Here is a 55,619-nt window from a genome sequence, read left to right on the forward strand (position 1 = left end):
GAGACACTCAAAGACCGCGAGGGCATCCTCGGCGCGGTGAATATCGGTCGCGAAACGTACCGAAGAGAAGAGCGAAGCGCGGAAAATTTTATCGTGCACAAACCCCGTAAAACGGTTCAGCAGATAGTTGATGGCAATATCGCGACCCGTGTACGTACCGGGCGCATCCTGCGGGCGGTCCATCGTGGAGCCGTCGGCGCGGGCAATGGTGTGACCGCAGGTTGCCACATCCGCGCCGTTACGTGCCGCCGCGGCGTGCAGACGCTCCAGGAATTCGGGGCGGTACGTGTCATCAGAATCGATGAACGTAATCCACTCGCCGCGCGCCTCATCCAGACCCTGGTTACGTGCCGCAGACACGCCGGCGTTTTGCCCATTGTCGAACAGGCGGATGCGGGGATCGGGGGTGTTCTGCAGGAACTCGCGAATCACCTTCGAGGAATGGTCCGGGGAGCCGTCAACCACTACCAGCAGCTCAAAGTCGGGGTCGGTCTGTGCCATAACGGACTCCATCGCGGCGACGACAGTGTCAGCCGTGTTGTAGACCGGCATGATAATGCTGGTGCGGGGTGACGGCATAGTACCTCTTCGAAATGCGGCGGATGGAACTACATACAGGTACATCATACGGTGGGGGTGGTGGGTAATCGAAATATGTTCCACCACCCCCACGATATATGACGGACCTACTGGTGGGGAGGAATATGCGTAGTATTGTGGGGCTTGCGAGTATGGTCGGTGTTAGCCCAAGCCATCCACAAACCCCAGAGGGCTATCGCGAGACCAGCCCACACACTTGCCTGCTCCTGCGTAAGGATTCCGTATGTCTGCAGGACGGCAGTGGTAGCCGGAATAACCGCGTATAGTTGCTTACGCCACCCCGGACGATGCCTAAGCACGACGCTTCGACTTCACGAGGTTCTCCAAATCTGCAATTTGCTTGTGAAGACGTAGCATATTCTCATCGAACCATTCCACGATAGCTCGAGTGCTGATTTTTGCCTGACCGAAGCGCTGTACGGCAGGGTCGCCTTCACGCACAAAAGGCGCATCATACACATCAGTCAGAGCTCGATGAGCTGCCTGGTATGCAGTATTTTCAGAAATAGGTGCCATGATAATCTCCTTGGCGGTTGGGCAGCTATGATAGCTGCGGTTTAACAGAAAACCCCGCCAGGATAAACCTGACGGGGTGAACTACAGCAGATAAAGAACAGCTTCCTGCGGTAGCTTTATCTGCCCGGGAAAATGATGTAATCCTACTGGAACGGTTACCTATTTTCACAGGCAGAAGTTTAATACGGACGGTATCAGTCCTGGCTATGAAGTAATAGGGCTAAGGCCTTCATACCTTCTAACCCTTCCCACATAGCAGAGCAAGAACGACAAGATGCCCTTTCAGCGGTGTAATACAGTGCAGATCGGCGTATTGATGTTGAGCCGTCGCAGCTTGTTTTCATGACTTCCTGCTCCCCGCAGTTAGGACAAAATCCCTGCAAATCATGACTGGGATGGCGCAACGCAACAATGGCCCGAATCCAACTGGTCGTCGTTGCTAACGCCTCATCATGAAGCTCCTGATGTAGGTGATTGCGAATCCACGCAGAAACCTGATTTTTCAGCGGCGCACCTGGGAATGAGGGCATAACAACGGAACGAATAGACTCTTGAACTTCTAACGCATTAGCAGAAATAGGTATGCGACATCCAAAGCGGCTGGCGCTAGATGCTCCTCCGGTACGTGAACCACCGGCGACATAATCTGCCAACTCGTCCAATAATGCCTGGTGGCGTGGAATACGGAACTTTGCGCGGTGCAGACATTGACGGTCTGCATCCTTCACTGGCGTGCCCACAGTTAGAGCGATTAGATGCTGCTGCAGTTGCTCGCCAGACGAAATGGTAGCCATATGATGTAGCCTCTCTGCTAAATGAGTGAATTATTGATATCCGCTACAGTGCGGAAGGTGTGTGAACCATAGTGTTGGCCCTACAAAGAGTTGCCCTGCTTCTGCTTCTTGGCAGCGAAGTTGAAGCACGGGACAGACGCTTTCTCCGTGCGTGTAGGAATGATGCTAAACCAGCATCATGAACGGCCCATTCATCCTGTCCGTTCTTCTTGCCGATTGGAGCTTCAGTATCCTGGTGCGCATTCTGTCGCTTCATTTGCCGGTAGTGCTTGCGGCATAAGGGGTGCCCGGAATGTCGAGAATCCTGATCTATTGGTTTCTCGCAACGCGTGCAATGAGAAAGCGGAAGAAAAAGAACCGGATTTGCTCGCGAAGGGTAAATTCGCTGCTTTGAAGTTCGTCGAGCTCTAGGATTGACAGGAAGATAGACCCGCGGTGAATCAAGAGGAACGGTACCTTCTGGCGCGTGGATACATGCACGGCAGATGGAATAGATGGGATTCCACTGATTCTCTATTGCGATGCGTTGTCCGTAATTTTCAGGTTGGATACTACAGGCTGGAAGAGAGATGCCAGCGGTTCTCCAACATCTAGGACAAATAGGTTGCCCTGATGATATACGGGGATTCTTGTGGAGGCGTATCGCCCTATGCCGCGCTTGGCATGTGCGGCAACCAGTGCGATATGTGTCTGTCGGCTCGTGGCATCCTTTGCATAGCCGGGATGGGTACTTCATGAGTCCTCCTTGGAATCAAAACCTATCAGAAGATTAATCCGATGTTTATAAAAGACGTAAATTAGCCTTTAATATTCTTCATGGGGGGGGGTAACATTTAATAAATATTTTTTTTGCATTTAATTAAAAGTCAACTCATAGAAGTTTATTTTTACTCAAATGATTCACTAAGTGAAAATATGTTGATATTTGAGTGTGTTATATATGGGAATTTAACTTGTTTTGGGCAGGGTCTATGGACCCTACCCAAAACAAGTTTTGATAGTTATATATCTATGAGGCTCTATGCATTAGAGAGCTCGGATTGCATTCTCCAGCTCCTTCAGGCTGGTCTCCAGGCGAATCATAGAAGTATCAAACCAGTGAACTACGGCACGTAGGCCAATGGTTGAATTGCCGTATCGCGCTTTAGCGAGGTCGCCCTGGCGAACAAAAGGCTCATCAAAAATTGCATTCATCGCATTCTTCGTTGCGCGATAGATAACCTCTTCTTCATTTACTTCTGCCGGGGGACGATAAATCGTAATCGCCGGACCACCGTTGTATGACCAAATCGTGTCGTGCGGATTGATGGAAATACCATTGTGGCCAGCATTGCAATGAATAATCGTGTCGTGGTCATCATAGAAAATGCCAGTATGACCGGCAGCACCATAACTCTGTCCACGCTTACCCCAAATAAACACGTCGCCACGTCGTGCCGGGTAATTACCCGATGCATCCGGTCGAACCTGAGTCCAACCGTACTTCTCCAAATCGTTAAACAGAGACTCTGTACTACCAAGTCCCGTACTCTTCGGGAGAAGTCCCGCCTCATGCAGAGCCGAATAGACAGCCGAAGAGCAATCGTAAGAATGCGGGCCAGTTCGATAATTCATCGAATAGGTCACCTTGCCCTTACGCTGCTCCATCCATGCAATCGCCTGATCAATCTTGGACATAATAAAATCCTTTCGGATAGGCAGTAGCCCCGCACTATGAACCTCCCGGGAAGTCCATAGTTCGGGGCTACCGCAAATGAATTGGACACTAAAAACGCCGACCAGCTTTATCTTGGTCGGCGTGACTGCTCGGTAGGCACACTCCTGCCGAGGTGATATTCACTTTACGTGGGTTGGGATGCGAAAGTCCTGTCGCGCATTTTTGAAATTACAAATTTCTTTATTATTCACTCGGTCTCCGTGTTTCTACCTACTTCAAACCCTGGGAACTTAGGTAACCCTATGGAAAACAGGTGGTGTGCTCCCTACACTGGAAGGGCACATTGACAAACCGCACGGGCCGCCTACACCGCGGCCCCGCCCCTCCCAACGGGTATAGTACCGAAGGAGCCACCCATGAGCCGACGCACCGACGCGCCCGCCCGATCACCACGACGAGCCGCCCTCGCCAGCTGGATAGGCTCCGCCCTCGAATACTACGACTTCGCCGTCTACGGCACCGCCGCGGCAATCGTGCTCAACCGCATCTTCTTCCCCGAAGACACTGCCGCCATCGGCATCCTCAAGTCCATGGTGGTTGTGGGCGTCGCCTACGTTGTGCGCCCCTTCGGCGCCATGATTGTTGGACCCCTCGGTGACCGCTACGGCCGCCGATTCGTCCTGATGCTCACGCTCTTCCTGATGGGCTTTGCCACTTTCGCAATCGGTTGCCTGCCGACCTACAGCGAGGCGGGTATCCTCGCCCCCACCCTGCTGGTCATCTGCCGCATGATTCAGGGTCTCTCCGCCGCCGGCGAGCAGGCAAGCTCCATTTCCATCTCCCTGGAGCACGCCAACGAGCATCAGCGCGCTTTCACGACCAGCTGGACCCTGCAGGGCACCCAGTTCGGCTCGCTGCTGGCAACCGCCGTGTTCATTCCCTTCGCCGCTCTGCCGGACGAGCACCTGCTCAGCTGGGGCTGGCGCGTACCCTTCTGGCTCTCCGCCTTCGTGGTGGTGACCGCCTGGCTGATTCGCCGCACCCTCTCCGAGCCGCCCGCATACCTGCAGCGCGAAAAGCTCACCGAATCCCCGCTCATGCTGGTCTTCAAGCACCACAAGCGCGCCGTGCTCACCATTGCCGTATGCGCCATGGTCAACACCGTGAACATGGTCTTCACGACCTTCGCGCTTTCCTTCGCCACCAAGGGTTACGGCCTTGACCGCAGCACTATGCTGCTGGTGCCGGTCGCCTCCAACACCCTCGGCCTGATTGCGATTCCGCTCGCCGCCATGCTTGCCGACCGGATCGGTCGTAAGCCCGTGTTCATTACCGGTGCGGTTGCATCGTCCCTGGTGATGTTCCCGTACCTCGGCGCGATTACCGAGGGCAACTGGGTGGGTATCTTCACCTACGGCGTGCTCATGCACGGTGCGCTGTACTCCATGGCGAACGGCGTGTGGCCCGCCTTCTATGCGGAGATGTTCCCGACCCGCGTGCGCGTGACCGGCCTGGCGCTGGGTACCCAGATTGGCTTCGCAATTTCTGGAGGCGTGGCGCCCGCCGTGGCGACGAGCCTCGCCGGTGCCGACCTGCATAACGCGGTGCTGCCCGCCATGTTCACGGTTGCCATGTGTGTGCTCGTGGCGTTGGGTGCGCTGACGGCTCGTGAAGGGTACAAGAAGTCCCTGGCTGAGCTGGATGCATAGCCCACAGAATATATTCCGAATATAGAATAAATACAGGTGGGGTTGGATAGATATCTATCCAACCCCACCTGCGTGTTTAACCTTCTAAGCCCCCTGCTGAGCTGCAATCAGCGCCTCAAAATGCGCCGCCATACGCTCAGCGTTCGGTTCCAATCCGGTGAAGAGACGGAACGCATCCACTGCCTGACCCACCGCCATGTAGCCGCCCGTCAGCACCTCGCACCCGGCGGCACGCGCCGCGCGCACCAGCTGCGTCTGTTGCGGCAGGTAGATGACATCCGCAACCCATAGGCCCTCACGCAACACCCCGGCGTTCAGCGCCGACTCGCTCAACGGCATACCCGGATGCACGTGCATACCCACCGGGGTTGCGTTCACTAAACCCTGAGCTTGTAGTAGAGCTTCAATCAAGCGCTCATCGTCGCTCAGCACCTCGACCCGGGTCTGCGGGAAGAGCCCGCCCAGCTGCTCCGCAAGCTCCTGCGCCTTCGCCGCGTCACGCTCAAAGAGACTCAGACGGCGCACCCCCAGGCGGCACAGCGCGTACGCCGTGGCGCTACCGGCACCGCCAGCACCCAGCTGCACCACGTGCTCCAGGCGCGCCGGGTTCTCCGCCACCTGCGGCAGGCCGCGCTTCAATCCCGCAATGAACCCGGAGTAGTCCGTGTTGTCGCCGTAGAAGCTGCCGTCCTCGCCAATCACTACGCAATTGACCGCGCCCAGGGCGCGTGCCGCATCCGAAAGCTCGTGCAGGTGCTCCATGACCGACTGCTTGCACGGGTGCGTGATGTTGAAAGCGTTGAAGCCGAGTAGCGCCGCCGCATCCAGAAGCGCCGGGGCGGAGGCGCCATCCAGGTTCAGGGCGTCCAGGTCGACGGGGCGGTACAGGTAGCGCACCCCGTGCGCGTCCGCCTCCGCCTCATGCATGGGAGGGGTCAGGGAGGAGGTGATGCCGTCACCAATGAGGCCCACCAGGAAAGATTCAGTACGCAAACTCATAGTTTCACTGTACGTGTCCGCCTCGTAAGATGCACCTACTTTCTTGAACCCGTACCAAATGCGCGCTGGAGTTGGGAAGAAGATAAAAATAATTTCTACGCCCACAAGAGCGATATGTCTGACAGAAACACCTCGAAGGTATAAGCTTGGTATAAGTGCTCGCGCGCCACGGCGCGCACATGAGACCACACAGACACCGTCACAGTGAAGTGATACCGATATTCGGAGGATAGATTGTCAATGACTGACAAGGCTATGGCACACTTCGCTGGCGCCGATGCATGGGTCGAGCAGTATTTCCTGAACAGCCCCGAAGATGAGCGTGAAGAGTTCACCCCGGCAGAGTTAGAGGATTTGGCTCGCACCCACCGTGCGCTGGCTCAAATCCGCCTGCCCAAGACCCCTGTCGTTGCCGCACGCAACGACGAGTACAACACCACCCTGTACGTCGCGACCGACGACATGCCGCACATCGTCAGCTCCCTGACCGCATGCCTTGCCACGCACTTTGGTGGTTTCGTCACCATTCTTCACCCTACCTTCCTCGCTGAACGCGGCCCGGACGGTACCCTCCTGAGCCTGCGCGGCACCGGCATGCGCGGCAACCTTGCCAGCGGTGATACCGCCACCCTTGGCGTGCCCTCCCTCAAGCTCAGCGAGAACGCCCCGGCGGGTACCACTGTCGCTATTGAATCCTGGATTGCGGTTCGCCTGACCCGCTACCTCACTGAGGAAGAGCAGCGCCGCTGCGAGAAGGAAGTTGAGCGCGTCCTCGCTGACGTTCGCGCCTGCCACACCGACCTGGATGCCATGGTCGCCCGCGTTTTCGACCTGGCGCAGTCCATGTACGACCTGCGCGGCGCAACCCTGGGTCATGGTGAGGAATCCTACGCCGCCAACCCGCGCGGTGTGGAGCCTGCATCCCGTGTGGAGGTGGCACAGGACTTCCTGCGCTGGCTGGCCCGCGGCAACTTCGTGTTCATGGGTGTTAAGGAGCGTGTGCTGGACGGCACCTCCGGCGCTATTTCTCTGGTGGACCGCCCCGGTTCGGCGCTCGGTATTCTGCGCACCACGGAGGGTAGGAGCCGCATCCCCCTTTCGGGTGAGACCCTGGAGCGTGCCCTGTTCCCGCGCCCCCTGTACATCACGAAGGCGAATTCCCGCTCCACTGTCGCACGGAACGACTACCTGGACTACATTGGTGTGCGCCGCTTCGACCTGAACGGCCGCGTGATTGGTGAGTACGTCATTCTGGGTCTGTTCACCCGCCAGGCGTACGCACTGCCCGCTATTGAGACTCCGCTGGTGCGTGAGCGTATCGCGATGGTGCGCCGCCGCCTTGGCTACCACCCCGGTTCTTACTCTGACAAGGCGCTTCTGGGTGCCTTGGAGGATTACCCGCGCCTGGAGCTGCTGCACGCTTCCGCTAATGATCTGACCGATACGTTCGGCGGCATCATGGGCCTGGAGGAGCGCCGCAAGACCCGCCTGTTCCTGCGCGCTGACCGGTTCAACCGGTTTATTTCCGCCGTGGTGTACCTGCCTCGGGATCGTTACAACACGAACGTGTGCTCCCGTATCCAGAGGGTGTTCCAACAGGAATTTGATCTTAGTGCCATCGACCATGAGGTGTACCTGTCCTCCTCATCGTTGGCGCGTCTATTTTTCCGCATTCGGCTCACCAACCCCAACGATGTGCCGAAGACGGATCATCAAGCTCTCGAAAAGCGACTGCAAGAAGCCGCCCGCTCCTGGGTGGAAGCAACCGCAGCTGCTATTGAGGCATGGAAACCCGGAGCGGCAGGCCGCCGACTCGCATCAGCCTGGGCAGATGCGACTAGCGCAGCCTACCGAGCCGATTACACAGTAGAACAAGCAATCGAGGATATCGTGATTCTTGAATCTCTCTCGGGCCAGAAGCCCGCCGCAATCAAGGTTGAAGCCGGCGAAGCCAACACCACCCGACTGAAGACCTACCTGTCCGCACCTCACACCCTCACCGAGCTTCTGCCGGTTATGCAGAATATGGGTCTGGTCGTTGTTGATCAGAAGCCCTACGAGTTCAAGCCTGAGGACGGCGAAGACTACGGCTACCTCTACGACTTCGGAGTTGAATTCCCCGAGGGCGTGGACGCAAACGCTGTGGCTTCCCTGTACGAGGATGCCCTGAACGCCTACCTGCTCGGTGAGCGCGAGTCCGATACCCTGGACCGCCTGATCCTGGCTGAGGGCCTGACCTGGCAGGAAGTACGTCTGTTCCGTGCCCTGAACCACTACCTGATTCAGCTGGGCCTGGGCTACACCCCGTCCTTCATGTCGAACACCCTGCTCGCTAACCCGGCCATCACCAAGCACCTGGTCGAGTTCTTCGAGGTCAGCTTCGACCCGAACAACGGTCTCAACGATGAGCAGCGCAATGCACGCCGTGACGAAATCGAAGCAGCCCTGGTTGAGGAACTGAACCAGATCCCCACCCTGGACGCTGACCGCTACCTGCGCTCCCTCGGCAAGGTTATCCGCGCTATCCTGCGCACCAACGCATACCTTGCTGACCGCCCCGCACTCGCGTTCAAGGTGGCACCGCAGGAGATCGACTTCGCACCCCTGCCCCGCCCCAAGTTCGAGATTTTCGTCTACTCCCCGCGCGTTGAGGGTGTTCACCTGCGCTTCGGTAGCGTTGCACGTGGTGGCCTGCGCTGGTCGGATCGCCGTGACGACTTCCGCACCGAGGTGCTCGGCCTGGTCAAGGCCCAGATGGTGAAGAACGCCGTCATTATCCCCACCGGCGCGAAGGGTGGCTTCTACCCCAAGCAGCTGCCCGACCCCGCAGTGGATCGTGACGCATGGATCACCGAGGGCCGCGAGTCCTACAAGGTCTTCATCGGCTCCCTGCTGGATGTCACCGACAACCTCGCAGTGGGCACCGACGGCTCCGAGACCGTTGTCCGCCCCGAAGGTGTTGTAGCACGCGACGCTGACGACTACTACCTGGTGGTTGCAGCGGATAAGGGCACCGCAGCATTCTCCGACACCGCAAACGCAATCAGCCTGGAGCGCGGCTTCTGGCTGGGCGACGCCTTCGCATCCGGCGGCTCCGTCGGTTACGACCACAAGGCTATGGGCATCACCGCACGTGGTGCATGGGAGTCCGTCAAGCGTCACTTCGCTGAGCTCGGCCACGACGCTCAGACCGAAGAGTTCACCGCAGTCGGCATTGGCGACATGTCCGGTGACGTGTTCGGTAACGGTCTGCTCCGCTCCAAGGCAACCCGCCTGGTCGCAGCATTCGACCACCGCGACATCTTCCTGGACCCGAACCCGAACGCGGCAGTGTCCTTCGACGAGCGTCAGCGCCTGTACAACCTGCCCCGTTCCTCCTGGCAGGACTACAACCGCGACCTGATTTCCGCCGGTGGTGGCGTGTACTCTCGCGGTCTGAAGTCCATCGAGATTACCCCCGAGGTGCGCGAGGTTCTGGGCCTGGATGAGTCCGTTACCGAGCTGGCACCGACCGAGCTGATTTCCGCAATCCTCAAGGCACCGGTCGACCTGATTTACAACGGCGGTATCGGTACCTACGTGAAGGCATCCACCGAGACCAACGCACAGGTTGGCGACAAGGCTAACGATGCACTGCGCGTCAACGGTAAGGACCTGCGCGCCAAGATTGTTGGCGAGGGCGGTAACCTCGGCTTCACCCAGCTGGGTCGTATTGAGGCTGCGCTCAACGGCGTTATCCTCAACACCGACGCAATCGACAACTCCGCAGGTGTGGAAACCAGTGACCGTGAGGTCAACATCAAGATTCTGGTGGACCGCCTCGTGGCACACGGCGAGCTGTCCAGCGAAGAGCGTGCTTCCTTCATCGAGTCCCTGCAGGACGAGGTCGGCGGCAAGGTCCTCGAGACCAACGTTGAGCAGAACGTTCTGCTGCAGGGTGAGTTCCACGGCTCCTTCCTGGGCACCAACCTGTACAAGCGCCTCATGCACGACCTGGAAGAGCACGCCGGCCTGAACCGCGCCGTCGAGTTCCTGCCCACCGACGAGGAGCTGGACGAGCGTCTGGAGACCACCGGCGACCGCCTGACCCGCCCCGAGCTGTCCGTCCTGGCTGCGTACGTGAAGATTTACCTCACCCACGCACTGGAGCAGACCGACTTCGCGGACGACCCCTACCTGGAAGGCGTTCTGCGCAGCTACTTCCCGGCAGCACTGGTCGAGCGTTTCGGTCAGCACCTGGACTCGCACCCGCTGCGTAAGGAAATCATTTGCACCCGCGTCGCTAACGAGCTGGTCAACATTGGCGGTATCACCTTCGCATACCGCGTGATGGAGGAGTTCAACGTCGGTATCGATTCCGTCGCACGCGCCTTCATCGTCGCTCGCGAGCTCTTCGAGCTGGGCACCGCAGCTAAGCTGCACCGCGAACTGCCCCCGAAGACCCCGCTGGACGCATGGTTCACCGTTCTGCGCGACAACCAGCGCGTTCTGGATCGTGCTGTCCGCTGGTTCATCACCGAGCGTGGCGTGGTTGCTGGCACCAGCATCTCTGAGCTGCTGGAGACCTTCGGTTCCGTCGTCGAGATGCGCCATAACCTGCCCGAGTACCTCTCCGGTACCTCCCGCGAGCGTGTTCGTGCAAAGCGCGACGCAGGCGAGGCATGGGGCCTGCCCGAGGAACTCATCGTCATCTGGATCCGCGGTTTCGAGGGCTACGCCCTGCTGGACGTCATCCGTTCGGCACGCGACCACGACTTCGAGGCAACCTCGCTGGCACCGGTCTACTTCGCAACCTACGACCGCTTCAAGGTGGACGAGCTGCTCGGCCTCATCTCCGACCTGCCCCGCAGCGACCGCTGGGAGATCCTGGCACGTCAGGCACTGCGCGGCAGCCTCTACGAGACCGCTGCAGGTCTGGCACTGTCTGTGGCAGAGGGCGCGAAGGGTGACTTCTCCACCGTGGACGGTGCGCAGAAGGCACTGGCTACCTGGATTGAAGAGCACCCGACCCGCGTGGGTAACATCGACCGCATCCTGAAGGAGATTGGCGAGGCCGCTCTGGACGTCACGGGTCACCCGCGCCTGGCTGTAGTGTCCGTGGCACTGCGTACTCTCTCGAGTGCATCCTAAATAGCTAAGGCCCGTTAGGGTCGCTTAGAGCATCCCGGTTCCCTCCCGGTGGGAGGGGCCGGGATGCTTTTGCGCAGGGACACATGGTGCGTGCACAGGTAGTGCGGGGGATCCTTGGTTGGGTGAACCTTGTGCCGGTGTGCCAGCGCGTCAGCACCTAGCGTGGAGCACCCAAATCAAGGTTGTTGCACCCCGCGTATATTGCATAGAATATTGCTCTCACTAGATGTTTTGCATTCTTGTGTGATGCGCATTATGTGGGTGTGTCCTAAATCCCTCCAAATATCAAGTAGAGGGTTAAGGAAACCAAAGGTTTTAGTTGATATATGCCGTATATTGATTCACGGCGGCATCAGCGCAAGCCATGGGGACCCGGCACTTCTCGGTACGACGACTCTTTCCCCTGGCGCGTCACACGGTGCTGTTCAAACACACTGCCCCTAATCTTTACGATTATCGACTGAAAGTCTGCAAGATTGTCTACCAACCACGGTACTGAGGAAAAAAGCAACAGCGCATGGCGCCTCCTCATTAACTTTCTGCTTTACGTCTCTCCGGTCGCCCTGCTGACCACCGTCTTCCCCATGGTCACCCCGACCATTAACCGGTACAACCTTGATGGTGTACCCCTGATCCAGGTGATTCTGGCGGCGTCCATTACCGTTCCTTGGCTCAGCCAGGCAGCCTGCCTGCCCCTTTACCGTGCTATCCAGATGGAGCACAAGAAGATTGCGGATGCCCGCGAAGGCCTGCGTATTCACGCTGAAACCCTTGAGCACCAGCTCAAGCGTGCCGAAGCACGAGCCGTACGCGCACGTATGTCCGAGCCGCAGTTCCAGGACATTACCGACCTGACCGCGTTCACCCGCAACTGGCTCTATCTCTTCTTCATGACCATGCCGCTGGTGCTGCTCTTCGCAATTCCGGTCGCCCTCGTTCTTCACTGGAGCCCGACTGCATTCGGTGCGTTCTTCGTCCTGGGCGTTCTCAACATTGCGTTCGCGCAGCTGCTGGTCATCCCGAACCTCGCGAAGAACCGCATCATCTGGTTCATCGCGTGGCTTGGCTACACTCTTGCCTTGTACTGCTATCCCGTCATCTGGTTCCTGCCGCCGCTGGTTGGTTCGCTCATCCTGCTTGTGAGCCTCGGTAAGGACCTGGTGCACCTGCTGCACTTCGCGCGCATCCCGCTCAAGGACATTGCGCTCGACGCCCTGCGCGGCTTCTTCACCGGCTCCATCATCTGGGCTGATAAGTACATGCTCTTCCTGGTCACCGGCGGTGAAATCAACGTCGTGGCAATCTACCTGAGCCTGATCCCCTGCGTTATCGCCTACAACTACTTCTTCGTGGTGGAGGCAGACCGCGTCAACGCAAGCATCCAGCACCTGTGGACCATCTTCGACCGCCTGCCCTACAAGGGTGTTCAGGAGGAGTCCTCGAAGGCTCTGCGCACCTCCAACCACGCTATCCGTAACTCCCTGCTGATTTACATCGCCAGCGCTATTGTCACCGGCATCCTGATGTTCATCTTCCTGCCGCAGTCCTACCCGCTGGCGCTCTCCGGCCTGGTCGTGGCGTTCCTCTTCGTTGCAGTGGCACTGCTGATTTACCAGATCGAGTACATGACCATGTACGTCACCGTGCAGCTGCTCTCCGCAGCGCACCTGGTGCTGCTCTTCATCTCCTTCATGATCCTGCCCAACGAGACCGGCTACCTGCCCATCATCGTGGGCGAGACAGTGCTCGCCTTCGCATGCTACCGCGTCTACCGTCAGGCGTGGGCTGCACCCGAGTACTCCCTCTTCTGGCGTCGAGCCCTCGCCTGGTAAGAACCGCACGGTCCGCGAAAGATACACACGACAATGACTGAACAGATGTACCGAAACCACTACGCGCCGCTGCAGCTTCCGGCTCCCGGCCCCCACTACAGCGACCCCGAATACCCGGACGTTGACGTCGCCATCATCATGGAATCCACCTACCCCTACCTCAAGGGTGGGGTGTCCGCGGTGGTGCACGATATCGTCTGCGAAAACCCGGATCTGACCTACGGCATTATTCACATCGCCTGGGATAAGAACTCCCCCCACGAAGACCTCTACGGCATGCCCGAGAACGTCAAGTGGGTCAAGGTGCTGTACCTGAGCCTGGAAGTCAACCGCGACGCCTTCGCGGAAGCCTGCGACCCCTCCGCACTGCGCATGAACTTTGCGGAGCGTCAGGCGCTCACCCAGCGCCTCATGGACGGATTCAGCGCCCTCATCGCCGGCGACGTGAACCCCCTCTGGAAGCTCTACGACGAGGGCATCAACCCCGCAACCCGCAGCTACAACCTCTTCGGTCTCTTCGGAACCCGTGAGTTCATGCAGGCGATTGCGGGTCTGGGCTTCTTCTCCGAGGTGCCCTTCGGTGAGCTCTTCTGGAAGGTGCGCGACTTCGTCTCCATCCTCTTTGCGATCCTGCACGAGCGGATGCCGCACGCCCGCGTCTACCACGCCCACACCACCGGGTACGCGGCACTCATCGCCGCCGCAGCCGCACGTGACCACGGCACCAGCTTCCTGCTGACCGAGCACAACCTGTACATTCGCGACACCGTGAACACCAAGCTCGAGCGCAACATGGCGAAGCCCGTCACCACCGACTACGCCTTCCTCAACGAGGAGCGTGAGCACCCCGGCCTGGGCCCGGTCACCCTCGACGAGCGTGCCTGGTCCGTCTGGTTCGTCGAAATGGGACGCTTCTGCTACCCCAGCGCCGACATGGCAACCTACCTGTACCCCAAGGCACTGGAAGAGGCACGCGGTATTGGTGCGCCCATCGACCAGATGAACGCGGGCGAGAAGGACCGCGCAATCATTCTGCCCAACGGTATGCTCATCGAGTCCGTGGCGGAAGCCTACTACGCCCGCCAGTCGGCGCGTGCCCGCATCCTCGCTGAGGGCCGCGGCCACGTGTGGCGCTTCGTGTTCATCGCCCGCGTGGTGCCTATTAAGGGCCTGACCGACCTGATTCGCTCCCTCGCGGTGCTGCGCGATCAGGGTCTGGTGAACTTCCACCTGGACGTGCTCGGCCCCAAGGACCACCTGCCCGAGTACTACGAGCTGTGCCTGCGCACCATCGAAGAGCTCAACATGGGCGAGTACATCACCTTCCACGGCACCGTGAACGTGCGTGCGATGCTCGACCGCTTCGACCTGCTGCTCATGCCCAGCTACAATGAGGGTCAGCCGATTGTGGCGCTCGAGGCGATGGCTGCGTCCATCCCGCTGGTCAGCACCGACGTGGGCGGTATGTCCCAGCTCATCGACGATGTGCTGGTCGCCCCCGACGGCCACGAAATCGGTAACTGCGGTATCTTGACCATCCCCGGCGATATTCACGGCTTCGCGGCGGCGCTGCGCACCCTCATGGAGGAGCCCAGCATCTACGAACGCTACTGTGTGAACGCCTACGACCGTATCGTCAGCTTCTTCCAGCTGCGACTGGTCATGGACCGCTACAACACGATCTACCGCGAGCTGGGCAAGCTGCCCCCTCGCGCCCCCGAATTCGACCCGGAGTACGATGGCGAATAAACTCACCCGCTTGGGCGGACCCGGCAAATTTGGTGCCTGGGTCCGCTACGGCGGTAAGCCCATTACCCAGCAGCAGCTCGATTTTGCGGTCAAGAACTACTCTGTCGCAATCCTGCAGCCCTGGGAACTGGACGCGGCACGCTACCTGAAGAAGCGTGCACCTCAAATGGTGGTGCTGGCGTACAAGTGCCTGTCCTCCACCCGCTCTTATGAGCCCGGCCCGATCTATTCTTCGGGTGTCTCTTACCCGCTGGCGCAATCGATGGCGAACTCCGGTAAGGATTTCTTCGCCCACCGCCTCAACGGTGACCGTATCGAATGGAAGGGCTACCCCAAGCACTTCCAGATGCAGGTGTGGAACGCCGACTACCGTTGGCAGTGGGTGGACGCTGTGGTGCGCGAAATGCGTAACTCACCCTTCGACGGGGTCATGGCGGATAACGACATCGAGAACGACTACTACGACCTGAACTTGCCCATCCAGGGTGTGGAGTCTATGACGAAGATCCGTGAGCACCTGGATTTTCTGGTCGCGTACGCCGGTATTGAGCTGAATAAAATCGGCAAGATTCTGGTGCCCAATATTGCTGAGTCTCGTCTGCGTTACGGCAAGTGGGAGCGTCACAGCGCCTACGGTGGCGGCTTTGAGGAGGTGTGGCTCGGCTGGGGTCCGAACGACTACCTGTCTTCGCCGTACGCCGTGATGCAGGGTCGTGAGATTGCGAACGGCTCGGCGGGCGACGTGAACCTGGGTACTACTTTTGCGGGTCTGGGTGGCCGTAGCGCCGCCTCGCAGAAGAAGGTGACGATTCTGCGTACCCCGCTCAGCGACCGCAAGGCTGCTATTACCGGTACGGATGAGAACTTCCTGTACGGTTTGGCGGGCTTCTGGGTGTTTGGTGGAGGCGCCTTCACCGGCATCAGCGCAACCCACCACGACGCCTACGACGAGATCCCGCACGCCCCGGAGCTTTCCTACGACCTGGGCGATCCGGTCGGCGGCATTATCGCTCAGAAGACCGCTCAGACTCGTGCCTTTACGCGCGGTTGGGCTGCCCTGAACACCGGCTCGAAGGATGTGACCGTGAAGGTTCCTTCCGGCCTGGTGGATGCGGCAAACCGCCCAGTGCCCTTGAGCTTCACGCTGCGGGCACATCAGGGTGTGGTGTACCGCCGTAAGGCGTAATTCACCGCTCGCGTAGCTCTTCTGAGCTTCTGTGCGACACCCCTTATTTGCGCATATAACCTCATAAACAAACCCACCGGCAATATAGCCAAATGGCTATATGTACCGGTGGGTTTGCTATATGTGTGCTAGATGAGCTGGGGTAGCTTACTTAGCGGGGTAGGAGGGCACGTCGTAGCCGCCCATGCGCTCCAGAACGCGAATCACCTGGCAGGAGTAACCGAACTCGTTGTCGTACCAGACGTAGACAATTGCGGAGTCATCGGTCACCACGGTAGCCAGCGAGTCCACAACACCTGCGGTGCGGGAACCCACGAAGTCGGTGGAAACAGCCTCGGGGGAATCCGAGTAGCCCACCTGGCGGCGCAGCTCGCCGTCGATGGACTCGCGGCGGAACAGCTCGTTCAGTTCCTCAGCGGAACCTGCGGGCTTGGTCAGCTTCACGTTCAGGATTGCCATGGAGACGTCCGGGGTGGGAACGCGGATCGCGTTACCGGTCAGCTTGCCTTCCAGCTGCGGCAGAGCCTTCGAAACAGCCTTTGCAGCACCGGTCTCGGTGATGACCATGTTCAGCACAGCGGAGCGACCGCGGCGGTCACCCTTGTGGAAGTTGTCGATCAGGTTCTGATCGTTGGTGAATGCGTGAACGGTCTCAACGTGGCCGCGCTCAACACCGTATGCGTCATCCAGAACCTTCAGTGCCGGAGTAATCGCGTTGGTGGTGCAGGATGCTGCGGAGAGGATCTTGTCCTCATCGGTGATGACGTTGTCGTTCACGCCGAACACGATGTTCTTCATGTCGCCCTTACCGGGAGCGGTCAGCAGAACACGAGAAATGCCGGGGCGGTTCAGGTGCTGCTCAAGGCCCGGAACGTCGCGCCAGCGGCCGGTGTTGTCCACCAGCAGAGCGTCCTTGATGCCGTACTCGGTGTAGTCGACAGTGGTCGGGTCAGAGGAGTAAATGAAGCGAACCGGAACACCGTTAGCGATGATGGTGCTGTTCTCCTCGTCCACCTCAATAACGCCCTTGAAGGGGCCGTGAACCGAGTCGCGCTCCAGCAGGGATGCACGCTTGACCAGGTCCTTATCGCCGTTCTTACGCACCACAACAGCGCGCAGGTTCAGGCCAGAACCCAGCGGCGAGGAGGAACGCTCCAGCAGAATACGAGCCAGCAGGCGACCAATACGACCAAAGCCGTACAGCACAACGTCCTGCTCCTTCGGCTGGTCACCCTGGTGGTTCACGGAGGAACCCAGCTGCTCGGGCAGCCACATGGACAGCTCGGGGGAGCCCGCCTCGTGGTGTGCCTTGTGCAGAGCAGCAATGTTAATCGAGCACGCGCCCAGGTTCAGCTCAACCAGGGCGCGAACCAGCTCGAGGGAGTGCGCGGGGTTCAGGGGCGCACCGTCGATGTGGGATACGAAATCGTGCAGCTTCAGCAGCTCAATGACAGACTTGTTGACCAGGCTGCGGCCGTGAATGCTCAGCACCACGCCGTTCTCGCGGTGCAGCTTACCGATGAGGGGGATCAGCTCCTCTGCGGTAGCCTCACGGTTAACCCAGGTAGCGGTTGCAGTCGTCACGTATGACCTTCTTCCTAACTTCGTCGTTGGAGGGTAGGCGCGACGATGCTGTCGCGTCAATACCGTGCCGGGCGTTAAGACCCGGCGTCGGTTTAAGTCTAACCCGTGCGAACCCCTCCGGAGCCTCAAAATTAGTGATATTGGGGCTAAAAGTCAGAAGAGACAGAAGGCAGTTTGTGAACCCACACGACAAGCCAACATAAGCCCTCAAAAGGAAAAGTAAAACCACTTTAAATACCCACAAAAACACACTCCACGGCCCGGAAAACATGAGTAGAATTGAAACCATGTTGACTGTAATCGGTGAAGCACTCGTAGACGTCGTCCACCAGCACGACGGAGAAACCCGCGCCTACCCCGGCGGATCGCCCATGAACGTAGCCGTCGGCGCACGCCGCCTCGGCCACCCCACCAACTTCGTCGGCCACTACGGCCCCGACGCCTACGGCAAGAGCATTGACGCACACCTGGAAGCATCCCAGGTAACTCTGCCCTTCGAGCACAGTGCTGAACGCACCTCCGTCGCCCAGGCAACCATCGGTGCCGACGGCGCGGCAGAGTACGAATTCGACATCACCTGGTCCCTCGACTCCATCGCTGAGAAGCTCACCGAACTGGCACGCACCTCCGATGCAGTGCACACCGGCTCCATTGCCGCCATGCTCGAACCCGGCGCGCACGTGGTCGCCGCGGCCTTCGAAGCTGCCCGCGACAGCGCCCTGCTCAGCTACGACCCGAACTGCCGCCCCACCCTCATTCACAACGTCGACGAGGGCCGCGCCTGGGCTGAAAAGTTCGTGTCCCTCTCCACCGTCGTGAAGGCATCTGACGAGGACCTGCAGTGGCTCTACCCCGACCGCTCCCTCGACGACACCGCACGCGCATGGCTTGACCTCGGCGCTGAGCTGATGGTCATCACTCGCGGCGAGGACGGCCCCATCGCCTTCACCAAGAAGTACCCAGAGGGCGTCAGCCAGCCCGCACACCGCGTTGAGGTTGCGGACACCGTCGGTGCCGGTGACTCCCTCATGGCGGCGCTTATCGCGGGCCTGCTCGACCGTGGTATCGCCGGTGCTGAGGCGCGCGCCAAGGTCGCTGCACTGACCGCCGAAGACATCGCCGACCTGCTGCGTTTCTCCGCAACCGCAGCCGGCATCACCGTCTCCCGCGCGGGCGCTAACCCGCCCACCCGCGAAGAACTTGACGCCGTACTCAACGGCTAAATAATCTACGCCTCGCCGGCGGATAGCTCACTCTGTCCGCCGGCGTCGCCATATCCACCCGCACCCCAACGCTGAGGAGCACCATGACCAACATCGGCACCGCACCCCTGCCCCGCGAACCCTACGCGGGCCTGCCCGAACTACCCGAATTCACCCTGACCTCCACCGACATTCAGGACGGCGGCACCGCCCCCGAATGGATGCGCTCCGCACTCTTCGGCATTGCTGGCGGTCAGGACCGTTCCCCGCAGCTGTCCTGGAGCGGATTCCCCGAGGGCGCCAAGTCCTTCGTGCTGACCTGCTTCGACCCGGATGCGCCGGTCCCCAGTGGCTTCTGGCACTGGACTGTCTCCAACATTCCCGCCAACGTGACCAGTATTGACACTGGCGCGGATGCACCCGCCGGCGCCCTGACGCACCGCAACGACGCCGGTGTGGCGGGCTTCCTGGGTGCTGCCCCTCCGGCTGGTCACGGCCCGCACCGCTACATCTTCTGCGTCACCGCCGTGGATGTGGAGAAGCTCGACATTGACGAGAACACCAGCCCCGCCGTCGTGAATTTTAACCTGCTCGGCCACGGTCTGGGTCGTGCGTTCCTGACCGTCACCTACGCGGAACCGGCGGCATAGCGGCACGCCGGCACAGTCTCACCAGCCCCGCCCACCAACCAGCCCTGCACCCTGACCAGCACCGATACACCCCACCATTGAAGGCATATCTGCATGATTAAACTCATCGCCAGCGACCTGGACGGCACCCTCATCGGGCACGACTTCCGATTCCGTCCGCGGACCTTGCGCGCCCTTGAGGCCGCCCGCGCCGCCGGGATTGACATCGTCTTCGTCACCGGCCGCCCGAGCCGCTGGCTCACGCCCCTGCGCGAGCAGACCGACTTCGACTCCTACGCCATCTGCTCCAACGGCGCCGTGGTGTACCACCTGGGCGCGAACGAGGTGGAAGAAGTCAACGGTGCAGACCCCGCGGTGATTGCCCGTACTCACGAACTGCTGGAGCCCATGTTCCCTGACGCCACCTACACCCTCGAAACCGTGGACACCGTCTACATTCAGGGCCCGCACGACGGCGGCGAGGTACTTGAGGGCGCCCGCGTGGTGGAGGCGAAAATCGCCGAGGCGCTCGAACGTATCGGTTCAACTCCGGTCATTAAGTACCTGATTCGTGTGCCCGGCATGGACCCGGATATTCTGCAGGCGCGCGTGCATCAGGCGGTCGGTTCGCTGGTGTCGGTGACTCGCGGCGTGGTCGGTGAGCCGCTCGTCGAGATGGGTTCTAAGACCGTGAATAAGGGGCGGATTTTGGAGAAGTTCGCGGCACGCCACGGCATTGAGGCGCACGAGGTGATGGCGTTTGGTGACATGCCGAATGACGCGGAGATGCTCTGCTGGGCGGGGGAGGGCTTCGCCATGGCGTCGGGGCAGCCGGCGCTCATTGCGAAGGTGGGGCGTACCTGCCCGCCCTTCCATGAGGACGGTGTGGCGCAGACGATTGAGGCGATGCTCGCCGAACGGTCCTAGCCGCCTAGCACTAGCTATCCAGCACGAGCCATCCGGTGCTAGCGGCTGGGTGAGCCTCCGCAGACATAACTCAGACATAAACTTTTATGTCTACACATAAAAAACATTTGAGTCTAGACTCAAATTTTTGTGTCTGATTTATATCTGATTTGTGTCTAAGTAGGGTGGTAGCTGTGTGTAACGTCCAGAAGACGCAAAAGCGGCCCGGATGGAAACCAATCCATCCGGGCCGCTTTTCTACAGCCTACGCCTCAGGAACATCACTCCCAACGGGCGTAAGCGTATGGAGCTCTAGTGTCCCTCAGTGCTCTTCTCAGGGTCGAAGGGCTCCAGCGGGTCGCCAGCAGCCTTCGTGTACTTCGCGATGAAGGTCATCAGGTGGAAGATAATCAGGGTCGCAGCGGTACCCAGTGCAATACCGGCGAAGGACAGCTCACCGAAGGTCCAGGTGTAGTCCGCAATACCCACGATTAGCGCCACAGCGGCGGTGGTCAGGTTGATCTGGTTCGAGAAGTTCACGCGGTTCTCGCTCCAAATACGTGCACCGAGCATACCGATCATGCCGTACAGCACGGTTGCGGCACCGCCCAGAACACCCGCGGGAACGGTCGCAATTGCCGCACCGAATGCGGGGAACATGGACAGCGCAATCGCGAAGATAGCCGCCACCCAGTACGCCGCGGTGGAGTACACCTTGGTTGCAGCCATCACGCCGATGTTCTCAGCGTAGGTGGTGGTACCCGAACCTCCGCCGAACCCGGCGATGGTGGTTGCCAGACCGTCTGCCATGAGGGCACGACCCGAGTAGTCGTCCAGGTTCTTGCCGCTCATCAGCGCAACAGACTTCACGTGGCCGATGTTCTCAGCCACCAGCACCAGAATCACGGGGATGAACAGGCCGGCGAGCTCCCAGTGGAACTCGGGGGTCTGGAACTGCGGCAGACCAACGATGCCCTGAGTCTCAACTGCCTTGTCAATCTTGGAGAAATCCACCTCGCCGCGAATCACGGCGGTAATGTAGCCGATGCCCACGCCCAGCAGGATGGACAGGCGACCAATGATGCCCTTGAACAGGACCGAAATCAGGATGATGGAGCACAGGGTCACCAGCGCGGTCACCGGTGCCACCATGAAGTTGTCCTTAGCGCTCTTCGCCAGGTTGAAGCCAATCAGCGCCACAATCGAACCGGTTACGACCGGGGGCATGAGCTTGGTCAGCCAGCCGGTGCCAGCGAACTGAACAATCAGACCGACCAGGAACAGCGCCACACCCGCCATGACGATACCGCCGAGCGCACCAGCGGGGCCGTGCGAGTTCATGGCAGCCGCCAGGGGTGCAATGAACGCAAACGAAGAACCCAGGTAGGAGGGGACGCGTCCGCGGGTAATCAGCAGGAACAGGACAGTGCCGATACCCGAGAAGAACAGGGTGGTTGCCGGCGGGAATCCGGTAATGATCGGCACGAGGAAGGTCGCGCCGAACATTGCGACCACGTGCTGCGCGCCGATGCCGATGGTAATCGGCCATGCGAGGCGCTCGTTCGGGGCAACAAAGGAACCGGGCTTGATACTGCGGCCGTCGCCGTGGATCGACCAGTCAAAGCCGAGAAGCTTAGAGATGCTCAAAGGGAGCTCCTGAGGTGAATGTGGTGGTGTATAAAATTCCACATAATTCTACGCGTACGTGGCTGTAGGTCACAGCTAAACGGGTGTAAATATGAGCAGGGATACGTTGAGCGGGGCATATATTCTCTTATGATGAGCCCCAAACCCCGAATATATAGCCCAGAACGCATCAATACCCCGTATATGCAGTTCAAGGCATATACGGGGTATTGATGCAAAGAGCGAATAAAAACACTCGCTACACACAGCTCAATGGCTTAGAGAGCGTCACGCAGGTTCTCCAGGTGATCGTAACGCGCCAGCTCATAACGCAGGTGACCCTCGGTCGGGGACTGAACCGGCAGGAACGACGCCTCACGCAGGCGACGAGCAGTCGGGGAATCAGCCACGTAACCTTCGCCTCCAACAACCTGCAGCTCAAAGTGAGTAGCAATGGTTGCAAAGTGCGAAACACCCAGGCGCAGGCTCAGCAAGTCACGACGCTCAGCACGCTCCGGCTCAGAAGCCAGACGAACCAGTTCCTCACGCAGGCTCTGGTACTCCGCCAGAATCAGCGGGAACTCAGGGCGGAACACGCCCTGCGAGACGTCCAGATGCTTAGCAGCCTCCTGTAGAGCACCAGCAGCAAGACCCAGGCAGAACGACGACTGAACCAACAGGAACGGCGCGGTCACATCGTGCAGGAACGCCTCAATGTTGTCGCTGAGAACGTCCTCGCTCGGAACGAAAACGTCCTCGAACTTCAGGGTGCCGGACTCGGTGCCGTTCAGCGCCAGCAGGTTGCGGTGGTAGTCAACACTCAGGCCCTCGACGTCCTGGCGGACGGTCACGATGTAGCGGTTCGGGTGGCTTTCCGGGGCGTTCTGCACAGCCACCGGAAGAACAATCACGCCGCCCGGGTACAGGTTCGACGCCCACGACACGGAACCGTTCAGCTTCAGACCGCCCTCAACGAGGGTGCCCTCCACCTTGATCGGTGCCAGACCCGAAGCCTCCTTGTACGCCGCCGCCATGGCGGTGGTGCCGCTGACGGTCGCAGCCGCCAGACCGGCGGGCAGCTCGCGGCCCACAGCGTCAAAGAACGCAATGGTGGAGCGGTGAGCCCACAGGGAGAACGCCGTGGAGGCGTCCTCGGTGGCAAGGTCGAAAGCCACCGAAACCTGGGGGACCAGGGAACCGCCGTCGCGACCCAGGGTAATCAGGCCGTCCTTAGCGATTTCGCGCAGGTTTTCGAAGGGAGAACGCTCGCCGCGGTCAACAGCATCTGCGTGGGTTCGGGCGAGTGCGAGCACCTGCTCGCGCTGGGGGTAATCGTAGAGGGGTTCGAGAGTGAACTCGGACATGGGGTTTCTCCTAAGCGGGGAGCATCGCGTCTATGCGTGCAGCTTGAACAGTCGGTCGATGGGGGTGCTGACGGCCTTACGGGCGCGAACAACAGCTTCTTCGTCGGGTGCGTCGTAGAAGCAGAGGCACTTTGCGGTGTCTTCGCGAACGTAGGTGCGCAGGAAGGAAACCTCGGGTACTTCAGCGTACTTGGGGGCGTTTGCCTTCTTGCGGGTCAGGTACTGTTCCATAGTAATCTCTGCGGGGATGTCCCACTCAACCAGGTAGTCTGCGTCCTTCTTGAGCTTCTTGATGTCTTCGAGCTCTGCTCCGACCAGGCGGACTGCGTCGGGGCCTGCGACGGTTGCGCGCTCACCGATTGCTGCGGCGAGGTCGGGGCCGAATGCGGTGTTCTCGGATTCGACGATGACGAAGACGATCTTGTGGTCTGCGGAGACCTGGGTTTCGATGAGCTCGGCGCCGTTGGTCAGGGACGAGTTGACGGTCTCGATGAGCGCGGTTGCTTCGTCCTTGGACGGCTGTGCGGGGGTCAGTTCTACCAGGTAAAGTGCCATGATTTTCTCCTCGGCTAAGGGTTGAAGGGTCGTGCCGGAAGGTTTTCCGGCTCGTTCTGGATTCACCTTAGACCTGTGGTTGAGGGCTGTCTAGTAGATTTCTGTTCGTGGCTTAATGCGTCCCTTTTTGACCCTGTGTTTCGTCACGCGCGTTCACGCGGAGACATAAATCGTCACAGTTCCGCGTGCGGGAACCCGCCTGCGGCCGCAGAATTTTTGCGCGGTTATCGAACCCGATGGCGCATCTATCCGCGTCGTCCTGCTCGTGCCGCAAAGTCGTCGAGGGCGCGGTTGAGAGCGGGGACAGTCCACACTTTTTGCCCCTGAATTTTGACGCGCTCTCCACGCAGAATCTGCAGCTCCACCATGCGGTTGAGGAGGCGATACACACTAGCTCGGGACCCCTGCGTGTGCTCCTCCACCATGTGCGCAGTGAAGGCGGGCTCAGTGCAGCACAGGTCAGTGAGGGAACGCAGGAGAGGGGTTTTACGCTGGGCAATGGACAGCACCTCATCGCGCAGGGTTTCAATGTCTTGCGCCAGGATTTCTGCGTTGGTGATTGCCTTCTGCGCGGCGTCGATGAAGAGCTCGATGATGGGCTCAGCATCGCCTGCACGGTAGTCGGTGAGCGCCTGAATGTACCCGTCGGTATCGTGCAACAGCCCGGAGGAGACGGGCAGAATCACGTGGCGAGTAACGCCGCGGGCGAGCAGGAGCGCAGAGATGAGGGCTCGTCCGGTTCTGCCGTTGCCGTCAGTGAAAGGGTGGATCGTTTCAAATTGGGCGTGCGCGATAGCCGCCTGTGCGAGGGGGTCAATATCGCGGCGGTTCATGAAGGCTACAAGGTCTTCGAGGGCGGCAGGAACCCGCTCGTGATGCGGTGCCACATAGTCGGCGGTTACCGGCGAATCACCCTTAATCCACACCCATTGGGTGCGGAGTACACCGGAGTCCTGCTGCAGGCCGCGGGTCAGTTCGCGGTGCATCGCGAGGATATTATCGACGCTAATGTTCTCTGCGGTGTTCAAGGCTGCACGCATGGCGTGAACATTGCGCGCCACCAGCTCGGCGTTAACGCCGACCTTCGACCCGCTTGCACCCAGGACAGCCAGTGAGAGCCTGCGTGCGCTAACGGTGAGGTTTTCAATCTGTGAGCTGGAGGCGGATTCGCCGCGCAGAAGAACCGCGGAGAAGGGGATGCCGCCGATGTGGTGGAGCCGCTCATCGAAGCGGGTCATTGCGGTGGCGTTCTCTTGGAGGCGCACTCGCAGTGCGGGGCTGAGTTCGACGTTGAGTGCGGCAATGGAGGCGGGTACGGCGCTGGAGAAGGCGCCGGAGTTGCGGCGCGTTGCGCGTCGGGAGGCGAGGGCGTCACGGTGAACCCAGGGGGTTTGCGGCTCCCATGTGAGAGCGGGCCAGGTGATGGCTGAGGGCATGGTTCCTCCTCCCTCCTCCTCTTCATCGGTGTCGTCTTGCTGGTCTTATGGGGGGTCTTAATAAGACAATACACTTCGATTTTCTTATTAAGGCGCTTAATAAGAAAATTCGCGCGGATTGTCTCATTAAAGAAAATGTCCCGAATGCCCCTAAACCCGCCCCTCCTGAACCTCCCTTCAACATTCCGGCGCTCCGACTGCTGGCACATACACCGAGGCATGCATCAGTGCATACACAAGGGCCCCGAACCCTTGATATTTCAAGGATTCGGGGCCCTCAGCCTTATATGCTCACGCCGCCTGAAACAGCGAGTCAGCAGTGCAGGCAAGTAACTTTGTGGCTACTTCACGCCGCGCATCATCTTCTGAACCGGCTTGTGCACCAGGAACAGCAGAATACCGGTCGCGATGGTGATAATACCCATCCAGGTGAAGTAGGGAACCTCAGTCTCCATGCTGTAGAACGGAGCCAGCCAACCGGAGAGCACGGTACCCATTGCCACGGAGGTGAAGTACAGCGCCATCATGTTCACGCGGTGCGCTTTCGGTGCGAGCTTGGTCGCCAGCGAAATACCCACCGGCGAAATAATCAGCTCAGCGATGGTGCAGACGAACAGAATCAGCACGATCCAGCCGACGTTCACGCTCTGAACGCCCGCCTGAGCGAGGAAGATCCAGAACGCCAGACCAATAATGATCAGCGCTGCGGAGAACTTCAGGGTGGTGACCGGCTGGCGGTCACCCCACTTGGTCCACAGGGCGGAGAACATCATGCCGAAGACGATGATGAAAATCGGGTTGATGGAGTTGACCAGGTTCGGGCTCAGCTCCATGCCCAGGATGTTCCAGTTGAGGCGCTCATCCGAGTACACCGCCATGACGGTGAACTGCTGCTGGTACAGTGCCCAGAACACGGCGTTTGCAATCCACAGGGGGATGAACGCGGTGACGCGGGAACGCTCATCGGAGGTGACGTCCTTGGCGGTCAGCATCTGTGCGAACAGGGCGATAGCGCCGATGAAGATGAAGCCCATGACCCAGTTCTTGAGGTTGTCTGCGGTCATCAGACCGGTCGCCAGCAGGATGCCGAGAACGACGACGATACCGACCAGTGCCAGGAAGAAGTTACGCTTCTGGGCGCCGGTGAAGGGGGTGCCCACGTGGTGCACGGAGGCGGGCAGGTTCTTGCGGGTCAGCGAGTACTGAATCAGGCCGGCAGCCATACCGATTGCGGCAAAACCGAAGCCCATGTGGAAGCCCCAGGTGCTCCAGCCCCAACCGGTCAGGATCGGACCAATCAGTGCACCGGTGTTCACGCCGATGTAGAAGATGGTGAAGCCTGCGTCGCGGCGTGAGTCGTTGTCGCTGTAGAGCGAACCGACCAGCACGGATGCGTTACTCTTCAGACCGCCGGAGCCGATAGCGACCAGCAGCAGACCAATCACCACGCCGGGGATGCCGGGGATGAGGGAGAGGGAGATGTGACCCGCCATAATGCCGATGGCGGAGTAGAAGAGGGTACGCTCGGGGCCGAGGATGCGGTCACCGAGGATACCGCCGAGGATTGCCATGAGGTACACGACTGCACCGTACGCGCCGATAACGCCGGTGGCGAGGTCCTTGTCGAGGCCCAGGCCGCCCTTGTCGGTGGTGTAGTACAGGTAGTAGATCATGATGCCCTGCATGCCGTAGAAGGAGAAGCGCTCCCACATTTCTACGGTGAACAGGTTCGCGAGCATGCTCGGGTGGCCGAAGAAGGTCTTGGTGTCCTTGGGTTCGGCACCTGTGATGGTGTTGGACATGGTGGTAATTCTTTTCTGTGCAAGCCCGGGGTTCTGTGTGACCCGGGCAATATGTGTATAAGTGTATACCCTTGCCCATGCATATGTATACATGGCACGCACCTATATTTCACAGAATAAACTCTTATTCAGTGCATGAAAAACCATTTCGATTTTTTCGTATGCACTGCTTCCGAATCTCGCAAACCCCCAAATACCGGGCTAGATGCGCCACGCACCCCCAAAGCGCTAGAGTGGAACCATAACTATGCCCACCCGGCACCCCGCCGTGCCGACCGGCTCATTTTTAACCATTTCAAAGGAGAACCCCATGACCGCTGTACCCCAGGTTGACCCCCGCGACGTTCCCGCAGGCGCAACTATCATCGACGTGCGTGAAGACTACGAGTGGGAGGGCGGCCACGCCACCGGTGCCAAGCACATCACCCTCGGCACCATCGCTGAGCGTCTGGAAGAACTGCCCGCACCCGGCGAAGACTTCTACGTCATCTGCCACGGCGGCGGCCGTTCGAACCGCGCGGCAACCTTCCTGCGCGAGCACGGCTACGCCGCACACAACATTGCGGGCGGCACCAGTGCATGGTTCGCTGCCGGCCTGCCGATGACCAGCGAAAACGGCGAAGCACCCGCAGTCGTTCACTAAACCGCCAGTTCGCCTGCACGCCATACAATGGAGTCCGTGACTGAAACTTCCGCGGACCGTATTTTTTCTACCCCGAACGCTCCCGCTTCTGCGTCCCCTCATGCCCTGCTGAGTATTCTGCAGAGCATCCCGTGGGATGCGCAGACGCGGGAGCTTGTCGTGCGCCCGCTTCCTTTCGCGGTGAACTGCGAGGAGGCGTACCCGCTGCTGACCGGTGGTGCCGAGTATTCCTTCTGGCTGGATTCGGCGCGTGAGGAGTCGCCCATGTCGGTTGCCTCGTATGTGGGTGTGGTCCCGGCGCAGCTGTCGCCCCTGCGCGTGGATTCGGCGCGTGCGGCGGCTGAGTCTGGCGGGGAAGACCCCTTCGCCCAGCTGGAGGCGGCGCTCGCCTGCGCACCGCGCGTGCACCCGGATACCGCGGCGGCAACCGGTCTGCCCGCGGGTTTGCGTGGCGGTTACGTGGGCTATTTCGGCTATGAGGCGCGTGCCGCCATGGGCATGGAGCACGGCCACCCGGTGCCCGGCTACCTGCCGGCGCATGAGGCGCCGACCCCGGATTCTCTGTGGTTGCCGGCGGTCCGCTACCTGGTGCATGAGCATGCCCGCCCGGGGGCTGCGGCGCGTAGCTGGCTGGTGGGTGATGAGTCGTGGTGTGAGGCGGCGGAGCGGCTGCTGAGCGCGGCGCTGACCCCGGTGCTGAATGCGGTGCTGAATACGGCGGGGGAGTGCGCCTCCGAAAATGCTCCCGTAAATACCCCCGAGCTCACCGAGCCCCTGCTCTTCCCGGCACCCGCCGCGGAAGCCTACATGGACTCCGTTCGCGCTAGTCAGCACGAAATCTACGAGGGTAACAGCTACGAGGTGTGCCTGACCGCGCAGACGGTCGCGCGCATCCAGAATCCGAGCCCGGAGCTTTTCTTTGAACTGTACCGCCGCCAGCGCGCCCACAATGCGGCACCCTATGCGGCGTACCTGCGGTGCGGTGATTTTTCGGTGCTTTCTTCTTCGCCGGAGCGTTTTTTGAGCGTGGATACGCACCGCAACGCCCAAACCAAGCCAATTAAGGGCACGATTGCTCGCGGCGCCACCCCGGAAGAAGATGCCGCCGCTGCGGCATGGTTGCGTACCGATGAGAAGACCCGCGCCGAGAACCTCATGATCGTGGATTTGCTGCGTAATGACCTGTCCACGGTGTCTGACCCGGCGTCCGTGCGCGTGCCCGTGCTCATGGGCGTGGAGAGCTATTCGACGGTGCATCAGCTGGTGTCTACGGTCAGTTCGCGTCTGCGTGAGGGAATTTCTGCGGTGACCGCCGCGCGGGCGTGCTTCCCGGGCGGTTCGATGACGGGTGCCCCGAAGCCTTCGACCATGCAGATTATTGAGGGTCTGGAGGGTCGCGCTCGCGGCGTGTATTCGGGTGCTCTGGGCTTTGTGTCGGCGGATGGTTCGGCGAACCTGTCGATTGTGATTCGCACGCTCGTGGCGCACGATGACGGCGTGGTGACTCTTGCCGCGGGTGGCGCTATCGTGGCTGATTCCGACCCGACCGCCGAGTATGAGGAGATGCTGACGAAGCTGCGCGCTGCGTTGCCGCCGTCGGTGGGTCGCGTGGTGGAATAGCCTAGCGCTGGAATAGCACAGGGAATAGCCTGCGCCGCCTGCACGTGAGCCGCTACACTTGAACTATGACTAAGCTTTCTGAAAACCTCCCCATTGAAGAAGCCCGTGAACGCCTGCGCCAGCTGATTTCTGAGCTGGCTGTGGTGCGCGGGCACGTGGTCCTCGCCTCCGGCAAGGAAGCCGACTACTACGTTGACCTGCGCCGCATCACCCTGCACCACGAGGCTTCTCGCCTGGTCGGTCAGGTCATGCTGGACCTGCTGGATAAGAACGGCATCGAGTTTGAGGCTGCTGGCGGCCTGACCATGGGTGCTGACCCGGTGGGTACCGCGATTATGCGTGCCGCTGGTGATCAGGACCGTGCGATTGACGCGTTTGTGGTGCGTAAGGCTCAGAAGTCTTACGGCATGGGCCGTCAGGTGGAGGGCCCGAGCGTTGAGGGTCGCCGCGTGGTTGCTGTTGAGGACACCTCCACGACCGGTGGTTCTGCGCTGACTGCTGTTGAGGCGCTGCGTAAGGCTGGCGCTGAGGTTGTGGCGGTTGCTGTGATTGTTGACCGTGCGACCGGCGCTAAGGAGCATGTGGAAGAGGTTGCGGGCGTTCCGTGCCTGTACGCGTACTCGAAGGATGAGCTGGGCCTGGACTAGTCTCTATTGGCTTGGACTAGGACCTCGTGAATTTTTAAGACGTTCCCGTTGCGGCGGGTGAACCCGTGCCGCTGGCTACTGTGTGTGGCTGGTGGTGCGGGTTTTTGTCTGTAAGATGGCTCTGTGGGCGCCGGAGTGGTGCTGGTTGTTGGCGTGAAGGTGGTTGTGATGGTTGAGAATCGTGATGCGGCTGAGGCTGTACCTGCTGAGGCTGTGCCTGCGGAGGCGGCTGTAGCTGAGGCTGTTGAGGGTACTGAGCAGGGTACTGCCCGTTTTGAGGTGGGTGTGGGCCCGTGGGAGGGCCCGTGGCCTGAGGGCGACCATTGGGATGAGGAGCTGCTGCGTGAGGGTGACCGCCGTAACGTGGTGGATAAGTACCGTTACTGGTCGATGGACGCGATTATTGCTGACCTGGATACGCGCCGCCATGATTTTCATGTGGCGATTGAGAATTGGCAGCATGATTTGAATATTGGCACGGTGGTGCGCACGGCGAATGCGATGTTGGCGAAGGAGGTCCATATTATTGGGCGTCGCCGCTGGAATCGTCGTGGTGCGATGGTGACGGATCGTTATCAGCATGTGCGTCATCATCCGACGATTGAGGATTTTGTGGCGTGGGCGCAGGGTGAGGGTCTGGAAATTATTGGTATTGATATTTTTCCGGATTCGGTGCCCCTGGAGACGTATGATCTGCCGAAGAGGTGTGTGCTGGTTTTTGGTCAGGAGGGCCCGGGTTTGTCGGAGGAGTTGCATGCGGCGGCTAGGGATACTCTGTCGATTGAGCAGTTTGGGTCAACGCGTTCGATGAATGCGGCGACGGCTGCGGGTATTGCGATGCATGCGTGGGTTCGCCGCCATGTGTTTGGCCAGATTCCGTCGTAGTTCGGTGGCTGTTTATGAGGTGTTTAAAGGTTCCGATGCGTTGTGTGCGCGTCGGAACCTTTTTCGTTGTGGTTTGGGTGGCTTAAACCACGCATGAAATTATCTAGGCGTGTTAGTGTTAACGCAAATCACAGGAGATGTGAGAATCGCACTATCAATTTCGGTTTAGGGTATGCGATGGATTTCCTGGCTTCGGCTCGCCAATGGTTGCGGGTTGTGCATATGAATGACCGCGACGTCATTCCCCTGAAAGGAGTCGGTAACAATGAAGAAATCTGCTGCTCTGTTCGCCTGCTTTGCTTTAGCTTTAAGTTCTTGCGCCGCTGCGCCTAAAGATACTAGCCTCAAAGCCCAGCTGGATTTTGAAAATAACTACATTACTCTTCCGCTCGATGAATACGACATGAGTGACCAGGCCCTAGATATAACATATAGGGCGTATTTGTTGATTCTTAAAGAGTGCTATGCGAAAAAGGGATACGATTTTGAAATTCTAGAAAACGGCTTGGTTTCTGGCAACGCCTCCCAGTACGGCTCCTGGAACGTGAAGCATGCGGCGAATCATTTTACGTCCAGCAAAGTCAGAGAAGAGCAGGAAAGGATTTATGAGAGCATCCCTGAAGACGTCAGGGCCAGCTGCCGCGAAGAGCATCGGGAAGAACTGGATATGCTCTATTTTGATGAGGCTGATGAGAAAAAGTACCGCCCCGTCGGTCGTATCAGTGGCGAAGCGTACCAGCGTGCGCAGGCTGACCCTGAATGGAAGAAAGCCCGCTCAGATTGGTGGGACTGCCAGCGTCAGGAAGGGTTGACGCCTCGCACCGGGGACGGTGAATGGACGAGCAAAGAAACGGCCAATCTGAATGCTGATGATCCCAAAGTGTTGGAGGAGGTTATCCGCCTGGCAATCATTGAAGCTCAATGTAGTGAGAAGGTGAGGTTGGCTCAGCGTCTGGGTGATATTGAGGCGTCCTATCAGGGACCTTTGATTGAGAAGAATCAGGCGCTGCTGAATGAATTGAAGGCCGATCGTGATGCGAAGATAGCGAAGGCGCGCGAAATTATCGCCACCCACCAGTAGATATCAGTAACAAGAAGATAGGAGCTCTTGGGATAATTGGGGTAACTCCGTTTAACGCTACAACGAGGTATGGAGGAGGAAAAGCCTATGCGTAAGGCTCTCTCTGCGGTAACAGTATTCTGCCTGCTGGGGGCGTGCGTATCCTGCTCCAACAGTGCCGAGCGGGACACCTCACGAAAAGCTGTTCTTGATTATTCAAAGAACTACGTACACCTTCCACTGGACGAGTACGCCTTGGATGAACTAACACTCCGTACGGTGAGCACGGCGTGGCACACGCTCATGTCCGAGTGCTATGCGCACCATGGGCAGTCCTACGCCGTACCCTCAATAGACACCCCGCAACCGGGAGGCCTATACGGCAACTGGAACGTTGAGTACGCCAAAAAGTACGGGTACTCCCAGAAGGAATCCCGAGGCCCAGAAGATTCAGCATCAGACGACATCAACACCCGGTGCCAAGAAGAGGTGAAAGCCGCATTCTCTGACGTCGAACTGGACGAAAAAGAATACCGGTATGTAGGAGAGCTCAACTCACAGGCATACACCTACGCCTCCCAAACCGATGAGTGGAAAAATATTCGCTCAGAATGGTGGACCTGCCTGCGTGAACGCGGGCTAACCCCCAGGGAAGGAGAGAGCGACTGGATGTCCGAAGAAAGCGCACATCTCATGACCTCCTCCCAAGGCAACGAAGAAGCTAAGCCGGAGGAAATCCGCCTCGCAACTATCGAAGCGGAATGTAACCAGAAGGTGGGTATGGCTCAGCGTCTGGGTGATATTGAGGCGTCCTATCAGGGGCCTCTCATTGAGAAGAATCAGGCGAAGCTCAACCAGCTGAAAGAGGAGAAAGAAAAGCGTGTGGCGAGGGCGCGTGAGATTATCGCCACCCACCAGTAGCCACACCCGCTGAAGGGCAGAACGGGCGAACCAGCCGCAGAATGCCCACAAGCAAATTTCACAAGAAGGAGCCGGGGAGTGTCACCACTCCCCGGCCCTCACTTTATTCACTCTCAACCTCGCAGCCCATGCTGGCGCACCTACAGGCCCGCCAGCTCAAGGCCACTCAGCGTCAGGTTACTTAGCCCTTTAGCCCACCGGAACGTTAACGTTCACCAGCGAGTACAGATCCTTCGGATCATCCGGGCTAGCAACCAGGTCAATGAACTGCTGCAGGTCGGTGTCCTGCGTAGCCGCACGGGCATAACGCAGACCCGAGAAGTCAGCAATCGCGAAGCCCACCGAATCAAACAGGGTAATCTGCTCATCCGACACGCGGCCCGGCTCCTCACCGGTCAGAACCTTCCAGAACTCCACCACGGGGAAGTCCGGGTCCTTCTGCTGAATCTCGCCCTCAATGCGGGTCTGCGGCGGGAACTCAACAAACACGGTGGAGCGGTCCAGAATTTCGCTTTCCAGCTCAGTCTTGCCGGGGCAGTCGCCACCAATAGCGTTCAGGTGCACGCCGGGCTTCACCTGGCGGTCCAGCAGAACCTTCGCCTGCTGCTTATCGGCGGTGCAGGTGGTAATAATATCGGCACCCTCAACAGCCTCGTCCACGTCCTTAGCCAGGTGGATGCGGAAGCCCAGCGGCTCCAGGTTACGGCGGAACTTCTCCATCGCGTGCGGATCAACGTCGTAGACGGACAGGTCCTCAATGCCGAGCACAGCGCGCATACCCAGCGCCTGGAACTCAGACTGCGAGCCGGTACCAATCATCGCCATCTTCTTCGAATCCTTGCGTGCCAGGTGCTTAGCAACCATGGCGGACACGCCAGCGGTACGCAGCGCGGTCAGCAGGGTCATCTCAGCCAGGAACACCGGGTAGCCGTTGTCCACGTCAGCGAGCAGACCGAACGCGGTCACGGTCTGGAAGCCGCGTGCCGGGTTCGACGGGTGGCCGTTCACGTACTTGAAGGAGTAGGTGATGTTGTCGGAGGTGGGCATCAGCTCAATCACACCGAAGGGGGTGTGGGAGGCGACGCGCGGAATCTTGTCGAAGCTCTGCCACTTCTTGAAGTCTTCTTCGAGGAAGTCGACCATGCCGGCAATGATGTTGCCTACGCCGTCCTTCTGAATCCACTTCGCCATCGAGGCGACGTCAACAAATTCCACCGCGTGTGCGCTAGGACGTTCAGTCATGATTTTCTCCTTTGAATATCTGCACAAAACTTCTTTGTGCATCTGGTGGTCACTGCGGATATCTATTATCTCAAAATATATTGCAGGACACACCGTATTAGAAATGCTGTAGATATGTACTTTGCTTTATGTATTACACGGATGTAATACGGAAGCGAACACGGAAAGACGTGCAGGGAGGGGGCCCTAGAGCTCCTGGAACCTACGGGCTAGGGTCTAGAACCCCCTCATCGCCTTCACCGGGATTTCACTGGGATATCACGGAATCGGAGGCTGCCGTCGGGTTAGTTGCCCTTCGGCTTGTCCTCGTCCTCAAGGTCCAGTTCACCCAGGTCAATGTGGGTACGAGGCTCCGGAACGAGCTTCTTCACCACGGGGCGGGCAGCAATCACAGGCACGGAACCGGTGTAGCCTTCACGGACGCGAGCAATCTCGTTGACGCGGTCACGAACCGTGTACCAGCCGATAATCAGCAGCGGGATAACCACCAGCAGCGATGCCAGGGTGTAGGTACCCACCGGGTAATCCAGAGCCATCAGCACCAGCACAACAGCGAGGAACACCATCACAGCCCAGTCGCTGAAGCGACCGCCGGGTGCGCGGTAGTTGGGGCGCTTGTACTTGCCCTCACCGACCATCTTCAGGTACTTCTGGTGTGACATTGCGATAGCAGCCCAGCTAGCCATGGTGCCCACGGATGCGATGTTCAGCACGACCTCGAACGCCTGCTCGGGAACGAAGAAGTTCAGCACAACGCCGAAGAGGCCAATCACACCGGTCAGCAGAATACCTGCCACCGGAACGCCGGAGCGGGACACCTTGGTGGTGAACTTCGGTGCCGAACCTGCAACACCCATCGAGTGGAGGATACGGCCGGTGGAGTACAGGCCAGCGTTCAGCGAGGAAGCAGCCGCGGTAATAACGACCAGCTGCATAATCGGTGCGGTACCGTCAATGCCGATCGAGTCGAAGAAGGTCACGAACGGCGACTCTGCATCCTTGTATGCGGTGTAGGGCATGAGCAGGCAGAGCAGAACCACGGAACCAACGTAGAAGATCGCGATACGCCAGATCACGGTGTTGATAGCGCGGGGGATAACCTTCTCAACGTTCTTGGTTTCACCACTGGTGGTGCCGACCAGCTCAATACCGGCGTAGGCGAACACAACGCCCTGAACCACGATAAGAGCGGGAAGAATACCGTTGGGGAAGAAGCCGTCATTGGCTGCAATGAGTTCCAGACCGGGGCGGACGCCGTTGATGGGTTCACCGAAGACCAGGTACCAGATACCTACCGCCATGAAGGACAGCAGGGCAAGAATCTTAATGAGTGCGAACCAGAATTCCAGCTCACCGAAGAGCTTCACGGAGATGAGGTTCAAAGCAACGGTGACAACAACGACGATGAATGCGCTGAGCCACTGGGGAATATCTGCGAAGAACTGGTTGTATCGACCGAACCAGCTGATGTAGATAGCGATAGCGGTGGCGTCTGCAACGGCGGTCATTGCCCAGTTCAGCCAGTACAGCCATCCGGATACGAATGCGGCTTTTTCGCCGTAGAATTCGCGGGTGTAGGAGACGAAGGAGCCCGAGGAGGGGCGGTGAAGGATCAGCTCGCCGAGGGCTCGAAGGATCAGGTAGCCGAAGAAGCCGATGACGGCGTAGATGACGGCGAGCATGGGGCCTGCGTCCTGCAGGCGGCTACCGGTGCCCAGGAACAGGCCGGTACCAATAGCGGAACCGATGGCGATCATCTGGAGCTGACGTGCGCCAAGCCCCTTGTGGAAGCCTTCCTGTTCGTGTGCGAACGGGTCGTCTGTGGGGGGCTTAGTGTACTGATCCGCTGCAGAAGTCTGCGGGTTCTTGTTCGGTGAGGTGCTCACGCTATACCTCCTTGGATAGTTACGTCTGAAGCACGTGCTACACGAAATGTGGTTGGGAACACGTCTGCGGGTTGTAATGACTATAGCACGGTAATTTAGGTAAATATAACCCGCATCACGTAATAATTTATATAAATATAACGCATATCTTATGAATATATTTGGTTCATGTTGTATTGTGTGGTTTTCATTGTTTTGTGAAATAGATTAATTGAACCCTGAGTCCAAAAAATCAATTACCCCACCACCGCACAGCACAAGAGCACCCACAACGGGGTGCTCTCACAACCTATTCACAACGGGGACTTAGTCCTCCATCAGCCGGTCAATCTTCGCCCGCAACGCGCGCTCACGACGATTCAACCACCACCAGCTCGGCCAACGCATCAACGACTTACGACCAACCTGCACGACCGAGGGGAGCTTCGCCTCCGCAAGCGCCACATCAATCTCGTGGTCACTCGCGCCCTCATCACGCATTTTCTCCATCAACTCAAGGGATTTCGCCATATCGCCATGCCCCAAAACATGCCGACTCTTACGCTCCAGAACCTCATCCAACTGCGCGCGCACCGGGGCAATAGCCGCCGCATTCGGATGCTCACGCTCAGCACGACGCTGCGCCTGGCGGGCGCGCTTCTCACGTTTTGCGTCGAGCTGTTTCGGATTATTTTTAGCGCTCGCCTTGCTCATGGGAGGTTCCTTTCGTCGCGTCCGGGTGATGTGTACGCTGGCCTGCACGCACAGAAGACATCAAGTCATTAACACCTCTACTTTACCGCGGTAATTCGCGGAAATTTCGCTGCAGTAAACCCAAAAAAACCCACAAAAAATTAACGATAAATAAGTCGTATCTTGGTAAAATAGTGCGAGTAGGAGGCGTCTCGCGCGCCAACAAAATATGGTGAACCGGCCCAACATTGGTAACCGGTCGCATCTATCCAAGGAGTCAGCATATGGCTATTGCAACCCCCGAAGTTTACGCAGAAATGCTGCAGACCGCGAAGGAAAAGGGCTTCGCGTACCCCGCAGTGAACGTGACCTCCTCCCAGACCCTGAACGCTGCAATCCGCGGCTTCGCAGAGGCTGGCTCGGACGGCATCATCCAGGCATCCACCGGTGGTGCAGCATACTGGTCCGGCGCTTCCAAGAAGGACATGGTCGTTGGCTCCTTGGCCTTCGCAGCATACGCACGCGAAGTTGCTAAGCAGTACGACGTGAACATTGCACTGCACACCGACCACTGCCCCAAGGACAAGCTGGAAGGCTTCGTCCTGCCCCTGCTGGCAGAGTCCGAGAAGGCTGTTGCTCGCGGTGAAGACCCCATCTTCAACTCCCACATGTGGGACGGCTCCGCAATCGACCTGGACGAGAACCTGAAGATCGCTGCTGAGCTGATTGAGCGTACCTCCAAGGCAAACATCGTGCTTGAGGTTGAGATCGGTGCCGTTGGTGGCGAGGAAGACGGCGTTGAAGGCGCTATCGACGACTCCCTGTACACCACCGTTGCAGACGCAATCAAGACCGTTGAGGCAATCGGCCTGGGCGAGAAGGGCACCTACATGGCTGCTCTAACCTTCGGTAACGTTCACGGCGTGTACAAGCCCGGTAACGTTCACCTGCGCCCCGAGCTGCTCAAGGAAATCCAGACCGAGGTCGGCGCTAAGTACGGCAAGGGCGACAAGCCCTTCTACCTGGTCTTCCACGGTGGCTCCGGCTCCACCGAGCAGGAGATTGCAGACGCAGTGTCCTACGGTGTTATCAAGATGAACATCGACACCGACACCCAGTACGCATTCACCCGCCCCGTTGCTGGCCACATGTTCAGCAACTACGACGGTGTGCTGAAGGTTGACGGCGAGGTCGGCAACAAGAAGACCTACGACCCCCGTGTATGGGGTGCAGCTGCAGAGGCAGGCATGGCCGCACGCGTGGTCGAGGCTTGCCAGCAGCTCGGTTCCGTCGGTACCTCCCTCAACAAGTAAGGTACTGTTCGCCCGCCGCAGCGCCTATAGTCGCTGCCGGGTGTGAACCTAAGCTTCGTTAAGCGCAAGCGGTGCCCGCTTCCTCATCACGAGGAGGCGGGCACCGCTCTTTTAAATTTTGGGTGAGAGCCAGCCGGGGCTGGTTCTCGCGCTAGTTCCTGTGCTGAGGCTCAGCAGGCTCTTAGCGGGGGAGGGGCGGGTTTACTTGCCGCCGCAGCCGCAACCACCGCATCCGCAGCCGCCGGACTTCACAGCCACCGAACCGGAGGTGGGGATACCGTCGCCGGTGTCGCCACCCATGAGGTTCACGCGGTTACCGATCTCGGGGCCGCCGACCGGCTGGGATGCCTTACCCGCCAGGGTTGCCGCGAAACCGGCGGGTTCGCCGCTCAGGTTCGGGATCATCGACGCCGCCGGGGAACCGGACGGGCCGCATGCAGCCGCTGCCGCGTTCGCCTTCGGCTGGGCGACCAGATGGGCGCGGGAGAAACGCTTAATCTGCTCGGCGGTCGGGTACGCGAAGGACACCTTCACCTCGCCGTTGACCAGCATGAGCGGCAGAACCTCGATGCCGTTCATCTCAATCTGCTCCGCCACCGGTGCGCACTCTTCAAATGCGGACGGGTAGGAGTCGGTGGAGTACACCTCAATGTCCACGCCCGAATCCAGAGCCTCCTGTGCGGCGCCCAGGAATTCGGAGCGCTCCATATCCTGCGGATCCTCCGGGTTCTCACCGGGGCCCGGAATAAATACTTCAAGAACGGTCTCAGCCGCTTCAGTCATCAGTTTCAGCCTTTTCTCTCTTATGGGCACCGGCTCGGAGGAGGGGTGCCAGTCCTTCACTAAGTGTACTCGCGACCTCAAGAGTGCAGAAGTGTGAGTTGAAGTTCCAGATTTGCGGAATATTTGCAGAATTCGAGTCGAATGACCCTCAGCTCGTGAGCTACGGGTTTAGGTGTTGTATTCTGAGTGCATATGCACCGGAGTGTGCGAACCCTGCAATTTAGGCAGGCGCCGCCCGGTGTGAAACCAAGAAGGCAACGACGCCCGCATCCGACGCGGACGCATCAGCGCTACAAATACACGCTATTCATAGCGCCACACGACCAAAAGGAGCATATATGTTCGGTTTCGGCAAGAAGAAGAAGGAAGCTGCCGCACAGGAAGCATCGTCCGCAGACGTCTACGTCGCACCTGTTACCGGCGAGTACCTGCCGCTGAGCGAAGTCTCCGACCCCGTTTTCTCTCAGGGCGTTATGGGCGACGGCTACGCAGTGAACCCCACCGCAGGCACCATCGTCGCACCCGTTGCAGGCACCATCGCACTGATTCAGGACACCCTGCACGCATTCATGCTCCGCACCGAAAACGGCGGCGAGGTACTGGTCCATATCGGTATCGACACCGTTGAGCTCGGCGGCGACGGCTTCACCAAGATTGCTAACGTAGGTGACAAGGTTGAGGCAGGCGCACCCATCATCGAGGTCGACTGGGCAGCTATCGAGGGCCGCATCCCCTCCAAGGAAACCATGGTGATGATTACCAACACCGCAAAGTTCAACATCTCCAAGGACTCTGAGGCACGCCGCCCCGTCGCAGCCGGTGACCGCGTCGCTCAGGCATCCAAGAAGTAAGCTGAACCAGCGAAAATAGCTCAGCTTCAACAGCGGTGAAAAACCTGCGAAAAATGTTTTAACGCAAAAGGTCGCGTCCTGTAGGCTCAATCGGGCTGTAGGCGCGGCCTTTTTCGTTACACGAGAAATTTTTTAACGCCGCATGAAATGCCGCTATTAAAAGCGGCGGAAAAGGAGGAACACATTCACCCGCATTACACCGCGGGTAAGAATGAGGCGCACATAATACCCTATTTTCCTGTAAACGCAGTGAATCACCGATAAAAAATCGTTATCCTACTTAGAGTTGTAGTTTGAGTTGAGAGAATCCGGACCCTCAGCTATAAACCAAAAACTTCAATGAACAACCACACACATTACGCTCAACTCATAAAAGAAAAAGGACTACTACGGTGACTGCATTCCCGAAGACCTCTAAGAATCTGAGCCGCCGCGGCTTCATCGGCGCCTCCGCACTGGCACCCGCCGCCCTCATGCTCCAGGCAGGCGAAGCCCACGCCGCAGCCAACACCCGCGCACAGCTCGCGGCAGTACACAGCGGCTCCCCCGCACATCAGCTGCTCTACAAGACCGATGAATTTTTCATCGCCCACCGCGGTGCCGGCAACATCAGCCCCGAGCACACCGCCTACGCCTACGCAGAGTCCGTACGCCGCGGCGCCCTCGCCGTCGAAATTTCCGTACGCACCACCAGCGACGGCCAGTTCGTCTGCATGCACGACACCAACATCAAGCGCACCACCGGTGCGTCCATGGACGTGCGCGGCCATACCCTCGCCGAACTGCGCCAGCACAAGGTTGACATGCGCCAAAACTTGGGCGAGAAGACCGGCCTGTACGACATCCCCACCCTCGAAGAAGCCATCGCCGCGGTTGACGCCGTACCCGCAGGCGGCGAATACGCCTCCGTCGGCGGCAAGAAGGTCGTACTGTTCCTCGAAGCGAAGGACGGCCCCGCACAGGCAGGCCTCGTCAAGTTCATCACCGAACGCGGCCTGCAGCGCCGCACCGTCATCAAGATGTACCGCGACGGCAGCGGCGGCTTCAAACCCACCTCCCGCTACCTGAAGCTTGCCAACTCCGCAGGCTGCGCTACCTGGTGCTACTTCGACGGTGGCGACCCCATCGACAAGATTTCCGCAATGGCACGCCACGAAAACGTGGACGCCATCGGCGTACCCTACTACGAGAAGCCGACCGGCGCTTCCCAGGGCTCCATGAGCGAGGAGAACGTACGCGCCCTCACCGGCCTCGGCAAGGCAGTCATCGTCTGGGAAATCCACCGCCGCTCCGCCTACGAAAAGTACAAGGCACTGGGCGTTAAGGGCTTCATGTGCCCCGACCCCTACTGGGTAATCGGTGACCCCTTCGACGCCAGCGTGAAGATTAAGACCGGCCAGCGTCCCCACGGCATGCTGCCCGCCGACCCCTCCGTCGCAGCGGACATGCCCGACCTGACCGGCGCAGCCATCGTGCACAACCAGCGCTACGACGAATCCGTGCTGCTCGGCCCTCTGGCGAACTACACCACTCGCGACAAGTACACTCTCGACTTCTCCATGAAGTGGACCAGTGCAGTGCCGAAGCAGGATGGTCACTACGGCTACATTGCGTTCGGTCGCGAACACGACGGCGCCTTCGGCATCGGCAAGAAGTTCGCTGCAAAGCAGGAAGACGGCACCTACGTGCTCGCCATCCGCCCCAACTACCGCGGCGGCTCCGTAGCGCAGATTCTCTGCTTCGAACCCAACCAGGCAAGCCCGCGCGTGCTGCACACCATGAAGCTACGCCAGAAGGTCACCACCGGCCAGGCACTGAACTGCAAGATCGTGCTGAACAAGAACAGCTTCTACTACACGGTCAACGGCCAGTACTCCAGCCCCATCAACCACAGCGCCTACCGCGGCCCGTACGTACACTTCGGCCGCTTCCACGGCACCAACGATGGCGGTCCTCTGGAGCTGACTCGAATCGAGGCACGCCAGTCCTGGATCTGAGAGAACCGGTGGGCCTAGTCCACCTGGGTGCCCGCCTCACCGCCGCTCAGCGGTGAGGGCGCGGGTATCGGGCAGAGCGGATGCAACACCGAGCATCCCTTCCGGGCAATGCCTTCCATAATCCTCAGCTAGGACTCTCGCGCGCTGAGCGAGAATCTATCCGAAGGGGGTCGTATCCAACGCGGATGCGACCCCCTTCGGCGTGCCCACGGTCTTTTTGGGTGGGGAGAGGGCGAGCGGGGCAGGGGAGAGAGCCGCTGGATCGGTTCGAGGAGCAGGGGAGCGCGCAGGACTAGAATTAAAAGCGTCAGAGTCGACCGCACCGGCCGCCCCAACCCGAAAGGCACGCCATGACCACCTCACCCGAAAGCTCCGCCGCCGAGAGCGCTACTTCCGCAAAGCCCGCCGCGAAATCCGCTCAGCTGCGAGGCCGCACCGAACCGCACATGCAAAGCATCAACATGCCGCAGCGCGAACCCATCGACCCCTACGAACGGCCCTCCTACCCCTTCTTCTACGTGCCCACCGACCTGCTCATCGGCGGCACCTGGGTCACCGGCGACAACGGCTCCTTCCCCGTGCACAACCCCTCCTGCGGCCAAATCCTCGCGCACGTCGCCGACGCCAGCGTCGAACAGGGCATCGAAGCACTCGACGCCGCCTGCGACGCCCGCACCTCATGGGCGGCAACCAGCGCCCGCGAACGCGCCGACATCCTCAACCGCGCCTACACGCTCATGACGCAGCGCACCGAAGTCATCGCCCGGCTCATGACTCTCGAAATGGGCAAGCCCCTCGACCAGTCCCGCGGCGAAGTCGCCTACGCGGCAAACTACCTGCGCTGGTACGCCGAAGAAGCCGCCCGCAACTTCGGCCGCACCGCCGTCGCCCCCGAATCCGGGCTGCAGATCACCACCGTACGCCGCCCCGTCGGCCCCTGCCTGCTCATCACCCCCTGGAACTTCCCGCTCGCCATGGCGGCACGCAAGGTCGCCCCAGCGCTCGCGGCGGGCTGCACCGCGGTGCTCAAGCCCGCCTCCCTGACTCCGCTCAGCTCCCTGTACTTCGCGTCCCTGATGCGTGAGGCGGGCCTGCCGGACGGCGTGCTGAACGTGGTGACTACCTCCCGTACCGGCGAGGTTGTCTCCGCGCTGATGGCTGATGAGCGCCTGAGGAAGGTATCGTTCACCGGCTCCACCGCCGTGGGCCGCACCCTGCTCGCGCAGGCCTCGCAGAATGTTCTGCGCACCTCCATGGAGCTGGGCGGCAACGCACCGTTCATCGTCTTTGAGGACGCGGATATTCCCGCCGCCGTGGAGGGTGCCTACGCGGCGAAGATGAGGAACATGGGCGAGGCGTGCACCGCCGCCAACCGATTCATCGTGCACGAGGACATTGCCGAAGAGTTCACCCGCGCCTTCGTGGAGCGCATGGAGGCGACCGTTGTGGGTGACGGAACCGTCGACGGAACCGAATGTGGGCCGCTAATTCAACCTTCAGCGGTTGAATCCATACTTTTTATGGTCGAAGACGCCCTGGGTAAGGGCGCGCTCCTCGCCTGCGGCGGGTACATTCCCGAGCTTGAGGAGAACGTTCCGAGCGATACCGGCGGCATGCCCAAGAACCTGAACAAGGGCAACTTCGTGACCCCCACCGTGCTGACCGGCGTGACTGATTCGATGCGCGTGTGGCGTGAAGAAATTTTCGGCCCCGTCGCCCCGATTGCCACGTTCAGCGGCTACGGTGAGGAGGGTGAACGCACCGCCCTGAAGCTCGCCAACGACACCGAGTACGGCCTGGCAGCGTACGTGTACACGAGCAACCACCCGCGCTTTACGCGCATGGCTGCGGGTCTGGAGTTCGGCCTGATCGGCTACAACTCCGGCGTTATCTCGAACGCGGCAGCCCCCTTTGGCGGTGTGAAGCAGTCCGGTATGGGTCGTGAGGGCGGCCCCGAGGGTCTGGAGGAGTACACCGAGCTGCAGTACATCGGCGCGCCGAACCCGTTCGCCGGATAAGCCTGTTTACCGGGTACGGCGAGATGCCAGCTACGCCGAACCCTGAATACAGCGAAGCCCCGGCGGGTACCCGAGAAGGTGCCCGCCGGGGCTTCGCGCTGTCTACATCATGCGCGGGTGCTAGAACTGGCTCTGCCTAGAGCTGGGGCAGGGGTTATAGCTGGCACAGGGTTTATATCTGGTGCAGGGGGTTAGAGCTGGCGCAGTGCGAGCAGCCCGCGGCTGAAAGCATCCGCGGGACCCTTGCCGCACGAGTTGGGGCGCGGCTCAAGGGCGACCCGCTCGAAGAAGATGACCCAGGTGCGTCCGTCGGTGTGGGAGGTGAGTGCCGCCTCCAGGGTGGGGTGTTCGGCGGTATCTACCGCGGGGTCGATGCCCGCCTCGCGGAGCGCAATGAATGCCTCCCGCCCCGATGTTTCACGTGAAACCAAACCTCCAGAGGTTACTTCTTCACCCTTTTTCTCCAGTTCGAGGCGTACCGCAACCTCCGCCGCCTGCTCCACCGGGGTATCCGTGCTGCGGCCTCGCAGGCCGTGCAGCGACGGAATGGAACGACCCGCCAGCGACAGGTACGCCGCCAGTGCCGAAGGCTCCGACAGGCGACCGTAGGTGTAGCCGGTGGGCAGCATAATGCCGACCGGGGCGAAGCGGTGACCGCCCGTATGCGAGCACTCCCAGACCACATTACCCGGCAGAATATCCGCCAGGTGCGCCGCAATGGGGCGACCGCGCAGGGCACAGCAGCGGTCACGCTTGGAGTGGGCGCACACGAGAATGGCGGGGGAATCAATGAGCTCCGCGCCGGTCACCTGAATCAACTCCTCCGGGTTGTTCAGGGGTAGGTCGAGGAGCTGTTCGGGGGTGCTCACGCTGAACGAGTAGAGCTTCTCTTCACCCGGGGTGCAGAGCGCGTAGAGCACCCGGTGGGTCGGGTTGCCGGATGCATCCGGCGCACCGTGCAGCACGCGCCCCGCCCTGCCCGTCTGGCGGATCAGCAGGAACTTCAGCCCCGCCTGTGAGACTGCCTCGCCCAACGCCTCCGAAAGCTCCTCGCCGAGGGCGGAGCCGTCCAGCACGTCGCGGCCCCACTGGCCCACGTGCTCGAGAGCCAGCCAAGCGGTGGCGCGTCCGGCGGTGCCGCCGAGAGCCTCGTCGTCGTAGAGGGAGCAGGAATCCGTCGGGATGCTCGTGGCGCGGGTGCGTGAAGAGAGCTCATCGGCGTGTGCGGCACGCAGGTTGTTCAGCTCGGTGGGGTTGGTGGCGCGCGGCTCGGGGGTTGCGGGGGTGCAGGATTCAGTCATGGTTCCTTGATTCTACGCCTGCAGGATGTGAATGACCTATGTTGCCCCTGTATGGTCTAAATGCTGAAAAACAACCGCTCAAGGGTGATTTTTGGGGACTATCGGGCGGTCAACTACTCAGGAAGAAGTGCTGAGGCGACGCGGTAGAGGCGGTCCTTTTCCTTGGGGGTGCCGAAGAAGGAGCGGAGCATGTACCCCTGGAAGACCATCATGAAGGCGTCTGCAGTGTCGCGGGCGTAGTCGGCGATGAGCGCCTCCTGTTCGGGGGTGCGCTGCGCTGAATTGGGGTTGATTTCGTGTAGAACGCTGAGCTGTTCGGCTGCCCAGGGGGTGAGGGTCTTTACGATGATGCCCTGCAATAGAGGCATGGTGTCTGCGGTTGCCCTGGCGATTTCGGGTGCGTGGAGCGATCCGGCGCGGATGCGCAGCATGGCGGAGAAATTGTCGTTTACCAGCTGGTTCGTGTGGATGGTTTCGAGAATATCCTGGGGGCCTGCGCCTTCGGGGAGTGTTTCGTAGAGCTCCTTGACGTTGTTGAGGCGCTCGTTGATGGCGGTGATGAGGATGTCTTCTTTGCCGGAGAAGTGCGAGTAGATGGACCCGGAGGACAGTCCGGAGGCTTTGATGATGTCGCTCATGGAGGTGTTGGTGTAGCCCTTTTCGAGGAAGCAGCTAATGGCGGCTTCGATGATTTGGGCTCGGCGTGCGGCTTTGGTGGCGTCTGTTAGTCGGGGCATGGTTCCAGTCTAGGGGGTGGGGCTAAAGAACGCGTAAACACAACACTGATTCTTTTTGTGACTTTACAAACAAAATAGCTATTTCGTTTGCACTCAGCAAAAATCGAGGGTAGAGTTCTGACTCGTAAACGAAATAAACATTTTGTTTGGAGATTCTTGTGAACAATGAAACTACCACCGCAGTCACCGCAGAGGCAGTGACCGCCGCAGCCCCTGAGCGCGCATCCCAGAAGATCGCGGCAAAGAGCATTGCAGAAACAAGCACGCAAGAAACCACCGACCGTTCCTCCTGGCTCAAGGTCATCACCACCTCCGTACTAGCATCCTTGGTGGTAGCACTCATCGTCCTAGCCTTCACCTGGCCCACCAAGACCATGGAAGCAAAGAACCTGCCCGTCTCTATCGCAGGCCCCGAGGTGACCGTCAGTCAGTTTGAACAGTCCCTCAAAGACCAAGGTATTGAAACCTTCGACTTGAAGCAGGCATCCTCCCGCGAAGAGGCTGAACAGCAAATCAAGCAGCGCGAAACCTACGGCGCAATCATCTTCACCGAAGGCGCCGCCCCCGAAGTGCTGACCGCACCAGCCGCAAACGCCGCAGCAACCCAGATGCTCAACGGTGTTGCCACCCAGCTGAACGCGCAGATTCAGCAGAAGGCACTCGCCGCTAAGACGGAAGCCCTCACCCAGGCGGTGCAGGCGGGCGGTGAACAGGGTGCGCAGGCCGCCGCCCAGCTGGAGCAGATGAAGGTGCAGGCCGAGCAGGCATCCGCAATGGCGGTGAAGACCACCGTCGTGGTACCCCTGAGTGAGAATGACTCCTCCGGTTCCGGTATCGCTATCTCCGCATTTCCGCTGGTCATTGGCGGTATTCTCGGCGGTTCCTTCTCCGTACTGTGCGTGAACGGCACCTGGCGCCGCTTCGCCACCGCAACCCTGTACTCCGTCATCGGTGGTGCACTGACCGCCCTGATTCTGAACGTCTGGTTCGGCATCATCCCCGGCGACTTCGCTACCCTGTGGGCTGTTTTGAGCGCTACCTACCTGGCTAATGCAGTTTTCATTGTGGGTGTGAGTGCACTGTCTTCGCCGCTGATTGGTCTCGCTGTAGGCGCGGTCATCACCATGTTCATTGGTAACCCGATTTCGGGTGCCAGCATGCCGAGCGTGTTCCTGCCCGGTGCGTGGGGGCAGATTGGTCAGATGATGGTGCCGGGTGCCTCATCGACTCTGCTACGTTCGATTGCGTACTTCCCGGAGGCTACAACGAGCGACCAGTGGCTGGTGCTTGGTTCCTGGATTGCGTTCGGTCTGCTGACCGGCGTGATTGGCTGGGCTCTCAAGGAGCGCCGCACCGCAACGGTGGAGGCATAACCACCGCGGCTTAGACCGCCGGTACAACGTAGCCGACGCAATATAGCTGGCGCAACGTAAGAAGGGTGTGTGCCGTGTTCACTGAACACGACACACACCCTTTTCTGTCGGACTACCGACTGCTATTCGCTGTTACTGGTTGTCGAGCACGTACTGCTTGAACTGCTCGTCCCGGCGTTTGAACTCTTTGAGCTCATTCTCCAGGGCTGCCTGGTTTTTGTCGACGAGCGGCTTCTGGTACTGCGCCTCCAGGTCGTAGAGTTTCTGCGAACGGCCTACATCCTGATTGCACTGCGCCTCGATAGTAGCGATTCGAATTTCTTCCTCGGAGGCGACGGTGCTATGAGGAATATTCTTCGATTCTTTGACGGTCATCTCACTATCGGGGGTGAGGCCCTTGTCTTTGACGCATCGCTTCCATTCGTCGTCAAGAGATTTTTTGAGTTGCCTATCCCCAGCGGCGTTTCGAGCGTCGGTCTCCAAACGTCTATACGTGGCGGAGCCGAATGGTATCTCTCCAATTTGCTTCATCTCATCGCTGGCGTGCTGATAACATTCGGTGCTGACATCCTTCCCAGGGTCGGAGGAGGGCGCAGGGGAGGACAGATCCAGCGTATTCGATTCATTGGGCTCGTGGAGGCCGTATTTTTGGGCGCGCTCAACATTCCAGAATCCGTAGGTCCTGCCGTAGTTCCTGCCGGCCCCCTCGGTGCGGACAAACATCTCGTAGTGCTGCCCGTGTTCGGCAAAGCATTTTTTGCGGGCGAGCTCAAGGGCCTTGGTGAAGTATTCGTCCTTACCGTCGGTGTTGTAAGCGTCCAAGGGTAGAATCACCCGATCATTTTCTACGTCGAAAATCGCGCGGGCACTTTCATCTTTCTCCAACGTGGGACCGAAAGAGCAAGAGGACAGCACAGTGCTGATGAGGGCAGCCGCCAGGAGCTTTTTCAAAGCTGACATGGTGTATATCCAATCTGTTACGGGGAGTCCGTGGCGTCGCGGCCACAACCCCCTGTAGACCACGCGCACTAGGTGGCCTTGAGAACACTTCTTGAGAAGGTGACTTAACAATACCCCTAGTGGATACGGGTTTGCGCTCAATAGGCTGGTGCGTGCAGTAGAAAATTTTCTGCCGCATGGGGGGGCGGTGCCGGTTGCGGATTTGCCCGGTGAGATTGCGGCGAAATTGCGCAGGATAGGCGGGCACACCTGATTTGGTGCCCCGCCCGCCTCGCGCCACAATGAACACATGACCGCAGAAGACACCAACGCACTAACCAGCGCCAGGCTCGACCTCTGGCTCTGGTCAGTGCGCATCTTTAAAACCCGCTCCCTCGCCGCCGACGAATGCAAAGGCGGCCACGTGCGCGTCAACGACGCCCCCGCCAAACCCTCCCAAAAACTCAAAAAAGGCGACATCGTCAAGGTCCGCTACCCCGGCTGGGAACGCGTCTTCAAAGTTGAAAAACTCATCGTCAAACGCGTAGGCGCACCCATCGCCGTCACCTGCTACGAAGACCTTTCCGGCCCGCGCCCCGCCTACCTCTCCATGCCGCCGGTCGCCAAACGCGAACGAGGCAGCGGCCGCCCCACCAAGAAGGAACGCCGCGCCCTCGACGAACTACGCGGCCGAGGCGCCTAACAGCGCCCGTCTCGCACGCCCATCTCGTAGAGTGCACCCCGCCCCGCGCGCAGGCACCCGCCGCGGCGGTGGGGAGTAGCCTAGAAGGATGAGCACACAGAAGCACCCGAACAACGCGTCCGGTCAGAACGCCGTGAACCCCAGCGCGAATGCCGCCGCGAACACCGCCGAGCCTTCGCTGAACCGGCGCATCCTCGCACTCGCCGTACCCGCCTTCGGTGCGCTCATTGCTGAACCCATCTTCGTGCTCACCGACTCCGCCCTCATCGGCCAACTCGGCAAGGCAGAACTCGCGGGCATGAGCATCGCCGCCACGCTCGTCACCACGGTCGTGGGTCTCATGAACTTTCTCGCCTACTCCGTTACGCCCGCCGTGGCGCGCGCCTTCGGCGAGAAGAACCTGCGCCGCGCCTGGCAGATCGGCGTGGACGGCGTGTGGGTCGCTTTCGGCCTCGGCGTGTTCCTCATGATCGCCGGATACGCCTTCGCAGACCCGCTGCTGCGCGGCCTCGGCGCGACCGACGAAACCATGAGCTACGCCCTGGACTACCTGCACCATTCGCTGTGGGGTATTCCGCCGATGATGATTATCCTCGCGCAGGTCGGCACGCTCCGCGGGCTGCAAGACACCGTCACCCCGCTCAAGGTCGCCACGGTCGGCACGCTCGTGAACATTGCGCTGAACTGGCTGCTCATCTACCCGGTCGGCTGGGGTGTGGCAGGTTCGGCGACCGGCACCTCCCTCACCCAGTGGGGCATGGCGGCCGCGCTCGGCATGGTCATGATGCGCGGCACCCGCGAACACGCCGTCCGCTGGGCACCCGACATGACCGGCATGCGCTCTGTGCTCTCGCTCGGCTCCTGGCTCATGCTGCGCACCCTGTCCATGCGCATCGCCTCCCTGCTGACCGTGTTCGTCGTGGCACGATTCGGCACCGAACACACCGCCGCCTACCAGCTCGGCATGGGCGTATTTAACCTCTTCCTCTACGCCCTGGACTCCCTCGCCATCGCCGCCCAGGCGCTACTCGGCAAGGAACTCGGCGAACGCGACCTCAACGTAGAATCCGAACGTGCGAAGGTCCGCCAGCTGAAAAACCGGCTGCTCCGCATGAGCCTCATCTACGGCGTCATCACCGGCCTAATCTGCCCGCTCATCGGCTTCTTCGGCTCCTGGATTTTCACGCAGGACGCGCAGGTGGCGTTCCTCTTCACCATCGCCACCGTCATCATTGCCCTCGGCCAGCCCATCGCCGCGTACGTGTTCACCCTGGACGGCATCCTCATGGGCGCGCAGGACGTGAAATACCTGGCAATCGGCTGCTTCATCATGCTGGTGATGTACGTGCCCGTCATGCTCGGCCTGCACTGGGCGGTCGGCGCCGGCACCATGGATGCGCTCGCCGGGTATTGCGGCTTGTGGGCGGCGTATATTCTGTACTTCCAAGGAATCCGCGCGGTCATTTTCGGCCGCCGCGCCGCCTCGGATGTGTGGATGAAAGCCGGTGCCGAGTAGGGGCATCATAGGAGGTGCTGGGCAGGTGCGCTCTGGGCGCCTTGGGTACCAGCCCACCGGCTTCGTACACCCTGTAATACGACACCGGCAATACGGTCCCGCCGCTCGCGGGCGTATTTCCTGCAGGCGTAACTGACCACATTTTCCGCCGCCCGCACCCTCCGCGGGTGTAGCATGACAGGGTAATGAAACCCTCATGCAAAGGATGAAACCGTGACCGTAACCCGCGAAGAAGCCCTCGAAATTTTCGCCCGCCGCCGCGCAACCCGCGCCTACGACCCCGACCGCCGCGTCAGCGACGAAGACTTCGCCGCAATCCTCGAATTTGCGCGCCTGTCGCCCAGCTCCGTCGGCACCGAGCCGTGGAAGTTCCTGGTCATCCAGGACCCCGAACTGCGCGAAAAGCTCAAGCCGATCGCCTGGGGCATGGCGGGCGCCCTCGACGACGCAAGCCACCTGGTCGTACTGCTGGCGAAGAAGGGCCTGCGCTACGACACCCCGTGGATGCGCCGCACCCTCGAAGGCCGCAACCTCACCGAGGAGCAGATGCAGGCCGCACTCGAGCGCTACGGCAACTTCCAGAAGAACGACATGAAGGTCCTGGAAAGCGACCGCGCGCTCTTCGACTGGGCCTCCAAGCAGACCTACATTGCCCTGGGCAACATGATGACCGGCGCCGCAATGCTCGGCATCGACTCCTGCCCCATCGAGGGCATGAACTACGAAGCAGTGAACGAGCTGCTCGCCTCCGCAGGCCTGTTCGACCCGGAGGAATACGGTGTGTCCGTGGCTGTGACCTTCGGTTACCGCGCCCGTGAGATCGCGCCGAAGAGCCGCCGCTCCATTGAGGACCTGGTCACCTGGGCGTAAGGTTCTTGTCGGGCTCTCGGCGAGGTTTTCTTGCCGGGTTTTAGGCTCGGGCTTTCGGGCGAGGCGTTTGAGCTAGGCGTTCAAGCCGCCGCCCGTGAAAACTAAATATAAAGAAATGCACCGCCTTTACACGGGCGGTGCATTTCTTTATATCTTTTACCGTACAAAAAGCACGGTGAGATATGCTTTTGAATTTTTCGTTTGAAATCGCGCGGGGCAATTCATTCTGTATAACGGTAGGGTGCTACTTCCTAAACGCCGTCAGACGCATAGAATTCAGCACCACAAACACCGAACTAAACGCCATTGCCGCACCCGCAATCATCGGGTTCAGCAGGCCCGCCACGGCGACCGGAACAGCCACCGAATTGTAGGCGAACGCCCAGAACAGGTTCGACTTAATGGTGCGCAGCGTAGCGCGGGAGAGACGCAGTGCCGTCACCACCGAAGCAACATCCGAACGGGTCAGCACAATATCGGCAGCCTCCGCGGCAACGTCCGTGCCCGAACCCATCGCAATGCCCAGCTCCGCAAGAGCCAGCGCCGGGGCGTCATTCACGCCGTCGCCGACCATCGCCACGCGGTGACCGGCAGCCTGCAACTTCTCAATCACCTGCGACTTACCCTCCGGGGTCACGCCGGCGTACACGTTCTCAGCCGAAATACCGACCTGCGAGGCGACCGCCTGCGCAACCTGCGGGGCGTCACCGGTGAGCAGGATCGGCTCCATGCCGAGCTCACGCAGCTGCGCCATGGTCTCTGCAGCCTCCGGCTTGGGGGTGTCGGCAACCGAAATCATGCCGACCGGCTGCAGAGAGGAGGTGGTGTTCGGGGCCTCATCAGGTGCCTCACCGCGGGCAACCACCACGGTCGTCAGACCCGCCCGGCGAGCCTGATCCAGCAGAGCCAACTGGCCCTCACTCAGCTGCGCGCCGGCTGCCTGCAGGTACTCGGGAGTACCCACCACAACCAGCTGGGAGGCGCCGTTCTCGGCACCGTCACCCGCGCCGCTCAGCACGCCGCGCACGCCTCCGGGAACACCCTCGAAGTCGCTCACGCTCGGTGCCGAAGCGCCCTCGGCCAGCACGCCCTGTTCGCGGGCAAAACCGGCAATTGCGCGGGCAATCGGGTGCTCGCTCAGCGCCTCCACGGCGGCTGCATCACGCAGAACAGACAGGGAACGCTCGTTCTTGGAACCGGCGGAATCTGGCGAAATACCGGACAAGTCACCTGCCGACTCATAGTCGTCAAAAGTGCCGTAGAACGCCACAGACATCTCGCCGGTCGTCACGGTACCGGTCTTATCCAGCACCACGCGATCAACCGTGCTCGTCGCCTCCAGCACCTGCGCATTACGAATCAAAATGCCCAGCTGCCAGCCGCGACCCGTACCCGCCAACAGCGCCGTCGGGGTCGCCAAACCCAGGGCGCACGGGCACGCCACCACCAGCACCGACACCGCCGCATTAAACGCCGCAGCACCATCACCAGACACCAGCCACCAGCCGACCAGAGTCAGCGCCGAAATCGCCAAAATCACCGGCACAAACACTGCAGAAACACGGTCTGCCAGACGAGCAATCGGAGCCTTCGTCTCCTGCGCGCTCGCCACCAGCTCACCCATCTTCGCCAGAGTCGTCTCAGCGCCCACGCGGGTCGCACGCACCGTCAACGAACCAGACGTATTCACCGTCGCACCCGTGACCGCATCACCCGGATGCACCTCAACCGGCACGGACTCGCCGGTCAGCAGGGACGCATCCACCGCGGAGGTACCCTCGACCACCACGCCGTCCGTGGCAATCTTCTCGCCCGGGCGCACCAGGAACAGGTCATCCGGCATGAGGTCCTCCACCGGAACCTGCACCTGCTTGGTCACGCCCTGCTTATCGGTGCGCAGCAGGGTCGCCTCCTTCGCGCCCATGCTCAGCAGGGTGCGCAGCGCATCCGAGGAGCGGTGGCGGGTGCGGTGCTCAATTGCGCGGCCAATCAGCAGGAACAGCGTCACCATGGACGCCGAATCGAAGTACAGCGGCGCATGGTGGCCGGTAAACATCGACCAGAAGCTGCCGCCCGCATGGTGCACGTGCGCCGTCAACGCCGGGTTCATGAGCAGCTGCGCCAGCGAATAGAAGTACGCCACGACCACGCCGAGGGACACGAGCGTATCCATCGTGGAGGAGCCGTGACGGGCATTGATGAGCGCGGCGCGGTGGAACGGCGCGGCGCACCAGAACGCGACCGGCGCGGTCAGAATCGCCACGACCCAGCCCCAGTTCGGGAACTGGAACGCCGGGAACATGGAAATCAGGAAGATGGGCACACCCAAAATCGCCGCATAAATAATGCGGTCAGTGAAGCCGCCGTTCATGCTCGGGGTGCTGTGCTGGTTGCCGCCGCCGGATGCGCTCGCGTTCGTTCCAGCGCCCGCGCGTGGCCCGTTCTTGAGGTGCGCCGTGTAGCCGGCATTGTTGATGGTCTCAACGATCTGCTCGTCGCTCACACCCTCGGGTACGATGACGCGCGCCGACTCCAGTGGCAGGTTCACCGCCGGGTCAACGCCGGGGATTTTGCGGAGCTTACGCTCCACGCGACCCACGCAGGATGCGCAGGTCATACCCTGAATATCCACGTGGATGATTCGGGTTGACTCCGTTGATTTTACGGTCGTTCCGGCGGAATTAAAAAGAGAGCGCTCACTCTGTAACGAGGGCTCACGGGTGGTTAGTGAAGGCTGTGTAGAAGACACAATACTTCCTCAAAACTCAAAAACGGGAGGGTAGAAAAAGGTACACACCAAGCCGGGGGAGGGGCCTCGAAGGACCCCGCCCCGGGCGGTGTTTGGTGCAGTATCAGGGGTGCAGCGTCGAGAGCGCGCGAGGGTGAAGCCACGGGTAAAACCGCGAGGCGGTAAACGCGGCGGCGAGCGTAGGGTTGCGGCTGTGAAAGCGGCGGCTTAGTGGTCGCCGGGCAGCCCATCCGGCCTGCTCGTATGCGGGCGAATACCGGTCACCTTCGCGCCACGATCAGACACACCGTAGGCACGTTTCACGGTAGCCCGCGGGAACGGCGAAGCGTTCGCCTTCTCGCGCGCCTTCACGCCCTGCTCGTGCTCGGCGGAACGCTTATTCGCGCTCGTGCCGCTACGTCGCGCGGCGCCGGACGCATCTTCACGCGCCGTATATTCGGGGCTCTGCTTCACCCACGAATCGACCAGCGCCGCATCCAGATTCATCTGCCTGGCAACGCGGGCAATCGCGTCGCGCAGGTGCATGTTTTCGGCGCCGACAAGGGTGCGGACCGCGCCAACAACCATCGCAATGTACTGCGGAGGGTAAGCCATGATGACTCCTAATCGAGCCGGCTGCCGTGCTAGACGGCGGGGGTGAAGCCAGCCTCGACGATGGCGTCTGCGACAGCCTGAGTGTTGAGGGTGCCCTCGTGCTCAATGGTCACGGTGGAGACGCCGTCCTTGACGACGTCCACGGTCACGCCGGTCACGCCGGGAACTTCGCTGACCTCTTCGCTGACGCTCATAGCGCAGTGGTTGCAGGTCAGGCCGGTTGCCTTAACGGTGGTGGTGCTCATGATGATTTCCTTTCGGTAATGGGTTGAAAACTTGGGTCCGCCCGGTGTTTAGGGGCAGCGTGTTTAGCTGCGCATGAGGCGCGAGATCGCGGCGGTTGCTTCTTTGACCTTGGCCTCTGCGATGGTCGGGTCGCCGGTGCGTTCGGATTCGACGGCGGCGCCGGTCACGCAGTGGCCGATGTGCTCTTCGAGCAGGTTCAGGGAGACGGCGTGGAGCGCCTTGGAGACCGCGGCAACCTGGGTGAGGATGTCGATGCAGTACTTGTCTTCATCGACCATGCGGGCGATGCCGCGAACCTGCCCTTCGATGCGGCGCAGGCGCTTGAGGTGCGCCTCTTTGTTGGAGGTGTAACCGTACTGGGTTTCGGGCGCCTCGCCACTGCAGCATGCGCCAGTGTGCGCCTCAGTGGGTTTTTCGGCGGGTGTGCCGGATGCGGTGCTGACCTGGGTGGATGTGCTGTGGCAGCACTGGTTGCTGGTGGTTTCCATGGCTCCAGTATATACCCTAGGGGGGTATCCCGCAAGGGGGTGTTACGGATTATTACGGGTTGTTACGCGGTATGGGTTTTCATGCCGAGACTTTTTGCGCCGAGAATTTTCGCTATGGGGCTGTAACCCGTACAGAATTTGTGCCATGGTTTAGTATCTTCTGCCATGGCTTTTAGCTACGACCAAAGACACTAACCTATGGCACAAATCCGTAAACCCATGACCGGATCTCCGGCTGCGCCAGGTAGGCGGGAGCAGGTTATGGGTTATGACTTAGCCTTTTCGTCGA

General features: G+C 60.1%; 44 protein-coding genes (1 of these 44 only partly in view). 22 read left to right on the plus strand and 22 right to left on the minus strand.

The features are described from left to right. The 4 genes from HMPREF2712_RS02795 to HMPREF2712_RS02805 all read right to left on the minus strand — a co-directional run. Window positions 1-579, minus strand: the 5' portion of a protein-coding gene (locus tag HMPREF2712_RS02795) for a glycosyltransferase family 2 protein (RefSeq protein WP_070819217.1). It extends 408 nt beyond the left edge of the window; 579 of the gene's 987 nt are visible here — the first part of the coding sequence; the start codon lies at window positions 577-579; the stop codon falls past the left edge of the window. Window positions 580-891: 312 nt separating this feature from the next. Next, the gene (locus tag HMPREF2712_RS02800) at window positions 892-1,116 is read right to left on the minus strand and encodes a hypothetical protein (protein ID WP_070819218.1); all 225 of its coding nucleotides are present in this window, start codon (window positions 1,114-1,116) and stop codon (window positions 892-894) included. Window positions 1,117-1,310: 194 nt separating this feature from the next. Further along, the gene (locus HMPREF2712_RS09005; protein ID WP_141762565.1) at window positions 1,311-1,910 is read right to left on the minus strand and encodes a DUF7340 domain-containing protein; all 600 of its coding nucleotides are present in this window, start codon (window positions 1,908-1,910) and stop codon (window positions 1,311-1,313) included. Between the two features lie 1,026 nt (window positions 1,911-2,936). Continuing rightward, window positions 2,937-3,587 carry a peptidoglycan amidohydrolase family protein gene (locus HMPREF2712_RS02805; RefSeq protein WP_070819219.1) on the minus strand — a complete coding sequence of 217 codons (651 nt, stop codon included), beginning with the start codon at window positions 3,585-3,587 and terminating at the stop codon, window positions 2,937-2,939. 396 nt (window positions 3,588-3,983) lie between these two features. Between HMPREF2712_RS02805 and HMPREF2712_RS02810 the strand changes: the two genes are divergently transcribed. Continuing rightward, window positions 3,984-5,276: an MFS transporter gene (locus HMPREF2712_RS02810; RefSeq protein WP_070615771.1), complete on the plus strand. Its 1,293-nt coding sequence runs from the start codon at window positions 3,984-3,986 to the stop codon at window positions 5,274-5,276. An 84-nt stretch (window positions 5,277-5,360) separates the two neighbouring features. On the opposite strand, the gene HMPREF2712_RS02815 is transcribed toward HMPREF2712_RS02810, so the two are convergent. Further along, the gene (locus tag HMPREF2712_RS02815) at window positions 5,361-6,275 is read right to left on the minus strand and encodes a shikimate dehydrogenase (protein ID WP_070615773.1); all 915 of its coding nucleotides are present in this window, start codon (window positions 6,273-6,275) and stop codon (window positions 5,361-5,363) included. Between the two features lie 240 nt (window positions 6,276-6,515). On the opposite strand from HMPREF2712_RS02815, the gene HMPREF2712_RS02820 reads away from it, so the two are divergent. The 4 genes from HMPREF2712_RS02820 to HMPREF2712_RS02835 all read left to right on the plus strand — a co-directional run bounded on the left by HMPREF2712_RS02820 (window position 6,516) and on the right by HMPREF2712_RS02835 (window position 16,172). Further along, window positions 6,516-11,405 (plus strand): NAD-glutamate dehydrogenase, encoded by a 4,890-nt coding sequence (locus HMPREF2712_RS02820; protein ID WP_070615775.1) that lies wholly within the window; start codon window positions 6,516-6,518, stop codon window positions 11,403-11,405. A gap of 476 nt (window positions 11,406-11,881) precedes the next feature. Next, window positions 11,882-13,237, plus strand: a complete 1,356-nt coding sequence (locus HMPREF2712_RS02825) for a hypothetical protein (RefSeq protein ID WP_070615777.1) — start codon at window positions 11,882-11,884, stop codon at window positions 13,235-13,237. A gap of 33 nt (window positions 13,238-13,270) precedes the next feature. Beyond that, complete coding sequence (gene pelF / locus HMPREF2712_RS02830; RefSeq protein WP_049326812.1) at window positions 13,271-14,986, plus strand: GT4 family glycosyltransferase PelF; 1,716 nt, start codon at window positions 13,271-13,273, stop codon at window positions 14,984-14,986. After that, window positions 14,976-16,172, plus strand: a complete 1,197-nt coding sequence (locus tag HMPREF2712_RS02835) for a putative glycoside hydrolase family 15 protein (protein ID WP_049326811.1) — start codon at window positions 14,976-14,978, stop codon at window positions 16,170-16,172. The genes pelF and HMPREF2712_RS02835 overlap by 11 nt, the downstream gene beginning before the upstream one ends. A gap of 147 nt (window positions 16,173-16,319) precedes the next feature. Here the strand turns inward: HMPREF2712_RS02835 and HMPREF2712_RS02840 are convergent, their stop codons facing one another. Further along, entirely contained in the window at window positions 16,320-17,756 is a 1,437-nt protein-coding gene (locus HMPREF2712_RS02840) for a glyceraldehyde-3-phosphate dehydrogenase (RefSeq protein ID WP_070819220.1), read from the minus strand. 287 nt (window positions 17,757-18,043) lie between these two features. Between HMPREF2712_RS02840 and HMPREF2712_RS02845 the strand changes: the two genes are divergently transcribed. The 3 genes from HMPREF2712_RS02845 to HMPREF2712_RS02855 all read left to right on the plus strand — a co-directional run bounded on the left by HMPREF2712_RS02845 (window position 18,044) and on the right by HMPREF2712_RS02855 (window position 20,514). Then, entirely contained in the window at window positions 18,044-18,979 is a 936-nt protein-coding gene (locus HMPREF2712_RS02845) for a carbohydrate kinase family protein (RefSeq protein ID WP_070819221.1), read from the plus strand. Window positions 18,980-19,062: 83 nt separating this feature from the next. Beyond that, window positions 19,063-19,608, plus strand: coding sequence for a YbhB/YbcL family Raf kinase inhibitor-like protein (locus HMPREF2712_RS02850; protein ID WP_070630098.1), 546 nt, complete (start codon window positions 19,063-19,065; stop codon window positions 19,606-19,608). Window positions 19,609-19,701: 93 nt separating this feature from the next. Further along, the gene (locus tag HMPREF2712_RS02855) at window positions 19,702-20,514 is read left to right on the plus strand and encodes an HAD family hydrolase (protein ID WP_070630097.1); all 813 of its coding nucleotides are present in this window, start codon (window positions 19,702-19,704) and stop codon (window positions 20,512-20,514) included. A 291-nt stretch (window positions 20,515-20,805) separates the two neighbouring features. On the opposite strand, the gene HMPREF2712_RS02860 is transcribed toward HMPREF2712_RS02855, so the two are convergent. The 5 genes from HMPREF2712_RS02860 to HMPREF2712_RS02880 all read right to left on the minus strand — a co-directional run bounded on the left by HMPREF2712_RS02860 (window position 20,806) and on the right by HMPREF2712_RS02880 (window position 27,276). Continuing rightward, a complete protein-coding gene (locus HMPREF2712_RS02860; protein WP_070819222.1) occupies window positions 20,806-22,140 on the minus strand; it encodes a uracil-xanthine permease family protein in 1,335 nt (444 codons plus the stop codon). A 257-nt stretch (window positions 22,141-22,397) separates the two neighbouring features. Then, on the minus strand, window positions 22,398-23,483 hold the full coding sequence (locus tag HMPREF2712_RS02865) for an acyl-CoA dehydrogenase family protein (protein ID WP_070819223.1): 1,086 nt from the start codon (window positions 23,481-23,483) through the stop codon (window positions 22,398-22,400). A gap of 30 nt (window positions 23,484-23,513) precedes the next feature. After that, on the minus strand, window positions 23,514-24,038 hold the full coding sequence (locus HMPREF2712_RS02870) for a DUF4242 domain-containing protein (RefSeq protein ID WP_005504223.1): 525 nt from the start codon (window positions 24,036-24,038) through the stop codon (window positions 23,514-23,516). A 245-nt stretch (window positions 24,039-24,283) separates the two neighbouring features. Beyond that, on the minus strand, window positions 24,284-25,474 hold the full coding sequence (locus HMPREF2712_RS02875) for a Fic family protein (protein ID WP_070819224.1): 1,191 nt from the start codon (window positions 25,472-25,474) through the stop codon (window positions 24,284-24,286). A 341-nt stretch (window positions 25,475-25,815) separates the two neighbouring features. Then, the gene (locus HMPREF2712_RS02880) at window positions 25,816-27,276 is read right to left on the minus strand and encodes a peptide MFS transporter (RefSeq protein ID WP_070819225.1); all 1,461 of its coding nucleotides are present in this window, start codon (window positions 27,274-27,276) and stop codon (window positions 25,816-25,818) included. Between the two features lie 310 nt (window positions 27,277-27,586). On the opposite strand from HMPREF2712_RS02880, the gene HMPREF2712_RS02885 reads away from it, so the two are divergent. From HMPREF2712_RS02885 to HMPREF2712_RS02910, 6 genes are all read left to right on the plus strand, one after another. Next, a complete protein-coding gene (locus HMPREF2712_RS02885; protein WP_005504230.1) occupies window positions 27,587-27,919 on the plus strand; it encodes a rhodanese-like domain-containing protein in 333 nt (110 codons plus the stop codon). A gap of 27 nt (window positions 27,920-27,946) precedes the next feature. After that, window positions 27,947-29,539, plus strand: a complete 1,593-nt coding sequence (locus HMPREF2712_RS02890; protein ID WP_070819226.1) for an anthranilate synthase component I family protein — start codon at window positions 27,947-27,949, stop codon at window positions 29,537-29,539. Window positions 29,540-29,604: 65 nt separating this feature from the next. Further along, on the plus strand, window positions 29,605-30,186 hold the full coding sequence (gene pyrE / locus HMPREF2712_RS02895; RefSeq protein ID WP_005507935.1) for an orotate phosphoribosyltransferase: 582 nt from the start codon (window positions 29,605-29,607) through the stop codon (window positions 30,184-30,186). A gap of 123 nt (window positions 30,187-30,309) precedes the next feature. Beyond that, window positions 30,310-31,071 (plus strand): TrmH family RNA methyltransferase, encoded by a 762-nt coding sequence (locus tag HMPREF2712_RS02900; protein ID WP_246828662.1) that lies wholly within the window; start codon window positions 30,310-30,312, stop codon window positions 31,069-31,071. Between the two features lie 265 nt (window positions 31,072-31,336). Then, on the plus strand, window positions 31,337-32,152 hold the full coding sequence (locus tag HMPREF2712_RS02905) for a hypothetical protein (protein ID WP_070819227.1): 816 nt from the start codon (window positions 31,337-31,339) through the stop codon (window positions 32,150-32,152). A gap of 87 nt (window positions 32,153-32,239) precedes the next feature. Continuing rightward, a complete protein-coding gene (locus HMPREF2712_RS02910) occupies window positions 32,240-33,052 on the plus strand; it encodes a hypothetical protein (RefSeq protein ID WP_070819228.1) in 813 nt (270 codons plus the stop codon). Between the two features lie 189 nt (window positions 33,053-33,241). On the opposite strand, the gene HMPREF2712_RS02915 is transcribed toward HMPREF2712_RS02910, so the two are convergent. From HMPREF2712_RS02915 to HMPREF2712_RS02925, 3 genes are all read right to left on the minus strand, one after another. Next, on the minus strand, window positions 33,242-34,294 hold the full coding sequence (locus HMPREF2712_RS02915) for an ornithine cyclodeaminase (protein ID WP_005504242.1): 1,053 nt from the start codon (window positions 34,292-34,294) through the stop codon (window positions 33,242-33,244). A gap of 284 nt (window positions 34,295-34,578) precedes the next feature. Then, complete coding sequence (locus HMPREF2712_RS02920; RefSeq protein WP_070819229.1) at window positions 34,579-36,180, minus strand: amino acid permease; 1,602 nt, start codon at window positions 36,178-36,180, stop codon at window positions 34,579-34,581. A gap of 306 nt (window positions 36,181-36,486) precedes the next feature. Further along, on the minus strand, window positions 36,487-36,873 hold the full coding sequence (locus tag HMPREF2712_RS02925) for a hypothetical protein (RefSeq protein WP_005507929.1): 387 nt from the start codon (window positions 36,871-36,873) through the stop codon (window positions 36,487-36,489). A gap of 263 nt (window positions 36,874-37,136) precedes the next feature. On the opposite strand from HMPREF2712_RS02925, the gene fbaA reads away from it, so the two are divergent. Beyond that, window positions 37,137-38,165 (plus strand): class II fructose-bisphosphate aldolase, encoded by a 1,029-nt coding sequence (fbaA, locus tag HMPREF2712_RS02930; RefSeq protein WP_070819230.1) that lies wholly within the window; start codon window positions 37,137-37,139, stop codon window positions 38,163-38,165. 201 nt (window positions 38,166-38,366) lie between these two features. On the opposite strand, the gene HMPREF2712_RS02935 is transcribed toward fbaA, so the two are convergent. Further along, window positions 38,367-38,948, minus strand: a complete 582-nt coding sequence (locus HMPREF2712_RS02935) for an arsenic metallochaperone ArsD family protein (protein WP_070819231.1) — start codon at window positions 38,946-38,948, stop codon at window positions 38,367-38,369. A 338-nt stretch (window positions 38,949-39,286) separates the two neighbouring features. Between HMPREF2712_RS02935 and HMPREF2712_RS02940 the strand changes: the two genes are divergently transcribed. From HMPREF2712_RS02940 to HMPREF2712_RS02950, 3 genes are all read left to right on the plus strand, one after another. After that, window positions 39,287-39,799: a PTS sugar transporter subunit IIA gene (locus HMPREF2712_RS02940; RefSeq protein ID WP_070593546.1), complete on the plus strand. Its 513-nt coding sequence runs from the start codon at window positions 39,287-39,289 to the stop codon at window positions 39,797-39,799. A gap of 392 nt (window positions 39,800-40,191) precedes the next feature. Then, window positions 40,192-41,796, plus strand: coding sequence for a glycerophosphodiester phosphodiesterase (locus HMPREF2712_RS02945; RefSeq protein ID WP_049326796.1), 1,605 nt, complete (start codon window positions 40,192-40,194; stop codon window positions 41,794-41,796). Between the two features lie 350 nt (window positions 41,797-42,146). Beyond that, window positions 42,147-43,814, plus strand: a complete 1,668-nt coding sequence (locus HMPREF2712_RS02950; RefSeq protein ID WP_070616256.1) for an NAD-dependent succinate-semialdehyde dehydrogenase — start codon at window positions 42,147-42,149, stop codon at window positions 43,812-43,814. Window positions 43,815-44,005: 191 nt separating this feature from the next. On the opposite strand, the gene HMPREF2712_RS02955 is transcribed toward HMPREF2712_RS02950, so the two are convergent. Together HMPREF2712_RS02955 and HMPREF2712_RS02960 are read right to left on the minus strand one after the other, a co-directional pair. Further along, complete coding sequence (locus tag HMPREF2712_RS02955; RefSeq protein ID WP_070616257.1) at window positions 44,006-45,115, minus strand: sucrase ferredoxin; 1,110 nt, start codon at window positions 45,113-45,115, stop codon at window positions 44,006-44,008. A gap of 113 nt (window positions 45,116-45,228) precedes the next feature. After that, window positions 45,229-45,852, minus strand: a complete 624-nt coding sequence (locus tag HMPREF2712_RS02960; RefSeq protein ID WP_049362429.1) for a TetR/AcrR family transcriptional regulator — start codon at window positions 45,850-45,852, stop codon at window positions 45,229-45,231. 158 nt (window positions 45,853-46,010) lie between these two features. Between HMPREF2712_RS02960 and HMPREF2712_RS02965 the strand changes: the two genes are divergently transcribed. Then, entirely contained in the window at window positions 46,011-47,225 is a 1,215-nt protein-coding gene (locus HMPREF2712_RS02965; protein ID WP_246827935.1) for an ABC transporter permease, read from the plus strand. Between the two features lie 132 nt (window positions 47,226-47,357). Here the strand turns inward: HMPREF2712_RS02965 and HMPREF2712_RS02970 are convergent, their stop codons facing one another. Continuing rightward, entirely contained in the window at window positions 47,358-48,185 is an 828-nt protein-coding gene (locus HMPREF2712_RS02970; RefSeq protein ID WP_070616259.1) for a UDP pyrophosphate synthase, read from the minus strand. Between the two features lie 289 nt (window positions 48,186-48,474). Between HMPREF2712_RS02970 and HMPREF2712_RS02975 the strand changes: the two genes are divergently transcribed. The 3 genes from HMPREF2712_RS02975 (at window position 48,475) to HMPREF2712_RS02985 (ending at window position 51,253) form a co-directional block, all read left to right on the plus strand. After that, window positions 48,475-48,867, plus strand: coding sequence for an RNA-binding S4 domain-containing protein (locus tag HMPREF2712_RS02975; RefSeq protein ID WP_070616260.1), 393 nt, complete (start codon window positions 48,475-48,477; stop codon window positions 48,865-48,867). An 88-nt stretch (window positions 48,868-48,955) separates the two neighbouring features. Then, complete coding sequence (locus HMPREF2712_RS02980; protein WP_083309679.1) at window positions 48,956-50,383, plus strand: MATE family efflux transporter; 1,428 nt, start codon at window positions 48,956-48,958, stop codon at window positions 50,381-50,383. Window positions 50,384-50,596: 213 nt separating this feature from the next. Then, window positions 50,597-51,253, plus strand: coding sequence for an NAD(P)H-dependent oxidoreductase (locus tag HMPREF2712_RS02985; protein ID WP_070616261.1), 657 nt, complete (start codon window positions 50,597-50,599; stop codon window positions 51,251-51,253). Window positions 51,254-51,497: 244 nt separating this feature from the next. On the opposite strand, the gene HMPREF2712_RS02990 is transcribed toward HMPREF2712_RS02985, so the two are convergent. The 4 genes from HMPREF2712_RS02990 to HMPREF2712_RS09225 all read right to left on the minus strand — a co-directional run bounded on the left by HMPREF2712_RS02990 (window position 51,498) and on the right by HMPREF2712_RS09225 (window position 55,330). Then, window positions 51,498-54,005, minus strand: coding sequence for a heavy metal translocating P-type ATPase (locus tag HMPREF2712_RS02990; RefSeq protein WP_070819232.1), 2,508 nt, complete (start codon window positions 54,003-54,005; stop codon window positions 51,498-51,500). A 204-nt stretch (window positions 54,006-54,209) separates the two neighbouring features. After that, window positions 54,210-54,596 carry a hypothetical protein gene (locus HMPREF2712_RS02995; RefSeq protein WP_049341993.1) on the minus strand — a complete coding sequence of 129 codons (387 nt, stop codon included), beginning with the start codon at window positions 54,594-54,596 and terminating at the stop codon, window positions 54,210-54,212. A gap of 29 nt (window positions 54,597-54,625) precedes the next feature. Beyond that, window positions 54,626-54,841 (minus strand): heavy-metal-associated domain-containing protein, encoded by a 216-nt coding sequence (locus tag HMPREF2712_RS03000; RefSeq protein ID WP_044150011.1) that lies wholly within the window; start codon window positions 54,839-54,841, stop codon window positions 54,626-54,628. 63 nt (window positions 54,842-54,904) lie between these two features. Beyond that, a complete protein-coding gene (locus HMPREF2712_RS09225) occupies window positions 54,905-55,330 on the minus strand; it encodes a metal-sensitive transcriptional regulator (RefSeq protein ID WP_012902717.1) in 426 nt (141 codons plus the stop codon). Window positions 55,331-55,619 lie beyond the last annotated feature (289 nt).

This window comes from Rothia sp. HMSC064F07 (assembly GCF_001837265.1).
Lineage (GTDB): Bacteria > Actinomycetota > Actinomycetes > Actinomycetales > Micrococcaceae > Rothia > Rothia mucilaginosa.

Excerpts from the sequence above, each read along its gene's own strand:
- HMPREF2712_RS02805 (WP_070819219.1), bottom strand. The coding sequence starts at position 3,587 with ATGTCCAAGATTGATCAGGCGATTGCATGGATGGAGCAGCGTAAGGGC.
- pelF (WP_049326812.1), top strand. The coding sequence starts at position 13,271 with ATGACTGAACAGATGTACCGAAACCACTACGCGCCGCTGCAGCTTCCG.
- HMPREF2712_RS02815 (WP_070615773.1), bottom strand. The coding sequence starts at position 6,275 with ATGAGTTTGCGTACTGAATCTTTCCTGGTGGGCCTCATTGGTGACGGC.
- HMPREF2712_RS02850 (WP_070630098.1), top strand. The coding sequence starts at position 19,063 with ATGACCAACATCGGCACCGCACCCCTGCCCCGCGAACCCTACGCGGGC.
- HMPREF2712_RS09005 (WP_141762565.1), bottom strand. The coding sequence starts at position 1,910 with ATGGCTACCATTTCGTCTGGCGAGCAACTGCAGCAGCATCTAATCGCT.
- HMPREF2712_RS02810 (WP_070615771.1), top strand. The coding sequence starts at position 3,984 with ATGAGCCGACGCACCGACGCGCCCGCCCGATCACCACGACGAGCCGCC.
- HMPREF2712_RS02835 (WP_049326811.1), top strand. The coding sequence starts at position 14,976 with ATGGCGAATAAACTCACCCGCTTGGGCGGACCCGGCAAATTTGGTGCC.
- HMPREF2712_RS02870 (WP_005504223.1), bottom strand. The coding sequence starts at position 24,038 with ATGGCACTTTACCTGGTAGAACTGACCCCCGCACAGCCGTCCAAGGAC.
- HMPREF2712_RS03000 (WP_044150011.1), bottom strand. The coding sequence starts at position 54,841 with ATGAGCACCACCACCGTTAAGGCAACCGGCCTGACCTGCAACCACTGC.
- HMPREF2712_RS02950 (WP_070616256.1), top strand. The coding sequence starts at position 42,147 with ATGACCACCTCACCCGAAAGCTCCGCCGCCGAGAGCGCTACTTCCGCA.
- HMPREF2712_RS02925 (WP_005507929.1), bottom strand. The coding sequence starts at position 36,873 with ATGAGCAAGGCGAGCGCTAAAAATAATCCGAAACAGCTCGACGCAAAA.
- HMPREF2712_RS02885 (WP_005504230.1), top strand. The coding sequence starts at position 27,587 with ATGACCGCTGTACCCCAGGTTGACCCCCGCGACGTTCCCGCAGGCGCA.
- HMPREF2712_RS02970 (WP_070616259.1), bottom strand. The coding sequence starts at position 48,185 with ATGTCAGCTTTGAAAAAGCTCCTGGCGGCTGCCCTCATCAGCACTGTG.
- HMPREF2712_RS09225 (WP_012902717.1), bottom strand. The coding sequence starts at position 55,330 with ATGGAAACCACCAGCAACCAGTGCTGCCACAGCACATCCACCCAGGTC.
- HMPREF2712_RS02820 (WP_070615775.1), top strand. The coding sequence starts at position 6,516 with ATGACTGACAAGGCTATGGCACACTTCGCTGGCGCCGATGCATGGGTC.
- HMPREF2712_RS02890 (WP_070819226.1), top strand. The coding sequence starts at position 27,947 with ATGGAGTCCGTGACTGAAACTTCCGCGGACCGTATTTTTTCTACCCCG.
- HMPREF2712_RS02980 (WP_083309679.1), top strand. The coding sequence starts at position 48,956 with ATGAGCACACAGAAGCACCCGAACAACGCGTCCGGTCAGAACGCCGTG.
- HMPREF2712_RS02800 (WP_070819218.1), bottom strand. The coding sequence starts at position 1,116 with ATGGCACCTATTTCTGAAAATACTGCATACCAGGCAGCTCATCGAGCT.
- HMPREF2712_RS02935 (WP_070819231.1), bottom strand. The coding sequence starts at position 38,948 with ATGACTGAAGCGGCTGAGACCGTTCTTGAAGTATTTATTCCGGGCCCC.
- HMPREF2712_RS02975 (WP_070616260.1), top strand. The coding sequence starts at position 48,475 with ATGACCGCAGAAGACACCAACGCACTAACCAGCGCCAGGCTCGACCTC.
- HMPREF2712_RS02960 (WP_049362429.1), bottom strand. The coding sequence starts at position 45,852 with ATGCCCCGACTAACAGACGCCACCAAAGCCGCACGCCGAGCCCAAATC.
- HMPREF2712_RS02910 (WP_070819228.1), top strand. The coding sequence starts at position 32,240 with ATGCGTAAGGCTCTCTCTGCGGTAACAGTATTCTGCCTGCTGGGGGCG.
- HMPREF2712_RS02995 (WP_049341993.1), bottom strand. The coding sequence starts at position 54,596 with ATGGCTTACCCTCCGCAGTACATTGCGATGGTTGTTGGCGCGGTCCGC.
- HMPREF2712_RS02845 (WP_070819221.1), top strand. The coding sequence starts at position 18,044 with ATGTTGACTGTAATCGGTGAAGCACTCGTAGACGTCGTCCACCAGCAC.
- HMPREF2712_RS02955 (WP_070616257.1), bottom strand. The coding sequence starts at position 45,115 with ATGACTGAATCCTGCACCCCCGCAACCCCCGAGCCGCGCGCCACCAAC.
- HMPREF2712_RS02940 (WP_070593546.1), top strand. The coding sequence starts at position 39,287 with ATGTTCGGTTTCGGCAAGAAGAAGAAGGAAGCTGCCGCACAGGAAGCA.
- HMPREF2712_RS02880 (WP_070819225.1), bottom strand. The coding sequence starts at position 27,276 with ATGTCCAACACCATCACAGGTGCCGAACCCAAGGACACCAAGACCTTC.
- HMPREF2712_RS02875 (WP_070819224.1), bottom strand. The coding sequence starts at position 25,474 with ATGCCCTCAGCCATCACCTGGCCCGCTCTCACATGGGAGCCGCAAACC.
- HMPREF2712_RS02915 (WP_005504242.1), bottom strand. The coding sequence starts at position 34,294 with ATGACTGAACGTCCTAGCGCACACGCGGTGGAATTTGTTGACGTCGCC.
- fbaA (WP_070819230.1), top strand. The coding sequence starts at position 37,137 with ATGGCTATTGCAACCCCCGAAGTTTACGCAGAAATGCTGCAGACCGCG.
- HMPREF2712_RS02905 (WP_070819227.1), top strand. The coding sequence starts at position 31,337 with ATGAAGAAATCTGCTGCTCTGTTCGCCTGCTTTGCTTTAGCTTTAAGT.
- HMPREF2712_RS02865 (WP_070819223.1), bottom strand. The coding sequence starts at position 23,483 with ATGTCCGAGTTCACTCTCGAACCCCTCTACGATTACCCCCAGCGCGAG.
- pyrE (WP_005507935.1), top strand. The coding sequence starts at position 29,605 with ATGACTAAGCTTTCTGAAAACCTCCCCATTGAAGAAGCCCGTGAACGC.
- HMPREF2712_RS02855 (WP_070630097.1), top strand. The coding sequence starts at position 19,702 with ATGATTAAACTCATCGCCAGCGACCTGGACGGCACCCTCATCGGGCAC.